The sequence below is a fragment of the Streptococcus sp. Marseille-Q7087 genome (assembly GCF_965111935.1).
In genome coordinates, this window is the sequence record NZ_CBCOPJ010000001.1 from 197,501 (window position 1) to 254,559 (window position 57,059).

A 57,059-nucleotide genomic window follows, 5' to 3' on the forward strand; every position below is an offset into this window, starting at 1 on the left:
TTTCTCTTAGAGTTACTTTTAATTTTTATTATTAGTAATTTTATGTTTGTTTTTACTTTATTTTTACTAAATCTTAGTATATTTCACATTATTTTTAACTATAATAGGTCTATACCATTTACAAATGACTTAGAAAGGTTTATAATGTAATTGACATAATAAATATCAGAAAATTGTTTTACGGAGGTAAAAATTATGCCTAAATATATTAAAGCTAATCAATTTTTCTATCCGCATGGGGTTCGTCGTGGCGGTTTCTTAGAACTTGTTGAAGGAAAATTTGGTAAACATGTAGATCAAGTGCCAGAGGGTTCTGAAATTATTGATTATAGTGGTTATAGTATTGCCCCAGGTCTTGTGGATACTCACATTCATGGTTTTGGTGGTGTGGATGTTATGGATAATAATATTGAAGGTACGCTTCATACAATGAGTGAGGGTCTACTTAGTACCGGTGTAACCAGCTTTTTGCCAACAACTTTAACTTCATCATACGAACAATTACTTGCTGTTACTGAAAATATTGGTGCCCGCTACAAAGAAGCAACTGGGGCTAAGATTCGTGGTATTTATTTTGAAGGACCTTACTTTACTGAAAAATATAAGGGAGCTCAAAACCCTGCTTATATGAAAGATCCTAGAATGGATGAATTTCGTGCTTGGCAGAAGGCTGCTAATGGTCTTCTTAATAAGATTGCGCTTGCTCCAGAACGTGAAGGTGTAGAGGACTTTGTTCGTACTATTACTGGAGAAGGTGTAACGGTTGCTCTTGGTCACTCTAATGCAACATTTGAGGAAGCTAAAAAAGCTGTTGATGCTGGTGCAAGTGTATGGGTTCATGCCTATAACGGTATGCGTGGCTTGACTCACCGTGAACTTGGAATGGTTGGTGCTATGTATGAATTGCCACACACTTATGCAGAATTGATCTGTGATGGTCACCATGTGGATCCTAAGGCCTGTGATATTCTTCTTAAACAAAAGGGTACTGAAAATATTGCTCTTATTACAGACTGTATGACAGCTGGTGGTTTACAAGATGGTGACTATATGTTAGGAGAATTCCCAGTAGTAGTAGCGGATGGGACTGCTCGTCTTAAATCTACAGGGAACTTGGCAGGTTCTATTCTCAAACTTAAAGATGGTTTGAAAAATGTTGTTGAATGGGGGATTGCAAATCCTCACGAAGCTGTCATGATGGCAAGTTTGAATCCTGCAAAATCTGTTCATATTGATGATGTCTGTGGACAAATCCGTGAGGGTTACGATGCTGACTTTATCGTTCTTGATAAAGATTTGGAATTGGTAGCAACATATCTTGACGGTGAAAAACGTTATCAAGCATAGAAATATAAAGCAGTGACTAGTCTTAGTTGCTGTTTTTTTGTTAGCTGTATTTCTTGTGTGATTTCGTAAATTAGAAAGACTTTATGGCTGTTACTGAAAACGAGCAAATTTCTTTCATTGTGCAAAAAAATTCGCTATAATATACCATACAAAGGAAATGAAACTATGTATCGAGTTATAGAAATGTATGGGGATTTTGAACCTTGGTGGTTCATAGAAGGATGGGAAGAAGACGTCATTAGGAGTAAGAAATTCGAAAACTACTATGACGCTTTGAAGTATTATAAATCTTGTTGGTTTGAGTTGGAAAAGAAAATTCCGCTTTACAAAAGTCGTGGGGACTTGATGACTATATTTTGGAATCCAGAGGATAAACGTTGGTGCGAGGAATGTGACGAATTTCTGCAGCAATATCATTCACTGGCTTTGCTAGAAGATGGTCAAGTCATCCCAGACGAAAAATTCAGACCGGGTTACGAAAAACAAACTGGTTTAGAAATCCACCGAACGTGTCGTATCAAAAAAGATGGAACAACTTTTTAATAAAGTTGTTCTTTTTTTGTATTTTCTTCGAATAGTAAACTGAGGAGGAAATATGGTACAAGCACTTGCACAAGAATTGATTAGTCTCGCAAAAAAGAATGGAGCGCAGGACATTTATTTTGTTCCCAAGAATCAGGTTTATGAGCTACATATGCGAATTGGAGATGAAAGACATCTAATTGACACCTATGATTTTGAAAAGTTGGGGTCTGTCATTAGTCACTTTAAGTTTATTGCGGGGATGAACGTAGGCGAAAAACGTCGTAGCCAGCTTGGTTCCTGTGACTATAAGCATGATGACAAGGTTTCTTCACTCCGTTTATCAACTGTAGGAGATTATCGTGGGCATGAGAGTCTAGTTATTCGACTTTTACATGACCAAGAACAAGAGTTGTACTTCTGGTTTCAAAACATAACGGAATTGGAGAAGGGCTTTAGGCAACGCGGCCTTTACTTATTTGCTGGTCCTGTAGGAAGTGGGAAAACAACTCTGATGCATGAGTTAGCCAAGTCATTGTTTAAGGGACAGCAAGTCATGTCTATTGAAGATCCAGTTGAAATTAAACAGGAAGAGATGCTACAATTACAGCTCAATGAAGCTATCGGGCTGAACTATGAAAATTTGATAAAGCTCTCCTTGCGACATCGTCCAGATCTTTTAATCATTGGAGAAATTAGAGATAGCGAAACAGCCCGTGCCGTTGTACGAGCTAGTTTGACCGGTGCCACGGTATTCTCGACAATCCATGCCAAGAGTGTTCGTGGGGTTTATGAGCGCCTCTTAGAACTTGGTGTCAGTGAAGATGAACTGGCAGTTGTTTTACAAGGTGTTTGTTACCAGAGACTAATCGCGGGAGGAGGAATGATTGATTTTGCAAATGGAAATTATCAAGAACACCAGGCAGAAAAGTGGAATGGGCAAATTGACCAGCTTCTTAAAGAAGGACATATCACTGCCTTTCAAGCTGAAACGGAGAAAATTAGCTACCAGTAAGCAGAAGAAAATCATCACTCTCTTTAACAATTTGTTCTCGAGTGGTTTTCACTTGGTAGAGATCATTTCCTTCTTAGATAGAAGTCATTTGTTGGAAAAGGAATATGTATCTCAGATGCGCTTAGGACTCTCGCAGGGAAAATCCTTCTCGGAAATGGTGGGGACTTTAGGTTTTTCGAGTGCGATTGTCACACAACTTTCATTGGCTGAAGTTCATGGAAATCTTCATTTGAGTTTAGGGAAAATTGAAGAGTATCTTGATAATCTTGCTAAGGTCAAGAAAAAGTTAATCGAAGTGGCGACCTATCCAGTCATTTTGTTAGCTTTCTTATTGCTCATTATGTTGGGTTTGCGAAATTATCTCTTGCCTCAATTAGATAGTAGTAATATAGCTACATTAGTGATTAGTAACCTGCCACAGATTTTTCTCGGACTGACTCTAGTAGTAGCACTCGCATTTTTAACAGGATTGATTTTCTACAGAAAATCTAGGAAGATACAAGTCTTTTCTTTTCTAGCTAGAATTCCTTTTATCGGTGTGTTTATTCAGTATTATCTGACGGCCTATTATGCTAGAGAATGGGGAAATATGATTGGACAAGGATTAGAATTGTCACAGATTTTCCAGATGATGCAGGAGCAGGGAAATCCACTTTTTAAGGAAATTGGTTTGGATTTATCTCAGTCATTACAAAATGGTCATGAATTTTCTAAAGTTGTTCAAGATTATTCCTTCTTTAGAAGAGAGTTGGGATTAATCATTGAATATGGAGAGGTCAAATCCAAGTTGGGAAGTGAATTGGAAATCTATGCGGAAAAAACGTGGGAATCATTCTTTACCCGAGTTAATAGGACTATGAACTTAGTTCAACCACTGGTCTTTATTTTTGTAGCCCTACTTATCGTTTTATTGTATGCGGCCATGTTGCTGCCAATGTATCAAAATATGGAGGTAAATTTTTAGATGAAAAAAATGATGATGAAATTAAAAGAAGCAAAGGTAAAAGCTTTTACTCTGATTGAAATGTTAGTGGTTCTTCTTATCATTAGCGTCCTACTCTTGCTTTTTGTGCCAAATCTGACGAAGCAAAAGGATGCAGTGAATGACAAGGGGAAAGCGGCTGTCGTCAAGGTGGTAGAAAGCCAAGCCGAACTCTATACTCTAGATAAAAATGAGGATGCTAGTCTAAGTAAACTAGAGGCAGATGGACGAATCACTGCTGAGCAAGCAAAAGCCTATAAGGAATACCATGCAAAACAAAAGACAAGTCAAACAGTTGCGGATTAGGGCTTTTACTATGTTGGAAAGTTTATTGGTCTTAGGGATAGTCAGTCTGTTAGCCTTGGGTTTGTCAAGTTCAGTTCAGTCGACCTTTGCGGCTGTGGAGGAGCAGATTTTCTTTATGGAGTTTGAGGAACTTTATCGGGAAACCCAGAAGCGAAGTTTGGCTAGTCAACAGAAGATAAACTTGATTTTAGAAGAGAGAAGTATCGGAAATGGCTATCAGAAATTAGCCATCCCTAAAGGGATTCAACTGCAGTCCAATCAGTCAATCACCTTTGACAAGGCTGGGGGGAATTCGTCTCTTGCAAGTGTGAAATTTCAAACAAGGAAAGAAGTGGTTCGCTACCAACTATATCTAGGAAATGGAAAGATTAAACGTATTCAAGAAGCAAAAAATTAAGGCGGTTATTTTACTGGAGGCATTGATTTCACTAGCTATTTTTGCTAGTATTGCAACCCTCTTGCTAGGGCAGATTCAAGAAAGTAGACGACAGGAAGCAAGACTCTTAGAACAGGAAGAAGTTTTGCGAGTAGCTCGAATGGCTCTGCAGACGGGACAAAAGCAGTTGACTGTCAATGGCCTTACGGTTCATGTTATCTCGAATGAGCGAAGTCTGGAGGTGTACTGTGGAACTGAAAAAATACTGGCGATTCAAGACAAGTAGAGTCAGAGCGTTTACACTTTTAGAATCCCTGGTTGCTCTTATTGTGATTAGTGGAAGTTTGCTCCTCTTTCAAGCCATGAGTCAACTCTTGGTTTCAGAAGTTCGCTATCAACAGAAAAGTGAGCAGAAGGAGTGGCTCTTATTTGTGGATCAGCTAGAAGCAGAGTTGAATAGAACTCAATTTGAAAAAGTGGAGAATGATAGGCTTTACCTCAAACAGGATGGGAAATCTATCTCTATGGGGAAATCAAGGTCAAATGATTTCCGAAAAACAGATGCCAGCGGACGTGGCTACCAGCCGATGGTTTACGGTCTGAAATCAGCTCATATTTACCAAAATGGGCAAAATGTTCATTTTAATTTTCAGTTTGAAAAGGGACTTGAGAGGGAGTTTATCTATCGTGTGGGAAAAGAAAAAAGTTAGGGCTGGAGTTCTCCTTTACGCCGTTACTATTGCTGGAATTTTTAGTCTCTTATTGCAGTTTTATCTGAATCGACAAGTGGCTCATCATCAGGATTATGCCCTTAATAAAGAAAAGCTTCTTGCGTTTGCAATGGCTAAGAGAACCTATGAAAAAGCTAATTCTGAAAATGGAGAGCAGTCATTTAATGTAGGAAAGTCAACTTATCGCAACGATGAAAAATTCTTCACAGCGACTATTGACACAGGAAAAAATCAGTTTGAATTTCACTTTTCTCCTTTGAAAAAGACCGATAAAAAGACTAAGAAGACAGAAAATAAGTCCAAAGAAGGAAATGAGGAGAAAAAAGAAGAACAGGTCAAAAAAGAAACTGCAAAGTCTTCTGAAGTTACTCCTTCAAAGAAAGATACAGAATAGCTTGGATTTTTGCTTCAGTTGTGAGGTTGAAGGCCAGTGAGTTAGGACGAGGTTTTTTCCTGAAATCATGCTATAATAGATACATATGGAGGACAGAATATGTCAAGTGTAAAATTGTATCTAGTGCGTCATGGGAAAACAATGTTTAATACAATCGGTCGTGCTCAAGGTTGGAGTGATACTCCCCTAACAGCTGAGGGAGAACGAGGCATTCATGAATTGGGGATTGGTTTGCGTGAGTCTGGCTTAACCTTTGAGCGTGCTTATTCAAGTGACTCAGGGCGGACCATTCAGACAATGGGAATTATCCTTGAAGAACTTGGTTTGACAGGGCAAATTTCTTATCGCATGGATAAGCGAATTCGTGAATGGTGCTTTGGTAGTTTTGACGGTGCTTATGATGGAGATCTTTTTATGGGGATTATCCCTCGAATCTTTAATGTCGATCATGTGCATCGTTTGTCCTATGCGGAGCTAGCTGAAGGTCTGGTAGAAGTAGACACAGCAGGTTGGGCTGAAGGCTGGGAAAAACTAAGTGGTCGTATCTGGGAAGGTTTTGAAACCATTGCCAAGGAAATGGAAGCTAATGGAGGTGGAAACGCTCTGGTAGTCAGCCATGGAATGACTATTGGAACCATTGTTTATTTAATTAACGGCATGCATCCGCATGGTCTTGATAATGGAAGTGTGACGATTCTCGAGTACCAAGATGGTCAGTTCTCAGTTGAGATTGTTGGGGACCGTAGCTATCGTGAAATTGGACGAGCTCAATTAGACGAGCAAGATAGTTCAGAACAATAAAATTCAGTACTAAATGAAAATGATTCAATAGAATGCTGATGTCGTCATTGCACAAGCTTGCGAGAGCTGAGTGCTTTGACAATAGCATTCTTTTTTGTTAGAATAGCATCAACATGAAAGCATAAGAAGGGACTGACAGAGCTGTCGTTCCCTTTTGTCTATCTTATAAGGGGGAAATATGCTGTTTCAGAAAATAAAAGCCTATAAATGGCAGACTCTGGCTTCCTTGGTTATGACAGGATTAATGGTCGCGAGTTCACTCCTGCAACCACGTTATTTGCAGGAAGTTTTAGAGGCCTTGCTAACAGGTGATAATGAGGCTATTTATAGTATCGGTTTTTGGTTAATCCTTGTTGCCTTGATTGGTCTAGTCGCAGGTGGAATTAATGTTGTATTAGCAGCTTACATTGCTCAAGGAGTTTCGTCAGACTTACGGGAAGATGCCTTTCGTAAGATTCAAACTTTTTCATACGCTAATATTGAGAAATTTAATGCAGGGAACCTTGTTGTTCGTATGACCAACGATATCAACCAAATCCAGAACGTAGTCATGATGACCTTTCAAATTCTCTTTCGACTGCCGCTTTTGTTTATCGGTTCCTTTATTCTAGCAGTCGCGACCTTACCTTCTCTGTGGTGGGTACTAGTTCTCATGGTCGTTCTGATTGTTGCTATGACGGGTCTTATGATGGGAATGATGGGACCTCGCTTTGCAAAATTCCAGACCTTACTAGAGCGTATCAATGCCATTGCAAAAGAAAATTTACGTGGTGTACGCGTGGTCAAATCTTTTGTTCGAGAGAAAGATCAGTTTAATAAGTTTACGCAAGTGTCAGATGAGTTGCTGGGAGAAAACCTCTATATCGGCTACGCTTTTTCTATTGTTCAACCTGTAATGATGTTGATTTCTTACGGTGCTGTCTTTCTTTCAATCTGGCTTGTAGCAGGTATGGCAGAATCGGATCCTTCAGTGGTTGGTTCCATTGCTTCCTTCGTGAACTATCTGAGTCAGATTATCTTTACTATCGTTATGGTCGGATTTTTGGGGAATTCAGTTACTCGTGCTATGATTTCCCTCCATCGTATTCGTGAAATACTGGATACAGAACCGGCTATGACCTTCAAGGATATGGAAGATGAAGATTTGGAAGGAAGTCTCAGTTTTGAAAATGTGACCTTTACCTATCCAAATGATGACGAACCTATCCTAAAAGATGTATCTTTCGATATCGCAGCTGGTGAAATGGTTGGGGTTGTCGGAGCAACTGGTGCAGGGAAATCAACCTTGGCTCAGTTGATTCCACGATTATTTGATCCTCAGCAAGGTTCTATCAAAATTGGTGGAAAGGACATTCGGACAGTTAGTGAAGGGACGCTTCGTAAGACAGTTTCTATTGTTTTGCAAAGAGCTATTCTCTTTAGTGGAACCATCGCAGATAATCTCAGACAAGGTAAGGGAGATGCAACAGTTTCAGAAATGGAACGCGCAGCTCGTATCGCCCAGGCCAGTGAATTTATCAGTCGTATGGATTTGGCCTTTGAAAGTCCGGTTGAGGAACGTGGGACTAACTTTTCTGGTGGACAAAAACAAAGAATGTCGATTGCGCGTGGGATTGTCAGCAATCCTAAGATTTTGATTTTTGATGATTCAACTTCCGCCCTTGATGCCAAGTCAGAGCGTTTGGTTCAAGAAGCCCTTAACAAGGATTTGAAGGGGACAACAACGATTATCATCGCCCAAAAGATTAGTTCTGTTGTTCATGCGGATAAAATTTTAGTGCTTGATCAAGGCCGCTTGATTGGTCAAGGTAAGCATGCTGACTTGGTTTCAACAAACCCAGTTTATCGTGAAATTTACGAAACGCAAAAAGGAAAGGAGGAGTAGGATGAAGACATTTCGATTTTTTTGGAACTATTTTAAAGTTTACAAGATATCCTTTGTCGTTGTTATCACTATGATTATCATTGCAACGGTAGCACAAGCCCTCTTTCCAATTTTTGCAGGTCAAACAGTAACGGAACTAGCTAACTTGGTTACAGCCTATCAAAACGGAAATTCAGATATGGTTTGGCAAAGTCTATACGGACTCCTTATAAATCTTGCCTATGTTTTGGTTGCGCTCGTGGTGTCTAGTCTCATCTATATGGTCTTGATGAGTCGCATTATTGCCGAATCGACAAATGAAATGCGTAAGGGGCTTTTTGGCAAGCTTTCTCGTTTGACTGTTTCTTTCTTTGACCGTCATCAAGATGGGGATATCTTGTCACGTTTTACCAGTGATTTGGATAATATCCTCCAAGCTTTTAATGAAAGCCTTGTGTCTGTCATGACTAATATTGCCCTTTATATTGGCTTGCTGATTGTCATGTTTGCCAAAAACGTCACCTTGGCTTTGATTACGATTGCCAGCACTCCAGTTGCTATCATCATGTTGATTGTCATTTTGAAATTGGCAAGAAAATACACCAACCTCCAACAAAAGGAAGTTGGGAAGCTCAATGCTTATATGGATGAGAGTATCTCTGGACAAAAAGCAGTTATCGTTCAAGGTATCCAAGAAGATGTAATTGCTGGTTTTGTTGAGCAAAATGAACGGGTTCGAAAAGCCACTTTCAAGGGAAGAATGTTCTCAGGAATTCTTTTCCCTGTCATGAACGGGATGAGCTTGGTCAACACAGCAGTCGTTATTTTTGTAGGTTCAGCTGTATTGCTGAATGATAAGAACATCGAGACAGCAACAGCACTTGGTTTGATTGTCATGTTTACCCAGTTTTCTCAGCAATATTACCAGCCCATTATCCAATTAGCGGCGAGCTGGGGAAGTTTACAACTGGCCTTTACAGGTGCAGACCGTATCCAAGAAATGTTTGATGCAGAGGAAGAAATTCGTCCTCAAGATGCTCCAGTCTTTAACGAATTAAAAGATGGGGTGGAGATTCGTAACGTAGACTTCTCCTACCTGCCAGGAAAACCTATTTTGAAAGATGTCAGCATTTCAGCTCCAAAAGGGAAAATGATTGCAGTGGTTGGTCCGACAGGTTCAGGGAAAACAACCATCATGAACTTAATCAATCGTTTTTATGATGTGGATGCAGGAAGTATCAGCTTTGATGGTAGAGATATCCGCGAGTTTGATTTAGATAGTTTGCGAAGCAAGGTGGGAATTGTTCTACAGGATTCTGTTTTGTTCAGCGGAACTATTCGGGACAATATTCGTTTTGGTGTCCCAGAAGCCAGTCAGGAAATGGTTGAAGCAGCAGCCAAGGCTACGCATATCCATGAATATATCGAAAGTCTACCAGATAAGTACGATACTCTGATTAATGATGATCAGAGCGTATTCTCAACCGGTCAGAAGCAGTTGATTTCTATCGCCCGTACCTTGATGACAGATCCGCAGGTCTTAATTTTGGATGAAGCGACATCAAATGTTGATACTGTAACAGAAAGTAAGATTCAAAATGCTATGGAAGCAATTGTAGCAGGAAGAACGAGTTTTGTAATTGCTCACCGCTTAAAAACCATTCTCAATGCAGATCAGATCATTGTCCTTAAGGATGGTGAGGTTATCGAGCAAGGAAACCATCACGAATTACTCAAGCTTGGAGGTTTCTACTCCGAACTTTATCACAATCAATTTGTCTTTGAATAATACTCTTCGAACATCAAATTCAAACCACGTCAGCGTCCCCTTGCCGTATATGTGTTACTGACTTCGTCAGTTCTATCCACAACCTCAAAACTGTGTTTTGAGCAACCTGCGGCTAGCTTCCTAGTTTGCACTTTGATTTTCATTGAGTATAAGCAAAAAAGTTGTCCTAATTTTGGGCAACTTTTTCTGATAAAAAAATTTTATCACGGACTTAAAAAATACATATTAGACAGGAGTAGGCAAGGATGATAAGATAAGATTATCAATAGAAAACGAAAGGAAGTCAGTGATGGCAAGAACAGTTGTTGGAGTAGCGGCGAACCTATGTCCTGTGGACGCGGAAGGAAAAAATATTCATTCATCAGTCTCTTGTAAATTTGCTGAGAGTATTCGTCAGGTTGGCGGACTTCCTTTGGTGATTCCAGTTGGGGATGAGTCAGTTGTCCATGACTACGTAGAAATGATTGATAAGCTTATCTTGACTGGAGGACAAAATGTTCATCCTCAGTTTTATGGTGAAGAAAAAACGATTGATAGCGATGATTATAACCTAGCTCGTGATGAGTTTGAGCTCGCTCTTCTACAAGAAGCCTTGCGTCAGAATAAACCAATCTTAGCCATTTGCCGTGGCGTTCAGCTTGTCAATGTTGCCTTTGGTGGGACACTCAATCAGGAGATTGAAGGTCATTGGCAAGGTCTACCTTTTGGGACTTCACATTCTATTGAGACAGTTGATGGCAGTGTGGTATCTAAATTGTTTGGTAAAGAAAGTCAAGTAAACTCAGTGCACCGTCAGAGCATTAAAGACTTGGCACCAAATTTCCGTGTGACGGCTGTGGATCCACGTGACCAAACTGTTGAAGCAATTGAATCCATTGATGAACACCGTATTATTGGTCTCCAGTGGCATCCAGAGTTTCTAGTCAATGAAGAAGATGGAAATTTAGAATTATTTGAGTATTTATTGAATGAATTGTAACGACTAGAAACCTAGTCGTTTTTTTGTTTTGCTTCTTCAAATTTTAATATTGTAACATTTTTTACGCAAACGTTTGAATTATGATAAAATTTGGAAAAATTCAGTATAAAAACTTGAAAAAATCCAAGGTAAGCGTTATGATAGAAAAGAAGAAATTTTGGAGGAATACTATGTCACATATTAAATTTGATTATTCAAAAGTATTAGACAAATTTGTTGCACCACATGAAGTGGAATACATGCAAGCACAAGTTACAGCAGCAGACGAATTGATCCGTAAAGGAACTGGTGCTGGTAGCGACTTCATGGGTTGGTTGGACCTTCCTGAAAACTACGACCGCGAAGAATTTGACCGCATCTTGAAAGCTGCTGAACAAATCAAAGCAGACAGCGATGTTTTGGTCGTTATCGGTATTGGTGGATCATACCTTGGAGCGAAAGCTGCCATTGACTTCTTGAACCACCACTTTGCAAACTTGCAAACAAAAGAAGAACGCAAAGCACCACAAATCCTTTACGCTGGGAACTCAATCTCATCAACTTACCTTGCTGACTTGGTAGAGTATGTTTCAGATAAAGACTTCTCAGTAAACGTGATTTCTAAATCTGGTACAACAACTGAACCAGCGATTGCTTTCCGTGTCTTCAAAGAACTCTTGGTTAAGAAATATGGTCAAGAAGAAGCTAACAAACGTATCTACGCAACTACTGACCGCCAAAAAGGTGCTGTTAAGGTTGAAGCAGATGCTAACGGTTGGGAAACTTTTGTAGTTCCAGATGATATCGGTGGACGCTTCTCAGTATTGACTGCAGTTGGCTTGCTTCCAATTGCTGCATCAGGTGCAGACATCAAAGCCCTTATGGAAGGTGCGAATGCTGCCCGTAAAGACTACACTTCAGACAAACTTTCAGAAAACGAAGCTTACCAATATGCAGCTGTTCGTAACATCCTTTACCGTAAAGGTTATGCAACTGAAATCTTGGTAAACTACGAGCCATCTCTTCAATACTTCTCAGAATGGTGGAAACAATTGGCTGGTGAGTCAGAAGGGAAAGACCAAAAAGGTATTTACCCAACTTCAGCTAACTTCTCAACAGACTTGCACTCATTGGGTCAATTTATCCAAGAAGGAACTCGTATCATGTTTGAAACAGTTGTCCGCGTTGACAAACCTCGTAAGAACGTGATCATCCCTACTTTGGAAGAAGACCTTGACGGACTTGGTTACCTTCAAGGAAAAGACGTTGACTTCGTTAACAAAAAAGCAACTGACGGTGTTCTTCTTGCCCACACTGACGGTGACGTACCAAACATGTACGTGACTCTTCCTGAGCAAGACGCCTTCACTCTTGGTTACACTATCTACTTCTTCGAATTGGCTATCGCCCTTTCAGGTTACTTGAATGCTATCAACCCATTTGACCAACCAGGTGTTGAAGCATACAAACGTAACATGTTTGCCCTTCTTGGTAAACCAGGTTTTGAAGAATTGAGCAAAGAACTCAACGCTCGTCTATAATAGATTTAAAAAAGAGTGGTTTTACCACTCTTTTTACTATTTCTCGAAAAGAGAAATTGGACTCTGGCACGACTTGTGATATAATATAGAGAGCAAAAAGGCAGACGCCTAGAGACTTTATAGGAGAAGATATGTCAAAAGATATTCGTGTGCGTTATGCACCAAGTCCAACCGGACTACTACACATCGGAAATGCTCGTACAGCATTGTTTAACTACTTGTATGCGCGCCACCATGGTGGAACTTTTATTATCCGTATCGAAGATACGGACCGTAAGCGCCACGTCGAAGACGGCGAACGTTCCCAGCTTGAAAACCTTCGTTGGTTGGGTATGGACTGGGATGAAAGTCCTGAAACGCATGAAAATTACCGCCAATCAGAGCGTTTGGAACTCTATCAAAAATACATCGACCAATTGCTAGCCGAAGGAAAAGCCTACAAATCTTACGTTACAGAAGAAGAGTTGGCAGCTGAACGTGAACGCCAAGAAGCGGCGGGTGAAACACCTCGCTACATCAACGAATACCTCGGCATGAGCGAAGAAGAAAAAGCTACTTATATCGCAGAACGTGAAGCAGCAGGTGTCATTCCAACGGTTCGCTTGGCAGTCAATGAGTCAGGTATCTACAAATGGCATGATATGGTCAAAGGTGACATCGAGTTTGAAGGTGGCAATATCGGTGGAGACTGGGTTATCCAAAAGAAAGATGGTTACCCAACTTACAACTTTGCCGTTGTAATCGATGACCACGATATGCAAATCTCTCACGTTATCCGTGGAGACGACCACATTGCTAACACACCAAAACAGCTCATGGTCTATGAAGCTCTAGGTTGGGAAGCACCAGAATTTGGTCACATGACCTTGATTATCAATTCTGAAACTGGTAAAAAGTTGTCTAAACGCGACACTAATACCCTTCAATTTATCGAAGATTACCGGAAGAAAGGTTACCTTCCAGAAGCAGTCTTTAACTTTATCGCTCTTCTAGGTTGGAACCCTGGTGGGGAAGACGAAATCTTCTCTCGCGAAGAACTCATCAAACTCTTTGATGAAAACCGTCTCAGCAAGTCTCCAGCAGCCTTCGACCAAAAGAAAATGGACTGGATGAGCAATGAGTACATCAAGAATGCGGATCTTGAGACTATCTTTGAAATGGCCAAACCATTCCTCGAAGAAGCAGGACGTTTGACAGACAAGGCTAAAAAATTGGTGGAGCTCTACAAACCACAAATGAAGTCAGTTGACGAAATCGTTCCATTGACGGATCTCTTCTTCTCAGACTTCCCAGAATTGACAGAAGCTGAGCGAGAAGTCATGGCTGGCGAAACTGTTCCGACTGTACTTGAAGCCTTCAAAGCCAAGCTCGAAGCCATGTCAGACGATGAGTTTGTGGTAGAAAATATCTTCCCACAAATCAAAGCAGTTCAAAAGGAAACTGGTATCAAAGGGAAAAATCTCTTCATGCCAATCCGTATCGCCGTTTCAGGTGAAATGCATGGTCCTGAATTGCCAGATACCATCTACTTGCTTGGACGTGAAAAATCAATCCAACACATTGAAAAAATGTTGGCTGAAATTACAAAATAGTAGATAAAAAGAACTCAAATATTGAGTTCTTTTTATATGTATACCTGTTTGAAAATGCAAAGATTTTAGTGTATAATATGAATTGACAGGGCAAGGAAATAAGTTAGTGAGATGGTATTTTTACAGCTAGACTCGGCTTAGTCTAACATTATTCCTAATGTTGGTCAGTCTACTTATTTTTTCTTTGCGTTTTGCTGAATAGAAGCAGAAATTCTTTTGTTCATGCAGTTACCAACCCTTACAATGACTTTGTTTTCGATCACCAGAGTTTCTCTAAAAAGATTTTGGTCCAATTTGTCCAGCTTTTTAGAGAACCTATCAACTCTTTCTTCTCCAAAAATAGAAAGAAATCGGATTTGTCCTGTTACCTTGCGTTAAGCAAGGTTTTTTTGTGGAATAGTACTAGGCAATTTACGATTTTGTTTTGGAGTGGTATAATATTAACTATCCTGATGAATAGAGGAACTCAAATGAAAGAATTTAACAAATCAATCAAATTAGAGCATGTGGCTTATGATATTCGTGGTCCAGTTTTGGAAGAAGCTATGCGCATGCGCGCAAATGGAGAAAAAATTCTTCGTTTGAATACAGGGAACCCAGCTGAGTTTGGCTTTACAGCTCCAGATGAGGTCATTCATGACCTAATTATGAATGCGCGAGATAGCGAAGGTTATTCAGATTCAAAAGGAATCTTTTCAGCTCGTAAAGCGATTATGCAATATTGCCAACTAAAAAATTTCCCTAATGTAGGTATCGATGATATCTACCTTGGAAATGGGGTTAGTGAGCTAATTGTTATGTCTATGCAGGGGCTTTTGGATAACGGCGATGAAGTTTTGGTTCCTATGCCTGACTATCCTCTTTGGACAGCAGCGGTTAGCTTGGCTGGAGGAAATGCCGTACACTACCTCTGTGATGAAGAAGCTGAATGGTATCCAGACCTAGATGATATCAAGTCTAAGATTAGTTCAAATACCAAGGCTATTGTGTTGATCAATCCAAATAATCCAACTGGGGCTCTTTATCCCAAAGAACTCTTGCTAGATATCATTGAGATTGCTCGTCAAAATGACTTGATTATCTTTGCAGATGAAATCTACGACCGTATGGTTATGGATGGCAATGTCCACACACCAGTAGCAAGTTTGGCTCCAGACCTTTTCTGTGTCAGCATGAATGGTTTGTCTAAATCTCACCGTATCGCTGGATTCCGTGTAGGATGGATGGTCTTGTCTGGACCTAAACATCACGTAAAAGGCTACATTGAAGGTCTCAATATGCTTTCAAATATGCGCCTCTGTTCGAATGTACTTGCCCAGCAGGTAGTTCAAACCTCCCTTGGTGGTCATCAGTCGGTGGATGAATTGCTCTTACCAGGTGGTCGCATCTATGAGCAAAGAAACTTTATTTATAATGCGATTCAAGATATTCCTGGTTTGTCTGCTGTTAAACCAAAAGCAGGTCTTTATATCTTCCCTAAAATTGATCGTAATATGTACCGTATCGACGATGATGAACAGTTTGTCCTTAATTTCTTGAAACAAGAAAAGGTGCTTTTAGTACATGGGCGTGGCTTTAACTGGAAAGAACCAGATCACTTCCGTATTGTTTATCTACCACGTGTCGATGAGTTGGCACAAATCCAAGAGAAGATGACTCGTTTCTTGAAGCAGTATCGTAGATAAGGCTTTCATAGCAAAAAAGCTGGAAACATTTGTCAGAGCTATTGACAAATAAGTAAGAATCAGATAGAATAGTAAAGTATGTTTAGTAACTGATCACTTTATAGCCGGCTAAACGAATACAAAATCTATGAGGAGGTATTCATCGTGAAACGTACTTATCAACCAAGTAAACTTCGTCGTGCGCGCAAACACGGATTCCGTAACCGTATGTCAACTAAAAACGGTCGTCGCGTATTGGCAGCTCGTCGTCGCAAAGGACGCAAAGTTTTGGCTGCATAATCCAAACAAATGAAACAAAGAAGTCAGTAGGAACTCGAGCCTACTGACTTTTCTGTTTATCTAAAAGAGAGAAACTTCTATAGCAATTGATGTAATCTGAAAACTGTAGAAGATTGCATGGAAAGATGATCAATAGAAAAAAGCTCAAAATCAGAAGATCAATTCTCTGATTTTGAGCTTTTCTTTATTCTTTCAAATGATAAGAGTAGCTAGCAACGACGACATCTTCGTGCCATCTGAGAGCATATTTTAATTTGAGGCTCATTTGATTGTGGAGGATATTTTGCCAAGGTTTGTTAGGGATAAATTGGGGTACTAGAACTGTAACTGTGTAGTTCTTTTTCTTGGCTTCTTGAGAGATTTTTCGAACATATCGAACTGTAGGTGTGATGATATCGCGATAGCTAGTAGTAATATTTTTGAGAGTGATATTTGGGAAGTAGTCGGCAAATTCTTGGAGGATTTCTTGGTCTTTTGCTTCAGTTTCTTTGGTGGAAATGTGCATGGCCAAAACCTCATCTCCAATACTTTGAGCGTAGTTAATCGCTCCAACGCTGACTCGAGTAACATTTCCTACTAAGACAAGGACGACATTACCATCGTAGGTTTTCTTTTGAATTCCTTCATAAAGTCGAAGTTGTTTGGCCACCTTTTGGTAATGACTGTGGATAGACAAAAAGAGGAAGGTTAAGACTAGGATAATTGGGAAGAATGGCCAGATATCTCCAAGTCTGAAGAAGAGTAGGATAAGAACGATGGCGTAACAAATGATAGCACCGAGGATGTTAGCAAAGGCAGATTTTAAGAAATGAGAACCTTTTTCTTTTTTCCAATGGCGAATCATCCCTGTTTGAGAAAGTGCAAAAGGTACGAAAACTCCAATAGTATAAAGAGGAATCAAGCGTTCCGTATTTCCGTTAAAAATGAGCAGAAGAATCATAGCGCCAAAGGCCAAGGTTAGAATCCCGTTTGAGTATCCTAAGCGATCTCCCTTCTCCATAAAGAGATGGGGCATGTACTTGTTCTTGGCCATATTGTAAGCTAACATAGGGAAGGCCGAAAAACCAGTATTTGCAGCGACGGCTAGGATTAGGGCAGTTGAAAATTGGAAGAGATAATAAACAATCTGACCGAGAGCTGAATCCCCTAAAATTCCTTTAGCCATTTGTGAGAGGATTGTTTCTCCGTGTTGAGGAGTAATCCCCATCCAGTAGTTAAGGAAGGTAATTCCAGCAAAGAGAAATCCAAGAATCAGAGACATGATGGTCAGTGTTTGAGCTGCGTTCTTTTCTTTGGGAGTCTTGAAAAATGGAACAGCATTTGAGATGGCTTCAACCCCGGTTAATGAAGCTGAACCGCTAGTAAAGGCTCTTAAAATCAGGACGATTGAGAGACTTGGGACAGTTTGACCAATTGCGGAAGTTGCATGATAGCTGAGAGAACCTGTCAATAGCTGGAAGAGACCAAACAATAAGAGGAAGACCGTACTAAAGATAAAGAGGTAGACAGGAATCATCAGAGAACTAGCAGATTCCTTCAAGCCTCGCAGATTCAAAAGCATGAGCAAACATACTAGAAAAATGGAGATGTGGAGGTTGTAAGGGTGAAGGGCAGGAAGTGCTGCTGTGATCGCATCAGCCCCTGCAGCCACGGATACGGCTACTGTTAGCATATAGTCAACAAGCAGGCTTCCCCCAGCAATCAAACCTAACTCAGGGGAGAGGTTTTCTCGAGTAACCATATATGCACCTCCACCTTGAGGGTAGGCATGGATGATTTGTCGATAAGATATAGTCAAGCTAGCTAATAGCAAGAGGACAAAAATGCCGATAGGAAGACTCCACCAAATAGCGAGGGGAGAAAGACTAGCCAAGACAAGGACGACCTGCTCAGGTCCATAGGCGATAGATGAAAGGGCATCGCTTGAGAGCATTGCAAGTGCTTGTGTTTTTCCAAGTAGTCCTCCCTCGCCTTCAGTTAAGGACTTAAGAGGACGACCAATAAAGGTATATTTTAGTTTTGTAAACATTTTCTTTCCTTTTCTGAAATTTTCAACAAGAGTTATTATACTGCTATGAAAATAAGTCGTCAAGAAAAAGTGAGTGATTTTAAAATATTTTTTCCTATAAGGATGCGACTAGTTTTTTGGTATAATAGAAGGTAGAAAAAACGAGGGAATATAAATGATTTTTGATACACATACCCACTTGAATGTGGAAGAGTTTTTAGGAAGAGAAGCAGAAGAAATAGCCTTAGCAGCTGAAATGGGTGTGACTCGAATGAATATTGTTGGATTTGACAAACCGACTATTGAGCGTGCTCTAGAATTGGTGGACAAGTATGACCAACTCTATGCAACGATTGGTTGGCATCCGACAGAAGCAGGGACCTATACAGAAGACGTTGAGAATTACCTGTTGGAAAAACTAAAACATCCTAAAGTGGTAGCTTTGGGTGAGATTGGTTTGGATTATCACTGGATGACAGCGCCTAAAGAAGTGCAAGAGAAGGTTTTCCGTCGTCAGATTCAGCTATCTAAGGAATTAAACTTACCTTTTGTGGTCCATACCCGTGATGCGCTAGAAGACACCTATGAGATCATTAAGAGCGAGGGAGTTGGTCCACGTGGCGGCATCATGCATTCCTTTTCAGGTTCTTTGGAGTGGGCTGAGAAGTTTGTGGAGCTTGGCATGACTATTTCATTTTCTGGAGTCGTGACCTTCAAGAAGGCAACAGATATTCAAGAGGCTGCTAGGGAACTTCCTTTGGATAAGATTTTGGTAGAAACGGATGCCCCTTACCTGGCTCCTGTTCCTAAACGTGGCCGTGAAAACAAGACAGCTTACACGCGCTATGTAGTGGACTTTATTGCAGACTTGCGTGGCGTGTCAACAGAAGAATTAGCGGCTGTGACAAGTGCCAATACTGAACGAATCTTTGGATTGGAAAGTAAATCATGAAAGAGAAAATTTCCCAAGTCATCGTAGTTGAAGGACGCGATGATACAGCCAATCTCAAACGTTATTTTGATGTGGAGACCTATGAGACTCGTGGCTCCGCTATCAATGAGCAGGATCTTGAAAGAATCCAACGTCTACACCAACGTCATGGGGTGATTGTCTTTACTGATCCTGACTTTAATGGGGAACGCATTCGTCGGATGATTATGACAGCTATTCCGACAGTTCAACACGCCTTTCTCAAACGTGATGAGGCAGTGCCTAAGTCCAAGACCAAGGGGCGTTCTCTAGGAATCGAACACGCTAGCTACGAAGACTTGAAAATAGCACTGGAACAAGTGACAGAGCAATTTGAAGTAGAAAGTGATTTTGATATTAGCCGTAGTGACTTGATTCGATTGGGATTCTTGGCTGGGGCGGATAGCAGAAAACGCAGAGAATATCTAGGAGAAAGCCTTCGTATTGGTTATTCAAATGGGAAGCAACTTCTCAAGCGTTTGGAATTATTTGGCATCCGTTTAGCTGAAGTTGAAGATGCCATGAAATCATATGAGAATTGAGAAACTCCCCAAAATGTAAGGGGAATATGATACAATAGAAGTAATCATATATGGTTTAATCAGGCTTGATAACAAGCATTAGAAAAGTGATCCACGGGATTAGCCTTGTGTGGAGTTAATGAGGAAAAGTTATGGGAATCTTTGATTTTTTAAAAAAGACAGAAACTGCAGAGGCAACTGAAATAACTGAAGCACAGAATGAAAGAGAAGAATCTAAAAACAATGCATGTATTGGTGTTCTAGATTTGTTCCCGATGAAGGAAACGAATCAATTATTGATTGTAGGGAGTTTAGAAGGTAGTCTGAATGTTGGGGATCAGTTGCAATTTTGCAATCCCGACCAAGGAATGGAAATTCTTGGCTCTGTAGAAGTAAAAAAACTTAGCAGTCAAAACAAAGATGCAGATAGTCTTACTGATGAAGTTCTCGCGCATCTAGTGGTTGATAGGATTCCTTCTTTGGATAAACTGAAAAAGGGAAGTGTGCTCTTTAGTTTGGGTGTTGATGAAGAGCAAAAATTATCTAGCTATTCAGATGCTCTTTATCGTGCTTTTGTAGCCATTCAAGAAGGTCAATTGACTAATGAAGACTATTTGGCATCTAGTCTTGATGATAGCGTAGAGATTTTACGCCTCTTTTTATGGAAATGCCGTCAAAATCAGGAAACTGAAAGTGAAGAAAGCTATCAAGCTAACACCCGCAAGTTGGAGCGTCTAGCAGAAATTGTCAAGGATAAGTTGTTAGCAGCAGATTCTGTTTATGCAGTTTATTCAGAAAAAACAGGTGAACCCTATCTTTTCTCAACGACCTATGACAGGGGAGAAGAGGGATACCTATGTACTGATCCCATGATCATGCTTTTGACACCATCTTGGTATCGCCAATTCAAGGAAACCATTGATAGTCGACCAAACTCAGTCGTAAAACTGATTGAAAATACGGAAGATAAAAAAGGGATTGAAAATTTCCTTGGGACAGCCTTTTACTTAAATGGTGCCTTGGGAGCAATCTTTAATTCCAAGGAAGTCAGCATCAGTGCCTCTGCCTTAGTTCAAAAACCAGATTTTTCTGATTTGCCTGAAATACAAGTTCCTGTAATGAACCCTGACTTGGTAAGATGGATGCTGTTGATGGGGCAACTAGATTATCCGATTACGGAAGAGCAAGAATTACTTTATAAACTCTATTATAAGTTCTTTTCAGAAGCTATGCCAAAAGCTAAATTCCTAATTCCTTTAGATGCGGCTTCGGAATTTAAGGGCGATAGTCAGGAAGGAAATTCTTTTATTTTAGAAAAAGATTCTAGTTTCAACATTCCAGTTAAAGAAGGAAAAGATGGCAGAAATTCTGTGCCAGTATTTACCGATTGGAAACGTCTGCGAATGGTCTTTGACGAAAAATGGAATGGCATGATTGAAGAAGCGGGAGGCATGATTGAAGTTTTTGACTATGCCATTAATCCAACGGAGTATTATGAAGCGGGTGCTTATGTTAGCCTAACAGCTTTTAAAGAAATGCAAAAGCTCAGTGAGGAACTAGAAGGCAGAGCTAACGGTTAGAAAGTTTTTCAATATTAGAAAAGAGAACAAATGAGAATTGCAGATTATAGCGTGACCAAGGCAGTGCTGGAGCGTCACGGTTTTACCTTTAAAAAGTCCTTCGGACAAAATTTCCTGACCGATACCAATATCCTTCAAAAAATTGTGGATACGGCTGAAATTGATGACCAAGTCAATATCATCGAGATTGGGCCAGGAATTGGTGCCTTGACGGAGTTTTTAGCTGAGCGTGCAGCTCAAGTCATGGCATTTGAGATTGACCACCGCTTGGTACCAATCCTAGCCGATACCTTGCGGGATTTTGACAATGTGACTGTAGTCAACGAGGACATTCTAAAAGTTGACTTAGCGCAACATATCCAAAATTTCAAAAATCCTGATTTACCAATCAAGGTAGTAGCCAACTTGCCTTACTATATCACGACGCCTATTCTCATGCACTTGATTGAAAGTGGCATTCCTTTTAGTGAGTTTGTGGTTATGATGCAAAAAGAAGTGGCAGATCGTATCTCTGCTAAGCCCAATACCAAGGCTTACGGCAGCTTGTCCATTGCCGTTCAGTATTACATGACCGCCAAGGTTGCTTTTATCGTACCTCGTACGGTCTTTGTGCCAGCACCAAATGTGGATTCAGCTATCCTGAAAATGGTACGTCGTCCAGAACCGGCTGTAGCAGTGGAAGACGAGAAATTCTTCTTTAAGGTTTCCAAGGCTAGTTTTACCCATCGTCGTAAGACCTTGTGGAATAATCTGACAGGTTACTTTGGAAAGACTGAAGAAGTCAAGGATAAATTGACTAAGGCTTTGGACCAGGCAGGACTATCCCCAAGTGTACGCGGTGAAGCTCTTGGCTTAGAAGAATTTGCTAGTCTAGCAGATGCGCTTAAAGGACAAGGACTCTAAGATGCAAGGACAAATCATTAAAGCTTTGGCCGGCTTCTACTATGTGGAGAGTGATGGTCAGGTTTATCAAACACGCGCGCGTGGAAATTTTCGTAAAAAGGGGCATACGCCCTATGTTGGAGATTGGGTAGATTTTTCTGCGGAGGAAAATTCCGAAGGTTATATTCTCAAGATTCACGAACGAAAAAATAGCCTGGTTCGCCCACCCATTGTCAATATTGACCAAGCTGTGGTTATCATGTCGGTCAAAGAGCCTGACTTTAATAGCAACTTATTGGATCGGTTCTTGGTTCTTTTGGAGCACAAGGGCATTCATCCTATCGTCTATATTTCCAAAATGGACTTACTGAAAGATGGGAGAGAACTGAATTTCTACGAGAAAACCTATCGTGCTATTGGTTACGATTTTGTGACGAGTAAAGAAGAACTTTTACTCTTGTTGACAGATAAGGTTACGGTCTTTATGGGGCAGACGGGTGTTGGAAAGTCAACTTTGCTCAATAAAATCGCACCTGATCTTAATTTAGAAACGGGAGAAATCTCAGACAGTCTGGGTCGTGGTCGTCACACTACTCGAGCGGTTAGTTTTTACAATCTCAATGGTGGGAAAATCGCAGACACACCAGGTTTTTCATCGCTGGATTACGAAGTAACAACAGCAGAAGATCTGAATCAGGCTTTTCCAGAGATTGCTAGTGTCAGTCGTGATTGTAAATTCCGCACTTGTACCCATACCCATGAGCCATCTTGCGCTGTAAAACCAGCAGTAGAAGAGGACATCATTGCTACCTTCCGTTTTGACAACTACCTGCAATTCCTCAGTGAGATTGAAAATCGTAGAGAAACCTATAAAAAAGTCAGCAAAAAAATTCCAAAATAAGGAGAAACCTATGTCTCAATACAAGATTGCTCCGTCAATTCTGGCAGCAGATTATGCCAACTTTGAACGTGAAATTAAACGACTAGAAGCAACTGGGGCTGAATATGCCCACATCGATATCATGGATGGTCACTTTGTGCCACAAATCAGTTTTGGTGCAGGTGTGGTCGAAAGTCTTCGTCCTCATAGCAAGATGGTCTTTGACTGCCACTTGATGGTCTCTAATCCTGAACATCATTTAGAAGACTTTGCGCGTGCAGGAGCGGATATTATCAGCATCCATGTTGAAGCAACTCCTCATATCCACGGGGCTCTTCAAAAGATTCGTTCTCTCGGTGTTAAACCTTCGGTTGTCATTAACCCTGGAACATCTGTTGAAGCCATTAAGCACGTGCTTCACCTAGTTGACCAAGTCTTAGTCATGACGGTTAACCCAGGTTTCGGCGGACAAGCATTTCTGCCTGAAACCATGGATAAGGTTCGTGAATTGGTTGCCCTTCGTGAGGAAAAAGGCTTGAATTTTGAAATTGAAGTGGATGGCGGGATTGATGATCAGACCATTGCTCAAGCCAAAGAAGCTGGTGCTACAGTCTTTGTAGCAGGGTCCTATGTCTTTAAGGGAGATGTCAATGAACGAGTGCAAGCTCTCAGAAAAGAACTGGACTAGGGTTGCAGTTTTTGCTGGTGGAGACCGTGGCCACTACCGGACAGATTTTGACTGCTTTGTTGGTGTGGATCGAGGCTCACTTTGGGTACTGGAGGAAAAACTTCCTCTTGCTTTAGCCGTTGGGGATTTTGATTCTGTGACTGTGGAAGAACGTCAGTTGATTCAAAGACGTGCCCAGCACTTTGTCCAAGCTCAGCCAGAAAAAGATGATACCGATCTGGAACTAGCACTCTTAACGATTTTTGAAAAAAATCCTCAGGCTCAGGTGACCATTTTTGGTGCCCTAGGTGGTCGCATCGATCATATGTTGGCCAATGTCTTTCTACCCAGTAATCCTAAATTGGCACCCTATATGCGTCAAATAGAGATTGAGGATGGGCAAAACTTGATTGCCTATTGTCCAGAAGGGACCAGTCAACTAGAGCCACGTTCGAACTACGATTATCTGGCCTTTATGCCGGTTCGGGATAGCCAGTTGACTATTCTTGGTGCCAAGTATGAACTGACTGAGGAGAATTTTTTCTTTAAGAAAGTTTACGCTTCTAACGAATATATAGATAGGGAAGTTTCAGTGACTTGCCCAGACGGCTATGTGGTGGTTCTGCATAGCAAGGACAGGAGATAGGATGGAGTTTATATTACTACTGTTACTAATTGCTAACCTAGCCGGCCTCTTTCTCATTTGGCAGAGGCAGGACAAGCAGGAGCAATATTTGACCAAAAGTTTAGAAGATCAGGCAGATAACCTTTCAGACCAGCTGGATTATCGCTTCGAACAAGCTCGACAGGCCAGTCAGCTGGATCAAAAAAATCTTGAAGTGGCTGTCAGTGATCGTTTGCAGGAGGTGCGTATTGAATTGCACCAAGGTCTGACTCAGGTTCGACAGGAGATGAATGAGAACCTCCTCCAAACAAGAGATAAGACCGACCAACGACTACAGGCCTTGCAGGAGTCAAATGAGCAACGCTTAGAACAGATGCGTCAGACAGTCGAGGAAAAATTAGAAAAGACTTTGCAGACACGTTTACAAGCCTCCTTTGAGACAGTTTCCAAGCAATTGGAATCTGTCAATCGTGGCCTTGGAGAAATGCAGACGGTGGCGCGTGATGTCGGTGCGCTAAATAAAGTTCTTTCCGGAACTAAGACTCGAGGTATTTTGGGAGAATTGCAACTGGGACAGATTATTGAAGATATCATGACACCCGCCCAGTATGAACGAGAATTTGCAACGGTTGAAAATTCGAGTGAGAGAGTCGAGTACGCCATCAAGTTGCCTGGGCAAGGTGACCAGGAATATGTCTACCTACCGATTGATTCTAAGTTTCCACTTGCAGATTATTACCGCTTAGAAGAGGCTTATGAAGCAGGTGATAAGGATGAGATTGAGCGTTGTCGTAAATCTCTCTTAACAAGTGTTAAACGCTTTGCCAAGGATATTAAGAGCAAATACATAGCACCGCCTCGGACAACTAATTTTGGAGTTTTGTTTGTTCCGACAGAAGGTCTCTATTCAGAAATCGTTAGAAATCCGATTTTCTTTGATGGTTTGAGACGGGAGGAGCAGATTATCGTTGCTGGACCAAGTACCTTGTCAGCCCTTCTCAATTCTCTATCAGTTGGTTTCAAGACTCTGAATATCCAAAAGAGTGCGAATCATATTAGCCAAACTCTAGCCAACGTCAAAACCGAATTTGGTAAGTTTGGTGGAATTCTGGTCAAAGCACAAAAACATCTCCAACATGCCTCTGGCAACATTGATGAATTATTAAACCGTCGTACTACAGCTATCGAGCGAACGCTCCGTCACATTGAGTTATCAGAAGGTGAGCCTGCGCTTGATCTACTCCAGTTCCAAGAAGATGAGGAAGAATATGAAGATTAGTCACATGAAGAAAGATGAGCTTTTTGAGGGCTTTTACCTAATCAAGTCAGCTGACCTAAGACAGACACGTGCTGGGAAGAATTACCTGGCTTTCACTTTCCAAGATGACAGTGGGGAAATTGAAGGGAAACTCTGGGATGCCCAACCTCATAATGTTGAGGCCTTTACGGCAGGGAAGGTTGTTCACATGCAAGGTCGCCGTGAAGTATACAATAATACTCCGCAGGTTAATCAAATCACCCTTCGCCTACCTCAGCCAGGTGAACCAAATGATCCAGCAGATTTCAAGGTCAAATCGCCAGTGGATGTCAAGGAGATACGCGAATATATGGCGCAGATGATTTTCAAAATTGAGAATCCTATCTGGCAACGAATCGTTCGAGCTCTCTATACCAAATATGATAAAGAATTTTATTCTTATCCAGCTGCCAAAACTAACCATCATGCCTTTGAAACAGGACTTGCTTATCATACGGCTACTATGGTTCGTTTGGCAGAGGCAATTGCAGATGTATACCCACAGCTCAATAAGAGCTTGCTCTATGCTGGAATTATGCTCCATGACTTAGCCAAGGTTATTGAGTTGACTGGCCCAGACCAGACAGAGTATACAGTTAGAGGAAATCTAATTGGTCATATCGCTTTGATTGATAGTGAAATTACCAAAACAGTAATGGAACTTGGCATTGATGACACTCGTGAAGAAGTAGTGCTCTTACGCCATGTGATTCTCAGTCACCATGGCTTACTTGAATACGGTAGTCCTGTTCGTCCTCGTGTGATGGAAGCCGAAATCATCCATATGATTGATAATCTAGATGCCAGCATGATGATGATGTCAACAGCGCTCGCCCTTGTTGATGAGGGGGAAATGACCAATAAGGTCTTTGCTATGGACAATCGTTCTTTCTACAAACCAAAATTAGACTAGAAACTAAAAAAATGAGCTTTATTTAAACAATAAAGTTCGTTTTTTTGCTTTAGTGTGATATAATGAGAAAAAGACTAATTAAAAAGAATGGTGAATAACTAATGAAATTAAGAAGAAGTGATCGGATGGTTGTTATTTCCAATTACTTGATTAACAATCCTTACAAATTAACCAGTCTCAATACCTTTGCAGAAAAGTATGAATCTGCTAAGTCTTCTATTTCAGAAGATATTGTCATCATTAAGCGTGCCTTCGAAGAAATTGAAATCGGGCATATTCAAACGGTGACAGGTGCTGGTGGTGGAGTTATTTTCACACCATCTATCTCTACCCTTGAGTCCAAAACAATCATCGAAGAGCTACGCGATAAACTTTCAGAGAGTGACCGTATTCTTCCAGGTGGCTACATCTATTTATCTGACCTATTAAGCACCCCAGCTATTTTGAAAAATATCGGCCGCATTATTGCTAAGAGCTTTATGGATCAAAAGATTGATGCCGTTATGACTGTTGCGACAAAAGGTGTTCCACTTGCAAATGCGGTAGCAAATGTCCTCAACGTACCTTTTGTTATTGTTCGTCGTGACTTGAAAATTACTGAGGGTTCAACTGTTAGTGTCAACTACGTTTCAGGTTCTAGTGACCGTATCGAAAAAATGTTCCTTTCAAAACGTAGCCTCAAAGCAGGAAGTCGTGTCTTGATTGTCGATGACTTCTTGAAGGGTGGAGGAACCATTAACGGGATGATCAGCCTTTTAGCAGAGTTTGATTCAGAGTTGGCTGGAGTAGCCGTCTTTGCTGATAATGCGCAAGAAGATCGCGAACAACAGTTTGATTACAAATCACTCTTGAAGGTTACCAACATTGATGTGAAGAATCAAAAAATTGCTGTTGAAGTTGGAAACATCTTTGACGCAGAAAAATAAGAATGAACTTAAAATACAAAGGTTGGAACTTTCGTCCCAGCCTTTCTTTGATAATGGATATAAAGGAGTCCTATGAAAACACCATTTATTAATCGTGAAGCTTTAGAAAAAATTGTTGAAGAGTTTCCAACCCCTTTCCACCTCTACGATGAAAAAGGGATTCGCGAGAAAGCACGCGCAGTAAACAAAGCCTTTTCTTGGAATCAGGGCTTTAAAGAATATTTTGCAGTCAAGGCGACTCCGACCCCAGCTATCTTGAAAATCTTACAAGAAGAAGGATGTGGAGTGGATTGTTCTAGTTATGTAGAACTCTTGATGAGTCATAAGCTAGGATTTTCTGGTTCTGATATGATGTTCTCATCCAATAATACTCCAGATAGAGAGTATGCTTATGCCCGTGAATTAGGTGCGACGATTAATTTAGATGCTTTTGAAGATATCGACCATTTAGAGCGCGCTGCGGGGATTCCTGAGATTATCTCTTGCCGTTACAATCCCGGTGGCGTATTTGAACTCGGAACGGATATTATGGATAATCCTGGTGAAGCTAAGTTCGGGATGACTAAGGAACAGCTCTTTGAAGCCTTTGCTATCTTGAAAGAAAAGGGAGCAAGAACTTTTGGGATTCATTCCTTCCTAGCTTCCAATACTGTTACTCATCTCTATTATCCAGAATTGGCGCGCCAGCTTTTTGTATTGGCTGTAGAAATCAAGGAAAAGTTAGCTATTTCGCTGGACTTCATCAATCTTTCTGGAGGAATCGGGGTCAACTATCGTCCGGACCAGGAGCCAAATGATATTGCTTTAATTGGTGAGGGTGTTCGTCAGGTTTATGAAGAAGTTCTTACGCCAGCAGGTCTTGGTCAAGTTAAGATTTTTACAGAACTAGGACGCTTTATGTTGGCGCCTCATGGAATTCTAGTGACTAAAGTAACCCATAAAAAGAAAACCTACCGAACTTATCTCGGAGTAGATGCATCAGCTGTCAATCTTATGAGACCGGCTATGTATGGAGCCTATCACCACATCACCAATATGATGAATCCTGACGGTCAGACGGAAGTCGTTGATGTTGTTGGTTCACTCTGTGAAAACAACGACAAATTTGCGGTTAATCGTGAACTACCTCAAACAGAAATTGGTGACCTACTAGTGATTCATGATACAGGTGCTCATGGTTTTTCTATGGGCTACCAGTACAATGCCAAACTTCGTTCAGCAGAGGTCCTCTATGCAGAGGACGGTAGTACACGGCTAATCCGTAGAGCAGAGCGACCTGAGGACTATTTTGCAACTCTCTATGGATTCGACTTTGACAAGGATTAGAAGAATTTTTGAAAATCATGAAAGTTGAAAGTGAAAAACAGTTTGTTTTCTAAAAAATAGACAAAATCTGTGGTTTTTCTTTTCAGGCATGATATAATAAAGCTATAAAACGGTTTCAAGGAAGGTGACGTGATGTCTGAAGAAACAATTGACTATGGACAAGTGACAGGAATGGTGCATTCGACAGAGAGTTTTGGGGCGGTAGATGGCCCTGGGATTCGTTTTATTGTCTTTTTGCAGGGCTGTCAGATGCGTTGCCAATATTGCCATAACCCTGACACATGGGCGATGGAAACCAATAAATCTCGTGTACGAACAGTAGATGATGTTCTAGAAGAAGCGCTTCGTTATCGTGGTTTCTGGGGAGACAAGGGAGGTATCACAGTCAGTGGAGGAGAAGCTCTCTTGCAGATTGATTTCCTAATTGCTCTCTTTACAAAAGCAAAAGAAAAAGGAATCCACTGTACCTTGGATACTTGTGCCCTTCCATTCCGTAATAAACCACGCTATCTAGAAAAGTTCAATAAGTTAATGGCCGTGACAGACTTAGTTCTTCTTGATATCAAGGAAATCAACGAAGCACAGCACAAGATTGTAACCAGTCAAACCAATAAAAATATCTTGGCATGTGCTCAGTACTTGTCAGATATTGGGAAACCTGTTTGGATTCGTCACGTTCTTGTGCCTGGATTGACAGACCGTGATGAAGATTTGATTGAACTTGGGAAGTTCGTAAAAACTCTTAAAAACGTTGATAAGTTTGAAATCCTACCCTACCACACTATGGGAGAATTCAAATGGCGCGAGCTTGGCATTCCGTATTCTCTTGAAGGGGTTAAACCTCCAACAGCAGATCGTGTGAAGAACGCTAAGGAATTGATGGATACAGAAAGCTATCAAGATTACATGAAACGTGTACATGGATAAAAAGAAGCCTGATGGGAACATCGGGCTTTTAAGTTTACATAAATAAATACAAATAAGATTAAATTAAGCAAAATTTTTATGATTTATATGACAATACAGATTTTATAAAGATTTAAAATTCTGAAAAAAATCCGAAAATTATTGGTTAATATATACTTGTTTAAATTGATACAACAAATTGAATAGGAGAATATCATGGAACAAAGTATTACCATTAAAAATCTATGTAAGTCATATGGTCAAACTCAAATTTTAAAAGATATTTCTTTTGAAGCAAAAGCAGGTAGAGTGACTGCTTTCCTGGGTCCAAATGGAGCTGGTAAAAGTTCAACCTTACGTATCTTATTAGGATTAGACAAAGCAACATCTGGTCTTACCAAAATTGGAGATCAAACTTATAAGGAATTAAAATTTCCTCTAAAGACTGTAGGAGCTTCATTTGACAGTGTCGGAGCTCCTGATGATCGGACTGTTTATCAACATTTGAAAATTGTTGCTGCTAGTAATGGGATATCCAGTCAGCGAATTGATCAAGTCTTGGATATGGTGGATATTAGCCATAAGAAAAAATCTAAAATTGGGAAATTATCATTAGGGGAAGGACAACGCTTGGGAATTGCAACAGCTTTATTAGGGAATCCTCAGTATCTGGTATTGGATGAACCGACAAATGGGTTGGATCCAAGAGGAATTCGTTGGTTTAGAGAGTTTATAAAAAAACAGGCTCAAGAAGGGAAGACAGTTTTGCTATCATCTCATATATTATCAGAAGTGGAAGCAGTAACAGATGATGTGGTCATCATAAATAAAGGCAAAGTTCTTATAAAAGGGACTTTACAAGAAGTGATGAAAAATCTTTCTTCACTGGAGGAAGTCTTCTTTAGATTAACAGAGGGAGGAAAGTGACATGGCACTTATTTACTCTCTTCATTCTGAAATATTGAAATTACTTTATAAGAGAGCTACTCATATTGTACTATTCTTGATACTAGTATTTCAAACGTTTTTAGCAAATATTGGTGCATCTCAAATTGTTTCAGTTGGTATCCATGCTACCCCAGAGACAACCCCAGAGTTAGTAGAAGCTATTCCCCCTATTGAATTTTTAGGTTTTGATGTTACTTTAGTTGGCGTTTTTTTTATGATTATCTTAGGATCAATCTACGGAGCTGAAGAGTATAAAGGCTCTGCTATTCGCACAAGCTTCCTCTCTAATACGAGTCGAATTACTCTCCTAGTTTCAAAGACATTAATTTGGCTGGTATTTTCTTTTGTCATTTCCTTCCTATCAATATTTCTGACGATTAACATGACACATTATGTTTTAGGACAAGATGGTTTATTTCTTTTTTCACTAAATGGGACAGTTTGGTTCTATATGTTTTTGGACAGTATAGCTTGGACATTGTTGGGGCTTTTAGCCTATATTCTAGCTTTAACATTTAAAAAAGCCCTTGTTCCCCTATTGTTTTTGCTTCCTCAAGTCTACAATTTAGGAACATTCTTAGCCGACCATATATCAATTGCAAAATTTCTTCCAGTTGCATTGGGACAAGGATTGATTGCTACATCTCCTCAAATGTTAGAACAGAATAGTTTGCAAAACATTTTACTTTTACTTTGTTGGAACTTGTCATTCTTGGCTTTGGCAATTTACCGATTACTTCAGTCAGATATTGGAGGAGGAGAATGAGTTGAAAGAGCAATTTAAAAGTGAGTATCTCAAGTTTATGATGAATCCTTGGCATTGGTTGATTATAGGCGCTCTATTACTTTGTGTTCCGGCGATGGTTATTTTTTTAAATAGTAAACCAGATCAGTTGACCCTACACTTTGTTTTGGAACAGCTACTGCAAAGTCTCTATTTAGGACAGGCAGGTTTTATTAGTCTAGCTGTACTATTCATAGGTCAAGAATTTAAAGGTTCTAGCCTTCGTACAAGTTTTCTCACATGTCCAAATCGTTTAAAATTTATAATATGTAAACTAGCTATTGTGTTATGTGTGGAAATTGTATTATTGCTAGCTGTAATATCAGTATGTATACTACTTACTCAAGGATATTATAATATCAATCTTTTGAGCAATATTAAAAATGTTCTAGCAATCCTATTTCCAGTTTGTATTTCTATTTTAACCTTCTCTCTTTTAAGTGGTATTTTTGTATTTATTTTCCGATCTTTTACCTTAATTTTGGGAATAAGTTTATCTCTTTTATTGGGGTTGGGACAAATGCTACTACAATTCAGTTCTTTTTTTAGAAATTTACCATTACTAGCTAGTATGAACTGTTACTATATCCATCCTTTATTACTTTATTATCCAGTTTGGCAAGGTCTGGGGATACAAATAGTTTGGTTATTAATTATTTTTCTATTAGCTACACTGATAGTTATAAGAAGAAATGTACGCTAAAGACAGGGGCTATCCTGTCCTTTTCTCAGTTAATGATATAATATAATTTAGGAGCGTGAGTTATGGCTTATAAAATTTTAGTGGTAGATGATGATCTTGCTATTCTTCGCCTAATAAAAAAGATACTAGAGCATGAAAAGTATGAAGTAGTCATACGAAATAACATAGAAGAGATTGATCTTTGTGATTTTACAGAATTTGACTTGATTTTGTTAGATATTATGATGCCTGTTAGTGGTTTAGAAATCTGTCAGATGATTCGCAATCAGATAACTGTTCCTATCTGTTTTATAACTGCTAAGGATATGGCTGAAGATTTGGTGGCTGGAATCAATGCAGGCGCTGATGATTATATTATGAAACCCTTTAGTATGCCAGAACTTTTAGCACGTGTTAAAATGCACCTACGTCGTGAAGAACGGACTAAAGGAACTGTTCATCAGATAAAAAGTGGGAAGCTTATACTATATACTGATAGTAAGGAACTATTTATAAAGAATGATAAGATTCCATTGACGAGAAGGGAATTTGATATTGTCAGCCTTCTAGCAAGTCACCCAAATAAAATATACTCAATTGAGGAGATTTATAATTATCTATATCCACAAAGTTCAGAAGCTCTTTTACGTTCGGTTTCAGAGTATATTTATCAAATTCGTCAAAAGCTGAAACCATATCAGTTAAATCCAATTAAAACCTTGTACGGTGGAGGATATCAATGGGTAGAATCAAAAGTTTTAGACAATTAATTCGAGAAACTTGTTGGAGAATTATTTGGCAGTTTGGTCTTGGTTTGTTATTAGCTTATCTTATTCCCTTAGCTTCTGTCTCCATACAAATAATGGAGGATGGGAAGCCTCTTAAAAATAATGATGTTCAATCATTTTTTTTCAATGTGTCATCATGGATATATATTTGTGTTTTATTAATTATTCTAATAAGTTATCACATTGGTAAATTGTTGAAAAAACTAAGTTATGAAATGAATTTGATTTATGAAAATAGTATGTGGCTAGAAAGCGAATGTACAGAAAGATTAACAGTTAAGGAATTTTATGAGACAGGAAATCGAATTATTGTGATGCAAGATCGTATTCGACAGCTATTAGATGATGAGAAGCAACAGAAAGAAGATTTGATGTTTCAGGTTTCAGCAGCTTCTCATGATTTAAAGACACCTCTAACTATCATCAAAGGGAATGCAGAATTTTTGCACACTTCCACTAAAGATGAGCAGTCTAAAGAATGTTTGGCAGATATAGTTCATGCTAGTCAACGCTTGCTTACCTATTTTAACCAGTTGATTCATTATTCTAAAACTTACTATGATGATGAGACAGACTGGACGGAGTATTCCTCTTCAGATTTTATCAATGAATTAGAGAAAGAAGTCTCTTTTTTGATAAAAAATCAGATGAAGTTTTCTTTTGAACAAAATTTGAAAGGAACTGAAAGCTATTTTATAAATCCATCTCTTCTGATTCGTGCAATACAAAATATTTTAACAAATGCTTTGGAGTATGCAGATAAACAGAATCCTAAAATTAAAATTAGGGTAGAGCAAGAGGGGAAGGAATTAAAAATAGGGATATGGAATAATGGCTCTGAATTTCCAGATGAAGTTTTAACTAATTTTGGGAAGCTCTTTTATCGTATGGATAAAGCTAGAACGGTCAAAGAGCAACATTTTGGTATTGGACTTAGTTTTGTATGTAGAGTTGCAGAACTGCACAAAGGCCGAGTTGAGCTTAGAAATAGAGACGAGGGAGCAGAAGTTTTAATGGCTCTTAATTGTATTAAATCAAAGAAATTGACTTACTAATTTGTTGCCATAGGATTTAAATAAATTAAGATGTGAAAGTAGATAATAAAAACGAATGAAGATAAACAGTTAATGAAAACCATTTATCTTCATTCGTTTTTTTTAATTATTTGATAATACACGTAGCTTTATCTCGAATGTTGTTTTCCAGCATTGCGTTTTTTGTTTTTCTTCTTGTTAGAAGTTGAGATTACTGCTGCTGATTCAGGAGTCACATCCTTGCGAGCGCCTGAAGTTTTGCTTGCTTTTGGTGGGTTCTTTGCAAATTCTTCGCGTACTTTTTTACGAAGTTTTGGACGAATGATGTAGTTGACGATGAATTGTTGAAGGATCATCATGAAACCACCGACAACCCAGTAAAGTGTGACACTGGCTGGGGAGAAGATTGAGAACATGACAATCATCAACGGACTCATGTAAATCATTTTCTTGAGTTGTTCTCTTTGAGTCTCGTCTTCAACTCCGTGTAGAGAAAGGAGTGATTGGATGTAGTAGAGAACACCTGCGCAGGCGATTAGAATCCAACTTGGAGAACCCAGTGCGATTCCTAAGAAGCTAGCATCAGAAACACCTTCTGTGTGTTGAGCAGCAAAATAGATGGCAGAGAAGAAAGGCATTTGAATGAGGATAGGGAAACATCCTACACCACCAAACATACTAATGCCATGCTCTTTTTGAGCAGCAAAGAGAGCTTGTTGGGCTTCTAGTTTTTCTTCTTGAGTCGTTGCTTCTTTCAGACGAGTCTGATGTGGCTCAAGGACATGCTTGAGGGCGTTCATCTTCTCAGAGTGAAGGGTAGCCTTCCATGATTGGTAGATACCAAGTGGGAGGATAATCAAGCGGACGATAATAGTTACGATGATGATACCAACACCGAAACCGAGACCTTGGTCATTGGCAAAGTATTTGATAGCCTCTGCCATAGGCGCTCCGATGGTATTCCAGATAAATCCGGTTGGCTGACCTGTTGCTTTATCAACCTGGACACAACCTGTCAATGCTAATAGCATAGCCACTCCCATGATTGAGAGGCCGATTCGTTTAATTGATTTCACTGTTTTTATTCCTTCTTTAAAAATTATACCTTTCTATTCTACTGTTTTTTTTGAAAATATACAATAGTTCTAGAGACCTAATTTGCGACTTTGAAGTCGGAATAGGAAGGAAAGTTGCTCAATTGGACGTCGAGATAGGTCACTTTTGAGAAAGGAGTTGGTCCTTTTCGGATCTCTTGGATGAACTTAGCCATGATAGCAGAAGATTCTGCTTGGGCAAGAATTTCGACAGTGCCGTCATCGTTGTTCCAGACCCGACCGGTGATTCCGCCTAGTTCGAGAGCAAGGGTATAAACACCCCAGCGAAAGCCAACGCCTTGGACGCGTCCCTGTGCAATCATTTTGACCTTTTGCATACCAAACCTCCTTGATTGTGTTATAATATTTCTATGACTATTATAACCTCTAAAGCTAATTCTGTGGTAAAAAATGCCAAGAAATTGCATCAAAAAAAATATCGAAAATCTTCTTATTTAATTGAAGGATGGCATTTGTTTGAAGAGGCTGTTCAAGCAGGTGCAAAGATAGAGAGGATTTTTACCCTTTCAGAGTATGGTGAAAAATTAACGGACTACCCTCAGACCGTCTTTGTGACCGAAGAAATCTTGCTTGATTTGGCTGATTCCCAAACACCTCAGGGCATTGTAGCTATTGTTCAAAAGGAAGAGGAGCAGTTGCCGGATTTGACCTCAGGTAAATATCTTTTCTTAGAAGATGTGCAGGACCCCGGAAATGTGGGGACTATGATTCGGACGGCAGATGCGGCAGGTTTTTCAGGAGTCATTGTCTCAAGTAAATCAGCAGATATCTATAGTCTCAAAACACTTCGTTCCATGCAGGGTAGCCATTTCCATTTGCCGATTTATCGCATGTCTGTAGAAGCATTTGTTGAAGAGGCTAAAAAGAGAAGCCTACCAATTCTAGCAACCACCTTATCCCAAAACTCTAAAGATTATCGTGAGCTTGCTCGGCAAGAGGATTTTGTCTTGGTTATGGGAAATGAAGGGCAAGGCATTAGTTCATTCATGGCAGATCAGGCAGATCAACTGGTTCACATCAGTATGAAAGGGCAGGCAGAGAGTCTCAATGTCGCCATCGCTGCAGGCATACTCATGTTTTATTTGAGTTAAATAATTTTATTTTTGTTATAATCAATAAAAAGAATTCATAAGGAGAAAAAAGATATGAATCAAACAATTATTCAAGAACGTTCTGGCTTGAATCAATTTTATGCAAAAGTCTATGCTTTTGTAGGGATTGGGATTGCCCTATCTGCACTTGTTTCAGCCTTAATGCTAACAACCTTCCAAGATGTTCTCGTACAGTTAATGCTTAACGCCCGCATATGGTTAATCGTGACAGGAGTCGTTGAAATTGCACTTGTAATTGCAGCAAGTAATATGGCATATAAAAATAGCCCAGCAGCTCTTCCTGTTTTTCTGATTTATTCTGTCATAAATGGTTTTTCACTCAGTTTTATTGTGTCGCTTTATCTTCCTGGTACAGTTTTGACAGCTTTTATTTCCAGCGCAGCCCTCTTCTTTGTCATGGCTGTTATTGGAGTTATGATTAAAAAGGATTTGAGTGGTATCGGACGTGCTTTGATTGGAGCCTTGGTAGGTCTCATCTTGGCTATGATTGTCAATGTATTTTTAAACAGTGGCCTTTTCGATTACATCATCAGTATTGTCATGGTTCTTGTTTTTGCAGGTTTGATTGCTTGGGATAACCAAAAGATTCGCTATGTTTATGAAGAATCAAATGGTCAAGTTGCAACAGGTTGGGCAATTTCATTGGCACTTAGTCTCTACCTCGACTTTATTAACATTTTCCTTAGCTTCTTGCGTATTTTTGGAAGTGACGATTAATACTTTTAGAGCTCAAATGAGCTCTTTTTTCTTTTATTTTTACTGATAAAAAGGTATAATCTTTATTATTATTTAAAAGGAGGAGCATATGAAGAAGAGTTTTATCCATCAACAAGAAGAGATTTCATTTGTGAAAAATACCTTTACCCAGTATTTAAAAGATAAGTTAGAAGTAGTAGAAGTACAAGGGCCAATCTTGAGTAAGGTTGGGGACGGGATGCAAGATAACCTTTCAGGGATTGAGCATCCAGTATCTGTTAAGGTTTTACAAATTCCAGACGAAACTTACGAGGTGGTCCATTCGCTTGCTAAGTGGAAACGCCATACTTTGGCACGTTTTGGTTTCGGTGAAGGAGAAGGTCTCTTCGTTCACATGAAGGCTCTTCGTCCAGACGAAGATTCACTAGATGCGACTCACTCGGTTTATGTTGACCAGTGGGACTGGGAAAAGGTTATTCCAAACGGGCAACGCAATCTAGCCTACCTCAAAGAAACCGTTGAAAAGATTTATAAGGCCATTCGTTTGACTGAGCTAGCAGTTGAAGCAAGATATGATATTGAGTCAATCTTGCCTAAGCAAATTACCTTTATCCATACAGAAGAGTTGGTTGAACGCTATCCAGACTTGACGCCAAAAGAACGTGAAAATGCTATCTGTAAGGAGTATGGTGCTGTCTTCTTGATTGGTATCGGTGGTGTATTACCGGATGGAAAACCTCATGACGGCCGTGCGCCAGACTATGATGACTGGACAACTGAGTCTGAAAATGGTTATCATGGCTTGAATGGAGATATCCTTGTCTGGAATGATAACTTGGGTGCAGCCTTTGAATTGTCTTCAATGGGAATTCGTGTCGATGAAGATACTCTCCGTCGACAAGTAGCTATTACAGGAGATGAAGACCGTCTTTCTTTGGAATGGCACAAAACTCTCTTAAACGGTCTCTTCCCATTGACAATCGGTGGTGGGATTGGTCAATCACGTATGGCGATGTTCTTACTTCGTAAGAAACACATCGGTGAAGTTCAAACCAGTGTTTGGCCACAAGAAGTCAGAGATACTTACGACAATATTCTTTAAACAATCGAACCGAGAGGTTCGATTTTCTTATTTCATCAGAATTTGGTATAATATACCTTATGAAAATCGTATCAGGAATCTACGGAGGACGTCCCTTAAAGACGTTGGAGGGCAAAACAACGAGGCCGACATCAGACAAAGTCCGAGGAGCTATTTTTAATATGATTGGTCCCTACTTTGAAGGAGGGCGGGTACTAGATCTTTATGCGGGTAGCGGCGGTCTATCCATAGAGGCAGTTTCAAGAGGAATGTCGAGTGCTGTGCTGGTTGAGAAGGATCGTCGTGCCCAGAACATTGTGGCAGAAAATATCAAGATGACCAAGGAGACCTCTAAGTTTCAATTATTGAAAATGGAGTCTAGCCGTGCATTGGAGCAGGTAGATGGTGTCTTCGATCTCATCTTTTTAGATCCTCCCTATGTGAAAGAACAGATTGTGTCCGATATTGAAAAAATGGCAGAGAGAAACCTTTTTTCAGAAGATGTCATGGTGGTTTGTGAAACCGATAAATCAGTAGAACTTCCAGAAGAAATCGCCTGTTTGGGCATCTGGAAAGAAAAAATATATGGGATTAGTAAGGTAACTGTCTATGTCAGATAAGATTGGATTGTTCACAGGTTCGTTTGATCCGATAACAAAGGGCCATTTGGACCTCATTGAGCGTGCAAGTAAGCTCTTTGATCGCTTGTATGTTGGAATTTTTTATAATCCACACAAAAATGGCTTCTTACCGATAGAGAGTCGGTTAAAAACTGTTGAAAAAGCAGTGGCACATTTAAAAAATGTCCAAGTCATAGCTTCTCACGATGAGTTAGTTGTTGATGTCGCTAGAAAACTAGGTGCAGAGGTCTTGGTGCGTGGCTTGCGTAATGCTACTGATCTTCAGTATGAAGCTAGTTTTGATTTTTACAATCATCAATTAGCAGGAGAAATGGAGACAATCTATCTTCATAGTCGCCCAGAGCATATCTATATCAGTTCTTCAGCGGTGAGAGAACTATTGAAATTTGGTCAAGATGTCAGTGAGTATGTCCCAAATGCTGTCTTAGAGGAGTTAAATCATGAAGAAAAAAACTAGATGGCCCATATATCTAATTATTGGGCTCGTTATTACTTTTATAGCTTTTACGGTTCCCCTGCCATATTACATTGAGGTTCCAGGGACTTCAGAAGATATTCGAAAAGTCTTACAAGTCAATAATCAAGCTGACCAAGAGGAAGGTTCCTACCAATTTGTAACGGTTGGAGTTAAGCACGCTAGACTGGTTGACTTGGTTTATGCTTGGCTGACACCTTTCACGGACATACATAGTGCCAAAGAGATGACTGGTGGTTCATCAGATACAGAATTTATGCGAATCAATCAGTTTTACATGGAAACTTCGCAAAACATGGCAAAATATCAAGGTCTGAAATCTGCTGGTAAGGAAATAGAGCTCAAGTACCTGGGTGTCTATGTTTTGACTGTGACAGACAATTCAACTTTTAAGGGAATTCTCAATATCGCTGACACCGTAACAGCTGTCAATGATAAGACTTTTGAAAGCTCCAAGGAGATGGTCGACTACGTTAACTCTCAAACTCTTGGTGATAAAGTTAAGGTTACCTACGAGGAAGACGGAAAAGTTAAAACGGCTGAAGGGAAAATCATAACTCTTGAAAATGGGAAAAATGGTATCGGAATCGGTTTGATTGACCGTACAGAAGTGTCAAGTGATGTGCCAATCAAGTTTTCAACTGCAGGCATCGGTGGTCCTAGTGCTGGGCTGATGTTTAGTCTATCTATCTATACGCAAATTGCAGATCCAACTCTTCGAAATGGACGTATCATTGCCGGTACAGGAAGTATCGATAGAGATGGGAATGTTGGTGATATTGGTGGAATTGACAAAAAAGTTGTTGCCGCATCTAAAAAGGGAGCTACTGTATTCTTCGCTCCTAATAATCCCGTTTCTGATGAAGCTAAAAAGGCAAATCCAAACGCCAAAAGTAACTATGACACAGCTGTAGAAGCGGCTGAAATGATTAAAACCGACATGAAAATTGTTCCAGTCAAAACGCTTCAAGATGCGATTGATTACTTGAAAAACAATCCATAAATTATAGTGTGAACTCATAGACTAGCGTAGAAAAAGAGAAGATGGTATAATAGGCAGATGATTCAATTGTTTTTTACCCTCAGTAGTCATATGTTTTTTGTCTACCTAGTTTTTCAACTTTTGAAAGATTTGGTCAAATGGGATCAAATTTTAAAGGTAACTAAGGACAATGCGAGGAAGGTACGACTTTTAGTAGTATTGTGTAGTATCGGTTTAGGGTATCTGATTAGTTCTTTTTTCCTAAATCTCTATCAATTATGGCAAGAAGCCATACGGACATTATTTTAAACTCGAAAGTAAAGGAAAATATTTATGGAAAAAATTGTAGTTCGAGGTGGCGATAATCGCCTAGTCGGAAGTGTCACCATTGAGGGTGCGAAAAATGCAGTTTTGCCACTACTTGCGGCGACGATTTTAGCAAGCGAAGGAAAAACAGTTTTAAAAAATGTTCCTATCTTGTCAGATGTCTTTACCATGAACCAGGTAGTTCGTGGATTAAATGCGAAAGTTAATTTTGATCAAGATGCACACATTGTTGAAGTGGATGCAACAGATGATATCACAGAAGAAGCTCCTTATAAGTATGTCAGCAAGATGCGTGCGTCTATTGTAGTCTTGGGTCCAATCCTAGCTAGAGTTGGTCACGCTAAAGTTTCGATGCCAGGTGGATGTACGATTGGTAGTCGTCCTATTGACCTTCACCTTAAAGGTTTGGAAGCAATGGGAGCTAAGATCACCCAAACAGCTGGTTATATCGAAGCTAAGGCAGAACGCTTGCATGGAGCCCATATCTATATGGACTTTCCTAGTGTTGGGGCAACTCAAAACTTGATGATGGCTGCAACCCTTGCTGACGGGGTAACTGTTATTGAAAATGCTGCGCGTGAACCTGAGATTGTAGATTTAGCTATTCTTTTAAATAAAATGGGAGCTAAAGTAAAAGGCGCGGGAACAGAGAGCATTACAATTACAGGTGTTGAAAGTTTGCATGGTGCAACACATAATGTTGTTCAAGACCGCATCGAAGCAGGGACCTTCATGGTTGCTGCTGCAATGACGGGTGGAGATGTCCTGATTCAAGATGCTATCTGGGAACACAACCGTCCCTTGTTGGCGAAATTACAGGAAATGGGTGTTGAAGTCATCGACGAGGATGAAGGTATCCGCATCCGTTCTCAACGTGAGAAATTGAAAGCAGTTCATGTCAAGACCTTACCACATCCAGGATTTCCAACTGACATGCAGGCACAATTTACTGCTCTTATGACGGTCGCTCAAGGAGAATCAACTATGATTGAGACAGTCTTTGAGAATCGTTTCCAACATCTAGAGGAAATGCGTCGAATGGGCTTGCATTCGGAAATCATCCGTGACACAGCTCGTATCGTCGGAGGTCAACCTCTCCAAGGGGCAGAAGTGCTGTCTACGGACCTTCGTGCTAGTGCAGCCTTGATCTTAACAGGTCTTGTAGCCGAAGGTGAGACAGTTGTTGGGAAACTTGTCCATTTGGATAGAGGCTATTATCGTTTCCATGAAAAGTTAGCTCAGTTAGGAGCTAATATTGAACGGGTAAGTGTGGAAGCTGATGAAGATGAATAAAGAAGTATCTTATGTGCTACGTCGATTTCTATCGGTCATTATTGTTTTGCTTCTAGGGGTCTTGGCGCTTGGAATTGGCTTGATGATTGGCTACGGTATCTTAGGCAAAGGTCAGGACCCATGGGCAATTTTAGCACCAGAAAAGTGGCATGAGTTAATTGCGAAATTTACAGGGAAATAGGCTGGGGGACCAGCCTTTTTCTAAGAACAAAAACTAAGGAGAAAAGATGAATAAAAAAACAAGGCAGGCCCTAATTGGCCTCTTGCTCTTTTTGCTCTTGTCAGCAGGAAGCTACTATATTAAACAAATGCAGTTTTCCAACACTGCACCACAAACACAAGCAAAACAAAAATCACAGTCGTCTGATACTCCAAGTCAAGAACTGGCTGAAAGTGTACTGACCGATTCGGTCAAAAAACAAATAAAGGGGTCCCTTGAGTGGAATGGAGCCGGAGCCTTTGTAGTCAATGGAAACAAAACAAATCTAGATGCAAAAGTTTCAAGTAAACCCTATGCTGATAACAAGACAAAAACTGTGGGTGGGGAGACGGTTCCAACTGTGGCTAACGCCCTCATGTCAAAAGCTACAAGACAGTACAAAGATCGTGAAGAAACCGGGAATGGTTCGACTTCTTGGACCCCAGCAGGATGGCATCAGGTCAAAAACTTAAAAGGAACCTATAATCACGCTGTAGATAGAGGGCATTTATTAGGCTATGCCTTGATTGGTGGTTTAGATGGTTTTGACGCTTCTACTAGCAATCCAAAAAATATTGCTGTACAAACAGCCTGGGCCAACCAAGCACGAGCTGAAGATTCGACTGGACAAAACTACTATGAAAGTCTAGTACGAAAAGCTCTAGATAAGAATAAACGAGTGCGTTACCGTGTTACGCTATTGTATGCAACTGAAGATGATCTAGTACCATCTGCTTCTCAGATAGAAGCCAAATCTTCTGATGGTGAATTAGAGTTTAACGTTGTAATTCCAAATGTTCAAAAGGGGATTCAGTTAGACTACCGAACAGGGAAAGTAACTGTTATAAAGAACTAATAGGTGGTCGGTCCCTTATTGTTTCGGTAGGGGATTTACTATAGAAATCACAATTTAATGTGTAGAAGTTGAAAAATATGGTATAATAGTCACAATTATACTATTTAGGAGAAGGAAAATGGAAGACCCGAGCAGTCAGGATTTGTTACTGCAATTTGTATTATTAGTTGTTTTGACCTTTTTAAATGCTTTTTTCTCTGCTACAGAGATGGCTATGGTTTCTCTTAGTCGCTCACGTGTTGAACAAAAGGCTGAAGAGGGAGATAAACGCTATATCCGTTTGCTAAAGGTACTTGAAAACCCCAATCACTTTTTATCAACCATTCAAGTTGGTATTACGTTAATTACGATCTTATCAGGGGCTAGGTTAGCAGATTCTCTTGGCGAATTGATTGCCTCTTGGATGGGGAATAGCGAGACTGCGTATGCAGTAGCTTCTTTCTTATCACTTGCTTTTTTGACATATATTTCAATCGTTTTTGGCGAACTTTATCCTAAACGCATTGCTCTAAATCTTAAGGATGCCTTGGCAATCCGAACTGTACCATTTATTATTGCTATCGGTAAGATTGTGAGTCCCTTTGTTTGGTTGCTATCTGCATCAACTAATCTTTTGAGCCGTTTGACGCCGATGACATTTGACGATGCAGACGAAAAAATGACTCGTGATGAGATTGAGTACATGCTGACTAAAAGCGAAGAAACTTTGGATGCTGATGAAATCGAGATGTTGCAGGGGATTTTCTCACTAGATGAGCTTATGGCGCGTGAAGTCATGGTTCCTCGAACAGATGCTTTCATGGTAGATATCCAAGATGACACTCAGACCATTATCGAAAGTATCTTAAAACAAAACTTTTCTCGAATTCCTGTTTATGACGGCGATAAGGACAATGTCATTGGTTTGATTCATACAAAGAGTCTCCTTAAAGAAGCCTTTGTCAGTGGGTTCGATAATATCGTCTGGAAGCGAATCTTACAAGATCCACTCTTTGTGCCTGAAACTATTTTTGTGGATGATCTGTTAAAAGAATTGAGGAATTCACAAAGACAGATGGCTATTCTTCTCGATGAATACGGAGGAATGGCTGGTTTGGTAACACTTGAGGATCTCCTTGAAGAAATTGTTGGTGAGATTGATGATGAAACTGACCGTGCTGAAGTCTATGTTCATACTATCGGCGAGGACACTCATATTGTCCAAGGGACAATGAATTTGAACGATTTCAATGATTATTTTGATGTCGAGCTTGAAAGTGACAATGTAGATACCATTGCTGGTTATTATTTGACAGGTGTGGGAACTATTCCAACATCAGAAAAACTCAGTTATGAGTTAGATAGTGGCAACAAGCATATCACCTTGACAAATGACAAGGTAAAAAATGGTCGTGTCACCAAGCTTAAGGTTCAAATCCAAGAACTTGAATCAGAAGAAGAAACTGAATAAAACAAAAGCTTTATCAGAGAATACTGATAAAGCTTTTTAAGTGCAAAAAAGAAAAGACTCCGTTAGGAGTCTTCGTTTATATAGAGGCGGTAGACGGATTTGAACCGACGATCAAGCTTTTGCAGAGCCGTGCCTTACCACTTGGCTATACCGCCTTAACTTTTATTATTATACCTTGAAAATTGTTTCTCGTCAATAGTTTTCTTTTCTGAAAACATAAGATTCAAATGTGTAAAAAAACATGCGACAAAATATTCTGAAAATTCGTTTACTTTTTAAAAAAACTGTGGTATAATCTTCAATATCCACTATTTAAAACGAGGAGTTTAAAAAATGAAAAAAAGTCGGATTCTTGCGGTAGCGGGAGTATCCTTGCTTGCAGTCGGAGTACTTGCTGCATGTTCAAATTCAAATTCAAATGCAGGCTCAAGCAATACAAAATTAGCATCAGATTATAAATACGTTTATTCAGTTGATCCTGAAACATTGGATTATGTTGTTAACAACGTTGATTCTACTTCTTTTGTTACGACAAATGCGGTAGATGGTTTGCTTGCTAACGATAAATATGGCAACCTTGTACCATCAATTGCTGAATCATGGACAGTTTCACAAGACGGTTTGACTTACACTTATAAAATCCGTAAGGATGCTAAGTGGGTTACTGCTGAAGGAGAAGAATACGCTCCAGTTAAAGCCCAGGACTTTGTGACAGGGTTGAAGCATGCGGTAGAAGGAAAATCAAAAGGTTTGTCTGTTATCAGTTCTTCAATTAAAGGGCTCAGCGCGTACATTAACGGTGAAACAAACGACTTCTCAACTGTTGGTGTAAAAGCTGTTGACGATAACACTCTTGAATATACATTGAACCAGCCAGAAACTTTCTGGAATGACAAAACAACAAACGGCGTGATGATGCCAATCAACGAAGATTTCCTTAAATCAAAAGGGGAAGGCTTTGGTGCACCTACAGATCCATCTTCTATTTTGTACAATGGACCGTTTGTTTTGAAATCAATCACAGCTAAGTCTTCGATTGAAATGGCTAAGAACGATGCTTACTGGGATAAAGACGCTGTTAAAATTCAAAACATTAAATTTACATACTGGGATGGGAAAGACCAAGATGTCGTTGCTAAGGGATTCTCAGAAGGGCAATACAGCAAAGCTCGTATCTATCCTACTAGCTCAACATACGAAAAATATGCATCTGAGTTCAAAGATAACATCTACTTTAGCGAACCTGGATCAGCTATCGCTACTGTTAGTGTGAACTATGGTCGTTCAACATATAACCACACTTCAAAAACAACAGATAGCCAAAAAGAATCTACTAGAAAAGCTTTGCTAAATAAGGAATTCCGTCAAGCTCTTAACTTTGCGGTAGACCGTAATTCTTACTCAGCTCAGACAAATGGTACAGAGGGAGCTGCGGTTGGAATCCGTAACACTTTCACACCATATGATCTTCAAGTCGGGGACAAACAATTTGGTAAACTTGTAGAAGAAAGTCTTGCGAAGACAAACTCAAGCACATGGTCAAACGTATCGCTTGCTGATTCACAAAACGGTCTCTACAATGAAGAAAAAGCTAAGGCTGCCTTTGCAAAAGCAAAAGAAAGCTTGAAAGCAGAAGGGGTAGAATTCCCAATCCACTTGGATGCTCTAACAATCCAAGAATCTACAGCTGTTGTAAATCGTGTTCAATCGCTTAAACAGTCTATTGAAAATGTACTTGGTTCAGACAATGTTGTCATCGATCTTCAACAAATGACTCAAGCAGAAGCATTACCACTTTCATTCAGTGCTCCAACAGCCAAAGAACAAGACTGGGATATTCATACCTTGACTGGATGGAATCCAGATTATCAGGATCCATCAACATTCTTAGACCAGTTCACGATTAAAGGCGGAAACACTCGCTTGCTCATGGGTATTGATAAGGATACTGATGCATCAGTTATCCAAAAACTTGGTTTGTCTGACTATGAAAAATTACTTGACGATGCAAACAAAGAAAATCAAGATGTTCAAAAACGTTACGAAAAATATGCCCTTGCTCAAGCTTGGTTAACAGACAACGGTTTGACAATTCCTGTAATGGCAGGTCCAAAAGAAACCGCTGTGTCATTTGTATCTAAAGTTATTCCATTTACTTCTTCTTACTCAGCTGCGGGTCTTAAAGGAGAAACCTCAGGTTACTTGAAGTACACTGAGGTTGGTGAAAAACCTATTACAAAAGAAGAATACCAAAAAGCTCGTGAAAAATGGCTTAAAGAAAAAGCTGAATCAAACGAAAAAGCTCAAAAAGATTTAGCAAGTCACGTGAAATAAATAATGCTCATTAGAACTTTCTCTCCAAAAGGAGAAGGTTCTTTTGGGATTTTAAAGGAAATAATATGAAAAAATATGTTTTTATGCGTATCTTGCGGTCGTTAGTTTCTATCTTTTTAGTAACGACCTTGATTTACACAATCATCTATACGATGGTTCCACGGAAGTTGATCTTCAAACAAGATACTAACTACAATAAAATTGCAACCACAGCTGATAAACGCGATAATTATGAAAATACTGTTTATGAGCGTATGGGTTATATCGAGTATTACGATACGAAAGAGTTGCAGGAAAAAGCTAGTAGCATTGACCCTTCTGTAACCGTTGATGCAAACGATACAAATAAAGCTATCTACGAAAAATACATCCAACAAATTGGTAACGGTTGGACTTTGGGTGAGTTTACAGAGAGCGGTCAATTCTATGCTACTCGTGAAATCCCTATTTTTGAGCGTGTGTTCAAATTCTATGCAAACTTGCTTGATATTGACCATACAAACAAGATTCAAGACCCAGAAAATCCTAACTTAGAGCGTTATTTGCGTTTTGAAAACGATCCAGCTATTGGATGGTCTTTAGTAGGTTCAGGGACTAAACATAAATATCTTTTGTACTTCAACAGTCAGTTCCCATTTGTTCATCAAAATTTTGTGAACTTGAACCTAGGAGATTCTTACCCAACTTATGCGAATACTCCTGTACTTCAAGTTATCACACAAGGACAAGGACAAACGAAGACATCTGAAGTTCAATTCCCAACTGGTAAGAAAACTTCATCAGTCAATATCTACACAAGAACTTATAAATCACCAAGTCAGGCTGATGCACGTGAAGTAGCTAACTACGGTAAGGATGATCCATACACCGCTACTGAAAGTAATTATCAGTATCCATCAATGATTGCAAGTTCTGCCATCACTGGTTTGATTGGTCTTGCTATTTCATACGCGATTGCAGTTCCTCTTGGTTCGGCAATGGCTCGTTTCAAAAATACTTGGATTGATAGCCTCTCTACAGGTACTTTGACCTTCTTGATGGCCCTTCCAACGATTGCCCTTGTATATATCATTCGTTTGATTGGTTCTTCAATTGGTTTCCCAGATTCATTCCCTATCTTGGGTGCTGGAGACTGGCGTTCATATGTTTTACCTGCAGTTATTCTTGGTTTACTTGGAGCACCTGGTCTAGCTATCTGGATCCGTCGTTACATGATTGACTTGCAATCGCAAGACTTCGTTCGTTTTGCTCGAGCTAAAGGTCTTTCTGAAAAAGAAATTTCTAACAAACACATCTTTAAAAATGCTATGGTACCACTCGTTTCTGGTATTCCAGGCTCTATTATTGGTGTTATCGGTGGAGCGACTCTTACTGAGACAGTCTTCGCCTTTCCAGGTATGGGTAAAATGTTGATTGACTCTGTAAAAGCGTCAAATAACAACATGGTTGTTGGTCTGGTCTTCATCTTTACAAGTGTCTCAATTTTCTCTTACTTAATAGGAGATATTTGGATGACTATTATTGACCCTCGTATTAAGTTGACAGAGAAAGGAGGCAAATAATGTCTACAATTAGTAATGATAAATTTCAATTTGTAAAACGAGATGATTTTGCCTCTGAAGCAATTGACGCTCCTGCTTACTCATACTGGGGGTCTGTTTTTAGACAGTTCTTGAAGAAAAAATCAACAATCATCATGCTTGGTATTTTGATTTCCATCGTATTGATGAGTTTCATCTACCCAATGTTTTCTGATTTCGACTTCAACGATGTAAGTAAGGTAAATGATTTTAGTGCTCGTTACATTAAGCCAAATGGAGAACATTGGTTTGGTACAGATAGTAACGGTAAGTCTCTCTTTGACGGTGTCTGGTTTGGAGCTCGTAACTCTATCTTGATTTCTGTTATTGCAACCTTTATCAACGTTGTAATCGGTGTTATCGTCGGTGGTGTTTGGGGAATTTCAAAATCAGTTGACCGTATCATGATGGAAGTTTATAACGTTATCAATAATATTCCATCACTTTTGATCGTTATTGTTTTGACTTACTCTATTGGTGCAGGTTTTTGGAATTTGATTTTTGCCATGAGTGTAACCACTTGGATTGGTATTGCTTATATGATTCGTATCCAAATTATGCGTTACCGCGATTTGGAGTACAACCTTGCTTCACGTACACTTGGAACACCAACCTATAAGATTGTCATTAAAAATATCATGCCACAATTGGTATCTGTGATTGTTACTACTATGTCACAAATGCTTCCTGCATTTATCTCATATGAAGCCTTCCTATCATTCTTTGGACTTGGCTTGCCAATCACAGTACCAAGTTTGGGACGTTTGATTTCAGACTATTCTCAGAACGTGACAACAAATGCTTACCTCTTCTGGATTCCATTGACAACTTTAGTTTTGGTATCCTTGTCACTTTTCGTAGTTGGTCAAAATCTAGCGGATGCTAGTGATCCACGTACACATAGATAGGAGTAGACATGACAAAAGAAAATAATGTAATTTTGACTGCTCAAGATATTGTCGTGGAATTTGACGTTCGTGACAAGATTTTGACAGCTATTCGAGGTGTCTCCATCGATTTGATTGAGGGAGAGGTTCTCGCTTTGGTTGGGGAATCAGGTTCAGGTAAATCAGTTTTAACAAAAACCTTCACAGGAATGTTAGAAGGAAATGGTCGTATTGCACGAGGTAGTATTCAATACCGTGGACAGGACTTGACCAGCCTTACATCTAATAAAGATTGGGAACAAATCCGTGGTGCCAAGATTGCAACCATCTTCCAAGATCCGATGACCAGTCTTGACCCAATTAAGACAATCGGAAGTCAAATCACTGAAGTGATTGTTAAACACCAAGGGAAAACAGCTCAAGAAGCAAAAGACTTGGCTATTGACTATATGAATAAGGTTGGTATCCCTGACGCTGAGAGACGTTTTAATGAATATCCATTCCAGTATTCTGGTGGGATGCGTCAACGTATCGTTATCGCAATTGCTCTTGCCTGTCGTCCAGATGTTCTTATCTGTGATGAACCAACAACAGCCCTTGATGTGACTATTCAAGCTCAAATTATTGACTTGTTGAAGTCGCTTCAAAATGAATATCACTTTACAACAATTTTCATCACACACGACTTAGGTGTCGTAGCAAGTATTGCTGATAAAGTTGCAGTTATGTATGCTGGTGAAATCGTCGAGTATGGTACAGTTGAAGAGATTTTCTACGATCCACGTCACCCATATACTTGGAGCCTCTTGTCAAGCTTGCCACAGTTGGCTGATGATAAAGGAGAATTGTATTCAATTCCGGGAACACCTCCATCACTTTATACTGAATTGAAGGGAGATGCTTTTGCTCTTCGTTCAGACTATGCGATGAAGATTGATTTCGAAGAAAAAGCTCCACAGTTTGCAGTATCAGATACTCATTGGGCGAAAACATGGTTGCTTCATGAACAGGCTCCAAAAGTTTCAAAACCAGCAGTGATTGAAGACTTACACGATAAAATTCGTGAAAAGATGGGCTTTGCTCATCTTGAGGACTAGGAGGAAGGAAATGTCTGAAAAATTAGTAGAAATTAAAGACTTAGAAATTTCCTTCGGTGAAGGAAGCAAAAAGTTTGTAGCTGTTAAGAATGCAAACTTCTTTATCAACAAAGGAGAAACTTTCTCACTCGTTGGAGAATCTGGTAGTGGTAAGACAACAATTGGTCGTGCTATTATCGGTCTTAACGATACCAGCAAGGGAGATATCATCTTTGATGGTAAAAAAATTAATGGTAAAAAATCACGTGAACAAGCAGAGGAATTAATCCGTCGCATCCAAATGATTTTCCAAGACCCAGCCGCAAGTTTGAACGAACGTGCGACAGTAGACTATATCATTTCTGAAGGTCTTTACAACCACCATTTATTTAAAGATGAAGAAGAAAGAAAAGAAAAAGTTCAAAATATCATTCGTGAAGTAGGGCTTTTGGCTGAACACTTGACTCGTTATCCTCATGAGTTCTCAGGTGGACAACGTCAACGTATCGGGATTGCACGTGCTTTGGTAATGCAACCTGACTTCGTTATCGCGGATGAGCCAATTTCAGCCTTGGACGTTTCTGTACGTGCCCAGGTTTTGAATTTGCTCAAGAAATTCCAAAAAGAATTAGGCTTAACTTATCTCTTTATCGCCCACGATTTGTCTGTAGTTCGATTCATCTCTGACCGTATCGCGGTAATTTATAAAGGTGTCATTGTTGAAGTTGCTGAGACTGAGGAATTGTTTAACAATCCAATCCATCCATACACGCAAGCACTTTTATCAGCTGTTCCTATTCCAGATCCAATCCTGGAACGTAAAAAAGTTTTGAAAGTCTATGATCCAGATCAACATGACTATGAAACTGACAAACCTTCTATGGTAGAAATTCGTCCAGGTCATTATGTTTGGGCTAATCAGGCAGAATTAGAACGCTATAAAAAAGAAATGAAATAATCAATAAAGTTTTATAATCTAGCTAGAAGGCTTCTAGAAAGATTATGAAACTTTTTTTCAGACAAAAGCTTGATTATCTACAAAAAATTGATATACTGAATACAATAAAAACAGACCTATATTAGCTAGAGTAACCAAGGGAGAGTCGCATGGATCAACAACCAAATTTTTTTACCAACATGGCAAGAGCAATTGGAACATGTCTTTGGGTAAAAGGGATGGAAGTATTGACTGAAAAGAAGGAGTCCGAGCCAAAAGTCTTAGAATTTAGTCGATTTCTTTTGGCGTTAAAACTAGAATCTTCCTTACCTTGGATTCTGGGACTTACTAAGAAAGAAGACAGAAAATGAAATTTATTTTGGATATTTTATTTTATATCTTAGTGAAGCCACTGATTGCAATTGTAGAATTCATTTGGTATCTCATTTGCTTATTTTTTTATGATTTCCTTATGAATGTATTGTATTCGATTTTTAATTGGTTTTTTAGTTTGTTTTAGAAACTAAAAATTGGGAGTAGTTACTTATAGATACTCCTATATAATTTTATTATCATAAAAAAGGATGGGAAATATTCCCTCCTTTTTTGTTTATATCAATAAGATTAAGGCGAAGTTTTAAAAAGTTGATGCAATTGACAGATTTGTAGAGAGTCTAGGATATAGATTAGATTTAGTTTAATCCATTTATGACGGTATAGGTAACTTTTCAAAGGTGATCACATCACCCTTTTGAGTTGCAAGTTGGATGCGGTTGTCTTTGATGCGGGTAGCTTGTACTTCCTTGCCGTTTACCTTGACAATGCTAGCTTCAATATTTGGGTAGTCTACGACTAAGTTTCCACCCACATTAGAAAGGAAAGATAGCGTTTCGAGATTTTTTTCTTTCCATTGCATGCTGACTTCAAAGTTACCACGAGCGACTAAGCCTGAAACTTGACCGTCTTTCCAAGCATCTGGAAGGGCTGGTAATGGGGCAATGTAGCCTGTATGAGACTGAAGGAGCATTTCTGCCATACCGCTGGTTGCACCGAAGTTCCCATCAATTTGGAAAGGCGCGTGCGTATCCCAGAGGTTTTCTAGAGTCGAGGATCTGAGCTGTTCTGCTAACAAACGGTGGGCACGATTTCCATCTAAGAGACGAGCCCAGAGGTTGATTTTATTGGCCTTAGACCAACCAGTTCCACCATCTCCTCGGTGGTTTAGGGTTGCGCGTGCTGCCTCTAGGTATTCGGGTTGATCCTTGCCAAATAAGGTTCCTGGGAAGAGTCCAACCAGATGGGAAACGTGACGGTGATGATTTTCAATGCCTTCGTTGGTGAATTGAGGACTGTCTTCCTCGTACCATTCCTTGATACGTCCCTCTTGGTTGATATGAAGTGGTTTGAGCTTGTCAAATTTAGCCTTGACCTCTGTGACTAAGTCTTGGTCGACATTCAGATGGTTGGCGATTTCCATGTAATCGTGGAATAACTGCCAGACTAGCGATTGGTCAAAGGTATTTCCGATGGTAATGGTCCCGTGTTCAGGTGAGTAGGATGGAGAAGATACCCAACGGTCACTGGCCTTGTCATAGTGCAAGAAGGAGTTCCAGAACTTAGCTGTTTCCTTGAGCATTGGGTAAATCTTTTCTTTGAGATAGGTTTCATCCTTGGTGAATTTATAATAGTCATAGACGTTCTGCATCATCCAAGCATTGGCAGCTGGAGACCAACCCCAATAGTAGTTCCAACCAGGAGTAGTCCAGCCAAATGGTGTCGCCTGAGTATGAACCAACCAACCGTTTTCTTGACCTTCTTTTGACTCGATACCTGCATATTCTTTAGCAGCGATACGACCATAGTAGCGCATGTCATCGATATAATTGATCATTGGCTTAGCCGTTTCTGCAAGATTGTTCATGTAGGCAGGCCAGTAGTTCATCTGTAGGTTGACATTGAGGTGGTAGTCAGAATTCCAAGGTGGATTATCTACTGCATTCCAGACTCCTTGCAAGTTGGCAGGAAGGGCATCTGTCCGGTCACGAGACGAACTGATGAGGAGGTAACGGCCGTATTGGAAGAAGAGTTCTTCTAGTTTTTGTCCTTTTGTTGGATTATAGGTTTGGAGAGCTTCTTTTGTAGTTTGATTAGACTTGCTACCGCCAAGATTTAGTTGAACACGATTGAAGAGACTTTGATAGTCCTCGATGTGGTCATGTTTCAGAGTTTCATAGTCTTTGGCCTTGGCAGCTTCTACGATATACTTAACCGTTTTTTCTAAGTCAATATCTTTGCTATAATTGGTTTTTGGATTTTGAGCAAAGTTGGTCTTGGCACTGAGTAAAAGGGTCGCATAGCTGGCTCCTGTGACAGTCAAATAGCCATCTTGTGCAGTGACTTGTCCATCTGTCTTGATACCAAGATAAGAAGCAAATTTAAGACCATTGTCTTTGACAGTTCCTTTGAGTAAAATACCATTGGAATCAACGCTAACAGTCCCTTGTTTGTATTTAGAATTCTCCCAAGAATAATCTCCATTAGCAATCAAATCTTCTGTCAAGCTATTCCAAAGAGTAAAATCAAGAGTCTTATCTCCCTTTTTAGTCAAGTGGGTGACAGTAACATCATCCGGATAGCTAGAGAAAGTTTCGTGCTTAAAGTTTGTACCGTCTTGGGTATATGAAGTGGTCGAGATGGCTTCAGAAATATCTAAGCCACGATGATAGTCAGTAACATTTTCCAAGCCCTTCTTCTGGTTATTAAAGACCATGAAGATATCACCGAAGGCTAGGTAGCGACCGTATTGGGCATTGTTTGGCCCAACCAAATTTCTCTCTGCTAGTTGTTTGGCTTTTTGACGGTCACCGTCTTCTAAGGACTTACGGATTTCGGCTAAGACTTTGTAGCGGTCCTTGTAGTTTCCTCCGTTGTAGTCTTGACTATCTGGCTGTGGGCCTCCAGACCAAAGTGTTTTTTCGTTGTACTGGATTCTTTCCTCACCGACGAGTCCGAAAACCTTGGCACCCATTTCTCCATTTCCGACTGGGAGGGCTTGTTTTTCCCATCCATCATAGGATTGAGCAGCTGGTTGGTCGTATATTAGTTGATAGTTATATTTATTTTCCATAGATTTTTTTAATATTGAAGTAGGTAGTATAGTTGAGATTTATGATTTTACTATAGCAGACACATTAACTTATTGCAAGGCTTTAAAGACCTCATTTGTTTATTTTAAGGACAGTGTGTATTTTAGATTTTATAATGGATGATAAGCAAGTTTTTTTATAGGTAAGGTGAATTAAAATGTTGGTCAGTTGCTTTCTGAAAGCGTAACTCAAACTAGTCAGGCGTAGGACTTTATGGTATAATATAGAAGATTCAAAAAGAAACAGGAGAAATGTTATGAACCTTATTTTAGCAATTGTATTGATTCTTTTGGCTTTTCTAGGAGGAGCTCTTGGAGGTATGTACTTGGTGCGCAAGCAAATCGAAAAAGAATTTGCGGATAACCCACGTTTGAACGCAGAAGCAGTTCGTACTCTGTTGAGTGCAAACGGTCAAAAGCCAAGTGAAGCCAAAGTACAACAAGTTTACCACCAAATCATTCGCCAACAAAAAGCAGCCCTTGCTAACAATAAAAAGAAATAAATAGGAAAAGTCTGGGATGAAAGTTCCAGACTTCTCACTATGTTTGACTGATATTTAGAGACAAGACTTTTTCCTTGCATTCTATTGATATTTGATTATGATTAAGAAGGAGACAACTGATGATGAATCAGTCGGTCGGAAATTTCAGTAAGAAATGTAATGATAATGAACTATCAATCAGAATAATTAGACTAGAAAGAAGACTATATGGATAATCGACCAATCGGTTTTTTGGACTCTGGTGTTGGAGGCTTAACTGTTGTGCGTGAGCTCATGCGTCAGCTTCCTCATGAAGAAATCGTCTATATTGGAGATTCGGCACGGGCGCCATATGGCCCTCGTCCTGCTGAGCAAATTCGTGAATATACTTGGCAGTTGGTCAACTTTCTTTTGACCAAGGATGTCAAGATGATTGTCATTGCTTGTAATACAGCAACAGCAGTCGTCTGGGAAGAAATTAAAGCCCAGTTAGATATTCCTGTTCTTGGAGTGATTTTACCCGGTGCTTCAGCAGCTATCAAAGCAAGTCAGGGTGGGAAAATCGGAGTGATTGGAACACCGATGACCGTACAATCAGATATCTATCGACAAAAGATCCATGATTTAGATCCAGATTTACAGGTTGAGAGTTTGGCTTGCCCCAAATTTGCTCCTTTGGTCGAGTCAGGTGCTCTATCGACCAGTGTGACCAAGAAAGTAGTTTATGAAACCTTGCGTCCATTAGTGGGCAAGGTAGACAGCTTGATTTTGGGATGTACCCACTACCCACTCCTCAGACCTATCATCCAAAATGTCATGGGACCTAAGGTACAACTAATCGATAGTGGAGCGGAGTGTGTTCGCGATATCTCGGTCCTACTCAATTATTTTGAGATTAATCGTAGTCGAGATGCGGTACCACTTCAACACCGTTTTTACACAACTGCAAATAGCCAAAGTTTTGCTCAAATCGGAGCAGAATGGCTGGAAAAAGATATTCATGTGGAGCATGTAACATTATGACAAACAATATTTATGAATACAAGGATGACCAGGACTGGTATGTTGGTTCCTACAGTGTTTTTGGTGGTATCCGTACTTTGACAGATGATGAGTTAGATTTTCCTTTGTTTGATTTAGCCAAAATCTTTCGGGATGAGGAACGAGGATTTCCGCTTTCAGTCACTGTTTTACGATATGGTTCAGCCTATCGCCTGCTTTCTTTTGTAGTAGATATCCTCAATCAAGAAGCAAATCGAAACTTGGAAGTCATTCAACGTCAAGGAGCTTTACTCTTAGTGGAAAACGGAAAGCTTTTGCATGTAGAATTGCCAAAAGAAGGAGTAAATGTTCAAGACTTTTTCGAGACAAATAAAGTCAGAGAAACCTTGTTGATTGCAACTCGTAACGAAGGGAAGACCAAGGAATTTCGAGCAATCTTTGACAAACTAGGTTATGACGTAGAAAATCTCAATGATTATCCAGACCTACCTGAAGTAGCTGAAACAGGAATGACCTTTGAAGAGAACGCCCGCCTCAAGGCAGAAACCATTTCTCAGTTAACAGGTAAGATGGTTTTAGCTGATGACTCTGGGCTCAAAGTTGATGTGCTTGGTGGTCTACCAGGCGTTTGGTCGGCTCGCTTCGCAGGAGTAGGGGCCACTGACCAGGAAAACAATGCGAAACTCTTACACGAATTAGCCATGGTCTTTGATCTCAAGGACCGCTCAGCGCAATTTCACACAACCTTGGTCGTTGCTAGCCCAGGTAAGGAAAGCTTGGTTGTTGAAGCCGATTGGCCAGGTTACATTAACTTTGAACCTAAGGGTGAAAATGGTTTTGGCTATGATCCTCTTTTCCTAGTAGGAGAAACAGGCAAGTCATCAGCTGAATTAACCCTTGAAGAAAAAAATAGTCAATCTCACCGTGCCTTAGCCGTTAAGAAACTTTTGGAGGTATTTCCATCATGGCAAAGCAAACCATCATTGTAATGAGTGACTCCCATGGAGATAGCTTGATTGTAGAAGAAATACGTGATCGCTATCTTGGGAAAGTTGATGCCATTTTTCACGATGGTGACTCGGAACTTCGCCCAGATTCACCACTCTGGGAAGGAATCCAGGTAGTCAGAGGAAACATGGATTTTTATTCAGACTATCCAGAACGCTTAGTGACTCAGCTGGGTCCTACCAAGATTATCCAGACTCATGGACACTTATTTGATATTAACTTCAACTTCCAAAAGCTTGATCTCTGGGCTCAAGAGGAAGATGCAGATATCTGTCTTTATGGGCACTTGCATGTTCCAAGTGCTTGGATGGAAGGGAAGACTCTCTTTCTAAATCCTGGTTCTATCAGTCAACCACGTGGAACTATCAGAGAATGTCTCTACGCTCGTGTGGAAATTGATGATAAGAGTTTTAAAGTGGACTTTTTGACACGTGACCATGAGGTTTATCCAGGCTTGTCCAA

The 57,059-nt window shown here is 39.9% G+C and carries 58 protein-coding genes, 1 tRNA gene and 1 pseudogene (1 of these 60 cut by a window edge); 55 read left to right on the plus strand and 5 right to left on the minus strand.

Annotation, left to right across the window (positions count from 1 at the left end; genetic code table 11):
- The first annotated feature begins 195 nt into the window (after positions 1 to 195).
- The 17 genes from nagA to rpmH all read left to right on the plus strand — a co-directional run bounded on the left by nagA (position 196) and on the right by rpmH (position 16,182).
- Positions 196 to 1,347, plus strand: a complete 1,152-nt coding sequence (gene nagA / locus ACWPVF_RS01080) for an N-acetylglucosamine-6-phosphate deacetylase (protein ID WP_414307373.1) — start codon at positions 196 to 198, stop codon at positions 1,345 to 1,347.
- Between the two features lie 165 nt (positions 1,348 to 1,512).
- A complete protein-coding gene (locus ACWPVF_RS01085; protein ID WP_045614772.1) occupies positions 1,513 to 1,890 on the plus strand; it encodes a DUF1033 family protein in 378 nt (125 codons plus the stop codon).
- 52 nt (positions 1,891 to 1,942) lie between these two features.
- Positions 1,943 to 2,884, plus strand: a complete 942-nt coding sequence (comGA, locus tag ACWPVF_RS01090; RefSeq protein WP_454384171.1) for a competence type IV pilus ATPase ComGA — start codon at positions 1,943 to 1,945, stop codon at positions 2,882 to 2,884.
- The gene (gene comGB / locus ACWPVF_RS01095) at positions 2,805 to 3,848 is read left to right on the plus strand and encodes a competence type IV pilus assembly protein ComGB (protein ID WP_414307371.1); all 1,044 of its coding nucleotides are present in this window, start codon (positions 2,805 to 2,807) and stop codon (positions 3,846 to 3,848) included. The genes comGA and comGB overlap by 80 nt, the downstream gene beginning before the upstream one ends.
- Entirely contained in the window at positions 3,849 to 4,172 is a 324-nt protein-coding gene (gene comGC / locus ACWPVF_RS01100; RefSeq protein ID WP_045614766.1) for a competence type IV pilus major pilin ComGC, read from the plus strand.
- Positions 4,135 to 4,569, plus strand: a complete 435-nt coding sequence (gene comGD, locus ACWPVF_RS01105) for a competence type IV pilus minor pilin ComGD (RefSeq protein ID WP_045614764.1) — start codon at positions 4,135 to 4,137, stop codon at positions 4,567 to 4,569. Before comGC ends, comGD begins: the two co-directional genes overlap by 38 nt.
- Positions 4,532 to 4,834, plus strand: a complete 303-nt coding sequence (comGE, locus tag ACWPVF_RS01110) for a competence type IV pilus minor pilin ComGE (RefSeq protein WP_045614761.1) — start codon at positions 4,532 to 4,534, stop codon at positions 4,832 to 4,834. The genes comGD and comGE overlap by 38 nt, the downstream gene beginning before the upstream one ends.
- Positions 4,773 to 5,258: a competence type IV pilus minor pilin ComGF gene (comGF, locus tag ACWPVF_RS01115; RefSeq protein WP_454384174.1), complete on the plus strand. Its 486-nt coding sequence runs from the start codon at positions 4,773 to 4,775 to the stop codon at positions 5,256 to 5,258. The genes comGE and comGF overlap by 62 nt, the downstream gene beginning before the upstream one ends.
- Positions 5,236 to 5,673: a competence type IV pilus minor pilin ComGG gene (comGG, locus tag ACWPVF_RS01120; RefSeq protein ID WP_414307370.1), complete on the plus strand. Its 438-nt coding sequence runs from the start codon at positions 5,236 to 5,238 to the stop codon at positions 5,671 to 5,673. The genes comGF and comGG overlap by 23 nt, the downstream gene beginning before the upstream one ends.
- Before the next feature lie 99 nt (positions 5,674 to 5,772).
- Entirely contained in the window at positions 5,773 to 6,474 is a 702-nt protein-coding gene (locus ACWPVF_RS01125) for a histidine phosphatase family protein (protein WP_454384176.1), read from the plus strand.
- Between the two features lie 178 nt (positions 6,475 to 6,652).
- Positions 6,653 to 8,359, plus strand: coding sequence for an ABC transporter ATP-binding protein (locus tag ACWPVF_RS01130; protein WP_454384178.1), 1,707 nt, complete (start codon positions 6,653 to 6,655; stop codon positions 8,357 to 8,359).
- A gap of 1 nt (position 8,360) precedes the next feature.
- Complete coding sequence (locus tag ACWPVF_RS01135) at positions 8,361 to 10,127, plus strand: ABC transporter ATP-binding protein (RefSeq protein ID WP_454384180.1); 1,767 nt, start codon at positions 8,361 to 8,363, stop codon at positions 10,125 to 10,127.
- Between the two features lie 289 nt (positions 10,128 to 10,416).
- Positions 10,417 to 11,106 carry a gamma-glutamyl-gamma-aminobutyrate hydrolase family protein gene (locus ACWPVF_RS01140; RefSeq protein ID WP_045614750.1) on the plus strand — a complete coding sequence of 230 codons (690 nt, stop codon included), beginning with the start codon at positions 10,417 to 10,419 and terminating at the stop codon, positions 11,104 to 11,106.
- 170 nt (positions 11,107 to 11,276) lie between these two features.
- Positions 11,277 to 12,626, plus strand: coding sequence for a glucose-6-phosphate isomerase (locus ACWPVF_RS01145; RefSeq protein ID WP_454384182.1), 1,350 nt, complete (start codon positions 11,277 to 11,279; stop codon positions 12,624 to 12,626).
- 131 nt (positions 12,627 to 12,757) lie between these two features.
- On the plus strand, positions 12,758 to 14,218 hold the full coding sequence (gene gltX / locus ACWPVF_RS01150; protein WP_414307367.1) for a glutamate--tRNA ligase: 1,461 nt from the start codon (positions 12,758 to 12,760) through the stop codon (positions 14,216 to 14,218).
- A 470-nt stretch (positions 14,219 to 14,688) separates the two neighbouring features.
- Complete coding sequence (locus ACWPVF_RS01155) at positions 14,689 to 15,903, plus strand: pyridoxal phosphate-dependent aminotransferase (RefSeq protein WP_045614743.1); 1,215 nt, start codon at positions 14,689 to 14,691, stop codon at positions 15,901 to 15,903.
- 144 nt (positions 15,904 to 16,047) lie between these two features.
- Entirely contained in the window at positions 16,048 to 16,182 is a 135-nt protein-coding gene (gene rpmH / locus ACWPVF_RS01160; RefSeq protein ID WP_000831905.1) for a 50S ribosomal protein L34, read from the plus strand.
- A 184-nt stretch (positions 16,183 to 16,366) separates the two neighbouring features.
- Here the strand turns inward: rpmH and ACWPVF_RS01165 are convergent, their stop codons facing one another.
- Positions 16,367 to 18,211 carry an APC family permease gene (locus ACWPVF_RS01165; RefSeq protein ID WP_045614740.1) on the minus strand — a complete coding sequence of 615 codons (1,845 nt, stop codon included), beginning with the start codon at positions 18,209 to 18,211 and terminating at the stop codon, positions 16,367 to 16,369.
- Positions 18,212 to 18,365: 154 nt separating this feature from the next.
- Between ACWPVF_RS01165 and ACWPVF_RS01170 the strand changes: the two genes are divergently transcribed.
- From ACWPVF_RS01170 to ACWPVF_RS01250, 17 genes are all read left to right on the plus strand, one after another.
- Positions 18,366 to 19,142: a TatD family hydrolase gene (locus ACWPVF_RS01170; RefSeq protein WP_454384185.1), complete on the plus strand. Its 777-nt coding sequence runs from the start codon at positions 18,366 to 18,368 to the stop codon at positions 19,140 to 19,142.
- The gene (gene rnmV / locus ACWPVF_RS01175) at positions 19,139 to 19,702 is read left to right on the plus strand and encodes a ribonuclease M5 (protein WP_454384187.1); all 564 of its coding nucleotides are present in this window, start codon (positions 19,139 to 19,141) and stop codon (positions 19,700 to 19,702) included. The genes ACWPVF_RS01170 and rnmV overlap by 4 nt, the downstream gene beginning before the upstream one ends.
- A 131-nt stretch (positions 19,703 to 19,833) precedes the next feature.
- Entirely contained in the window at positions 19,834 to 21,261 is a 1,428-nt protein-coding gene (locus ACWPVF_RS01180; protein WP_454384189.1) for an SseB family protein, read from the plus strand.
- A gap of 30 nt (positions 21,262 to 21,291) precedes the next feature.
- Entirely contained in the window at positions 21,292 to 22,164 is an 873-nt protein-coding gene (gene rsmA / locus ACWPVF_RS01185) for a 16S rRNA (adenine(1518)-N(6)/adenine(1519)-N(6))-dimethyltransferase RsmA (RefSeq protein WP_454384191.1), read from the plus strand.
- 1 nt (position 22,165) lies between these two features.
- Positions 22,166 to 23,044, plus strand: a complete 879-nt coding sequence (gene rsgA / locus ACWPVF_RS01190; protein ID WP_454385775.1) for a ribosome small subunit-dependent GTPase A — start codon at positions 22,166 to 22,168, stop codon at positions 23,042 to 23,044.
- 10 nt (positions 23,045 to 23,054) lie between these two features.
- Entirely contained in the window at positions 23,055 to 23,711 is a 657-nt protein-coding gene (gene rpe, locus ACWPVF_RS01195; protein WP_454384193.1) for a ribulose-phosphate 3-epimerase, read from the plus strand.
- Entirely contained in the window at positions 23,674 to 24,336 is a 663-nt protein-coding gene (locus ACWPVF_RS01200) for a thiamine diphosphokinase (protein ID WP_454384195.1), read from the plus strand. Before rpe ends, ACWPVF_RS01200 begins: the two co-directional genes overlap by 38 nt.
- Before the next feature lies 1 nt (position 24,337).
- Positions 24,338 to 25,594, plus strand: a complete 1,257-nt coding sequence (gene rmuC, locus ACWPVF_RS01205) for a DNA recombination protein RmuC (protein ID WP_454384197.1) — start codon at positions 24,338 to 24,340, stop codon at positions 25,592 to 25,594.
- Positions 25,584 to 26,525, plus strand: coding sequence for a 3'-5' exoribonuclease YhaM family protein (locus ACWPVF_RS01210; protein ID WP_045614706.1), 942 nt, complete (start codon positions 25,584 to 25,586; stop codon positions 26,523 to 26,525). Before rmuC ends, ACWPVF_RS01210 begins: the two co-directional genes overlap by 11 nt.
- 101 nt (positions 26,526 to 26,626) lie before the next feature.
- On the plus strand, positions 26,627 to 27,451 hold the full coding sequence (purR, locus tag ACWPVF_RS01215; RefSeq protein ID WP_414264902.1) for a pur operon repressor: 825 nt from the start codon (positions 26,627 to 26,629) through the stop codon (positions 27,449 to 27,451).
- Between the two features lie 72 nt (positions 27,452 to 27,523).
- Positions 27,524 to 28,777, plus strand: a complete 1,254-nt coding sequence (locus ACWPVF_RS01220) for a diaminopimelate decarboxylase (protein WP_454384200.1) — start codon at positions 27,524 to 27,526, stop codon at positions 28,775 to 28,777.
- Between the two features lie 132 nt (positions 28,778 to 28,909).
- Positions 28,910 to 29,704: a pyruvate formate-lyase-activating protein gene (pflA, locus tag ACWPVF_RS01225; protein ID WP_004251620.1), complete on the plus strand. Its 795-nt coding sequence runs from the start codon at positions 28,910 to 28,912 to the stop codon at positions 29,702 to 29,704.
- 195 nt (positions 29,705 to 29,899) lie between these two features.
- Complete coding sequence (locus ACWPVF_RS01230; protein WP_414262437.1) at positions 29,900 to 30,610, plus strand: ABC transporter ATP-binding protein; 711 nt, start codon at positions 29,900 to 29,902, stop codon at positions 30,608 to 30,610.
- 1 nt (position 30,611) lies between these two features.
- Positions 30,612 to 31,397 carry an ABC transporter permease gene (locus tag ACWPVF_RS01235; RefSeq protein WP_454384202.1) on the plus strand — a complete coding sequence of 262 codons (786 nt, stop codon included), beginning with the start codon at positions 30,612 to 30,614 and terminating at the stop codon, positions 31,395 to 31,397.
- A gap of 1 nt (position 31,398) precedes the next feature.
- Positions 31,399 to 32,118 (plus strand): ABC transporter permease, encoded by a 720-nt coding sequence (locus tag ACWPVF_RS01240; RefSeq protein WP_414268359.1) that lies wholly within the window; start codon positions 31,399 to 31,401, stop codon positions 32,116 to 32,118.
- A 62-nt stretch (positions 32,119 to 32,180) separates the two neighbouring features.
- Complete coding sequence (locus ACWPVF_RS01245) at positions 32,181 to 32,867, plus strand: response regulator transcription factor (RefSeq protein WP_454384204.1); 687 nt, start codon at positions 32,181 to 32,183, stop codon at positions 32,865 to 32,867.
- Positions 32,837 to 33,940, plus strand: coding sequence for a sensor histidine kinase (locus ACWPVF_RS01250; protein WP_045614692.1), 1,104 nt, complete (start codon positions 32,837 to 32,839; stop codon positions 33,938 to 33,940). Before ACWPVF_RS01245 ends, ACWPVF_RS01250 begins: the two co-directional genes overlap by 31 nt.
- Positions 33,941 to 34,068: 128 nt before the next feature.
- Here the strand turns inward: ACWPVF_RS01250 and yidC are convergent, their stop codons facing one another.
- Both yidC and ACWPVF_RS01260 read right to left on the minus strand, forming a co-directional pair.
- The gene (gene yidC / locus ACWPVF_RS01255) at positions 34,069 to 34,995 is read right to left on the minus strand and encodes a membrane protein insertase YidC (protein ID WP_454384206.1); all 927 of its coding nucleotides are present in this window, start codon (positions 34,993 to 34,995) and stop codon (positions 34,069 to 34,071) included.
- A gap of 77 nt (positions 34,996 to 35,072) precedes the next feature.
- On the minus strand, positions 35,073 to 35,351 hold the full coding sequence (locus ACWPVF_RS01260; RefSeq protein ID WP_001174501.1) for an acylphosphatase: 279 nt from the start codon (positions 35,349 to 35,351) through the stop codon (positions 35,073 to 35,075).
- A gap of 33 nt (positions 35,352 to 35,384) precedes the next feature.
- Here ACWPVF_RS01260 and ACWPVF_RS01265 point away from each other — a divergent pair, with 33 nt between their 5' ends.
- The 11 genes from ACWPVF_RS01265 (at position 35,385) to ACWPVF_RS01315 (ending at position 44,146) form a co-directional block, all read left to right on the plus strand.
- Entirely contained in the window at positions 35,385 to 36,125 is a 741-nt protein-coding gene (locus tag ACWPVF_RS01265; protein WP_454384208.1) for a TrmH family RNA methyltransferase, read from the plus strand.
- A gap of 54 nt (positions 36,126 to 36,179) precedes the next feature.
- Positions 36,180 to 36,863 (plus strand): Bax inhibitor-1/YccA family protein, encoded by a 684-nt coding sequence (locus ACWPVF_RS01270; RefSeq protein WP_414307351.1) that lies wholly within the window; start codon positions 36,180 to 36,182, stop codon positions 36,861 to 36,863.
- An 88-nt stretch (positions 36,864 to 36,951) separates the two neighbouring features.
- Entirely contained in the window at positions 36,952 to 37,944 is a 993-nt protein-coding gene (asnA, locus tag ACWPVF_RS01275; protein WP_454384210.1) for an aspartate--ammonia ligase, read from the plus strand.
- A gap of 59 nt (positions 37,945 to 38,003) precedes the next feature.
- Complete coding sequence (gene rsmD / locus ACWPVF_RS01280) at positions 38,004 to 38,543, plus strand: 16S rRNA (guanine(966)-N(2))-methyltransferase RsmD (RefSeq protein ID WP_414307349.1); 540 nt, start codon at positions 38,004 to 38,006, stop codon at positions 38,541 to 38,543.
- Positions 38,533 to 39,021, plus strand: coding sequence for a pantetheine-phosphate adenylyltransferase (gene coaD / locus ACWPVF_RS01285; RefSeq protein ID WP_414307348.1), 489 nt, complete (start codon positions 38,533 to 38,535; stop codon positions 39,019 to 39,021). The genes rsmD and coaD overlap by 11 nt, the downstream gene beginning before the upstream one ends.
- On the plus strand, positions 39,005 to 40,042 hold the full coding sequence (locus tag ACWPVF_RS01290; RefSeq protein WP_414307347.1) for a SepM family pheromone-processing serine protease: 1,038 nt from the start codon (positions 39,005 to 39,007) through the stop codon (positions 40,040 to 40,042). Before coaD ends, ACWPVF_RS01290 begins: the two co-directional genes overlap by 17 nt.
- A 57-nt stretch (positions 40,043 to 40,099) precedes the next feature.
- Positions 40,100 to 40,330 (plus strand): DUF1146 family protein, encoded by a 231-nt coding sequence (locus tag ACWPVF_RS01295; RefSeq protein ID WP_282185014.1) that lies wholly within the window; start codon positions 40,100 to 40,102, stop codon positions 40,328 to 40,330.
- Positions 40,331 to 40,354: 24 nt separating this feature from the next.
- Positions 40,355 to 41,641, plus strand: coding sequence for a UDP-N-acetylglucosamine 1-carboxyvinyltransferase (murA, locus tag ACWPVF_RS01300; protein WP_045614671.1), 1,287 nt, complete (start codon positions 40,355 to 40,357; stop codon positions 41,639 to 41,641).
- Positions 41,628 to 41,822, plus strand: coding sequence for a DNA-directed RNA polymerase subunit beta (locus ACWPVF_RS01305; protein WP_454384214.1), 195 nt, complete (start codon positions 41,628 to 41,630; stop codon positions 41,820 to 41,822). Before murA ends, ACWPVF_RS01305 begins: the two co-directional genes overlap by 14 nt.
- Positions 41,823 to 41,868: 46 nt before the next feature.
- On the plus strand, positions 41,869 to 42,696 hold the full coding sequence (locus ACWPVF_RS01310; RefSeq protein WP_454384216.1) for a DNA/RNA non-specific endonuclease: 828 nt from the start codon (positions 41,869 to 41,871) through the stop codon (positions 42,694 to 42,696).
- 118 nt (positions 42,697 to 42,814) lie between these two features.
- Positions 42,815 to 44,146 (plus strand): hemolysin family protein, encoded by a 1,332-nt coding sequence (locus tag ACWPVF_RS01315; RefSeq protein WP_414311913.1) that lies wholly within the window; start codon positions 42,815 to 42,817, stop codon positions 44,144 to 44,146.
- An 84-nt stretch (positions 44,147 to 44,230) separates the two neighbouring features.
- Here the strand turns inward: ACWPVF_RS01315 and ACWPVF_RS01320 are convergent.
- Positions 44,231 to 44,301 (minus strand) — tRNA-Cys (locus tag ACWPVF_RS01320).
- 178 nt (positions 44,302 to 44,479) lie between these two features.
- Here ACWPVF_RS01320 and ACWPVF_RS01325 point away from each other — a divergent pair.
- From ACWPVF_RS01325 to ACWPVF_RS01350, 6 genes are all read left to right on the plus strand, one after another.
- Entirely contained in the window at positions 44,480 to 46,480 is a 2,001-nt protein-coding gene (locus ACWPVF_RS01325) for a peptide ABC transporter substrate-binding protein (protein WP_454384219.1), read from the plus strand.
- 65 nt (positions 46,481 to 46,545) lie between these two features.
- Positions 46,546 to 48,042, plus strand: a complete 1,497-nt coding sequence (locus tag ACWPVF_RS01330; protein ID WP_045614660.1) for an ABC transporter permease — start codon at positions 46,546 to 46,548, stop codon at positions 48,040 to 48,042.
- Complete coding sequence (oppC, locus tag ACWPVF_RS01335; protein WP_045614656.1) at positions 48,042 to 48,968, plus strand: oligopeptide ABC transporter permease OppC; 927 nt, start codon at positions 48,042 to 48,044, stop codon at positions 48,966 to 48,968. Before ACWPVF_RS01330 ends, oppC begins: the two co-directional genes overlap by 1 nt.
- Positions 48,969 to 48,976: 8 nt before the next feature.
- Entirely contained in the window at positions 48,977 to 50,044 is a 1,068-nt protein-coding gene (locus ACWPVF_RS01340) for an ABC transporter ATP-binding protein (protein ID WP_454384221.1), read from the plus strand.
- A 10-nt stretch (positions 50,045 to 50,054) separates the two neighbouring features.
- A complete protein-coding gene (locus ACWPVF_RS01345; protein ID WP_045614652.1) occupies positions 50,055 to 50,981 on the plus strand; it encodes an ATP-binding cassette domain-containing protein in 927 nt (308 codons plus the stop codon).
- Positions 50,982 to 51,130: 149 nt separating this feature from the next.
- Positions 51,131 to 51,331 (plus strand): hypothetical protein, encoded by a 201-nt coding sequence (locus ACWPVF_RS01350; RefSeq protein WP_045614650.1) that lies wholly within the window; start codon positions 51,131 to 51,133, stop codon positions 51,329 to 51,331.
- Between the two features lie 347 nt (positions 51,332 to 51,678).
- Here the strand turns inward: ACWPVF_RS01350 and ACWPVF_RS01355 are convergent.
- Positions 51,679 to 54,078, minus strand: a pseudogene (locus ACWPVF_RS01355) (glycosyl hydrolase family 95 catalytic domain-containing protein); the annotation flags it as partial.
- Positions 54,079 to 54,362: 284 nt separating this feature from the next.
- Here ACWPVF_RS01355 and ACWPVF_RS01360 point away from each other — a divergent pair.
- The 4 genes from ACWPVF_RS01360 to ACWPVF_RS01375 form a co-directional block, all read left to right on the plus strand.
- Positions 54,363 to 54,608: a YneF family protein gene (locus tag ACWPVF_RS01360; RefSeq protein ID WP_001048970.1), complete on the plus strand. Its 246-nt coding sequence runs from the start codon at positions 54,363 to 54,365 to the stop codon at positions 54,606 to 54,608.
- Between the two features lie 207 nt (positions 54,609 to 54,815).
- The gene (racE, locus tag ACWPVF_RS01365) at positions 54,816 to 55,610 is read left to right on the plus strand and encodes a glutamate racemase (RefSeq protein WP_454384224.1); all 795 of its coding nucleotides are present in this window, start codon (positions 54,816 to 54,818) and stop codon (positions 55,608 to 55,610) included.
- Positions 55,607 to 56,578, plus strand: a complete 972-nt coding sequence (locus ACWPVF_RS01370) for a nucleoside-triphosphate diphosphatase (protein ID WP_454384226.1) — start codon at positions 55,607 to 55,609, stop codon at positions 56,576 to 56,578. Before racE ends, ACWPVF_RS01370 begins: the two co-directional genes overlap by 4 nt.
- Positions 56,554 to 57,059 carry the 5' portion of a metallophosphoesterase gene (locus ACWPVF_RS01375; protein WP_454384228.1) on the plus strand. Its footprint extends 16 nt past the window's final position, so 506 of the gene's 522 nt are visible here — the first part of the coding sequence; its start codon is at positions 56,554 to 56,556; its stop codon lies off the right edge, out of view. Before ACWPVF_RS01370 ends, ACWPVF_RS01375 begins: the two co-directional genes overlap by 25 nt.

What these genes read in the sequence shown, in the direction of transcription:
- rsmA (WP_454384191.1), top strand. Translation starts at nt 21,292, where the DNA reads ATGAGAATTGCAGATTATAGCGTGACCAAGGCAGTGCTGGAGCGTCAC.
- ACWPVF_RS01290 (WP_414307347.1), top strand. Translation starts at nt 39,005, where the DNA reads ATGAAGAAAAAAACTAGATGGCCCATATATCTAATTATTGGGCTCGTT.
- ACWPVF_RS01370 (WP_454384226.1), top strand. Translation starts at nt 55,607, where the DNA reads ATGACAAACAATATTTATGAATACAAGGATGACCAGGACTGGTATGTT.
- ACWPVF_RS01155 (WP_045614743.1), top strand. Translation starts at nt 14,689, where the DNA reads ATGAAAGAATTTAACAAATCAATCAAATTAGAGCATGTGGCTTATGAT.
- ACWPVF_RS01165 (WP_045614740.1), bottom strand. Translation starts at nt 18,211, where the DNA reads ATGTTTACAAAACTAAAATATACCTTTATTGGTCGTCCTCTTAAGTCC.
- ACWPVF_RS01085 (WP_045614772.1), top strand. Translation starts at nt 1,513, where the DNA reads ATGTATCGAGTTATAGAAATGTATGGGGATTTTGAACCTTGGTGGTTC.
- comGF (WP_454384174.1), top strand. Translation starts at nt 4,773, where the DNA reads ATGAGCGAAGTCTGGAGGTGTACTGTGGAACTGAAAAAATACTGGCGA.
- murA (WP_045614671.1), top strand. Translation starts at nt 40,355, where the DNA reads ATGGAAAAAATTGTAGTTCGAGGTGGCGATAATCGCCTAGTCGGAAGT.
- ACWPVF_RS01170 (WP_454384185.1), top strand. Translation starts at nt 18,366, where the DNA reads ATGATTTTTGATACACATACCCACTTGAATGTGGAAGAGTTTTTAGGA.
- ACWPVF_RS01250 (WP_045614692.1), top strand. Translation starts at nt 32,837, where the DNA reads ATGGGTAGAATCAAAAGTTTTAGACAATTAATTCGAGAAACTTGTTGG.
- rnmV (WP_454384187.1), top strand. Translation starts at nt 19,139, where the DNA reads ATGAAAGAGAAAATTTCCCAAGTCATCGTAGTTGAAGGACGCGATGAT.
- ACWPVF_RS01130 (WP_454384178.1), top strand. Translation starts at nt 6,653, where the DNA reads ATGCTGTTTCAGAAAATAAAAGCCTATAAATGGCAGACTCTGGCTTCC.
- rpe (WP_454384193.1), top strand. Translation starts at nt 23,055, where the DNA reads ATGTCTCAATACAAGATTGCTCCGTCAATTCTGGCAGCAGATTATGCC.
- comGD (WP_045614764.1), top strand. Translation starts at nt 4,135, where the DNA reads ATGCAAAACAAAAGACAAGTCAAACAGTTGCGGATTAGGGCTTTTACT.
- ACWPVF_RS01235 (WP_454384202.1), top strand. Translation starts at nt 30,612, where the DNA reads ATGGCACTTATTTACTCTCTTCATTCTGAAATATTGAAATTACTTTAT.
- pflA (WP_004251620.1), top strand. Translation starts at nt 28,910, where the DNA reads ATGTCTGAAGAAACAATTGACTATGGACAAGTGACAGGAATGGTGCAT.
- ACWPVF_RS01140 (WP_045614750.1), top strand. Translation starts at nt 10,417, where the DNA reads ATGGCAAGAACAGTTGTTGGAGTAGCGGCGAACCTATGTCCTGTGGAC.
- ACWPVF_RS01230 (WP_414262437.1), top strand. Translation starts at nt 29,900, where the DNA reads ATGGAACAAAGTATTACCATTAAAAATCTATGTAAGTCATATGGTCAA.
- ACWPVF_RS01295 (WP_282185014.1), top strand. Translation starts at nt 40,100, where the DNA reads ATGATTCAATTGTTTTTTACCCTCAGTAGTCATATGTTTTTTGTCTAC.
- ACWPVF_RS01145 (WP_454384182.1), top strand. Translation starts at nt 11,277, where the DNA reads ATGTCACATATTAAATTTGATTATTCAAAAGTATTAGACAAATTTGTT.
- ACWPVF_RS01180 (WP_454384189.1), top strand. Translation starts at nt 19,834, where the DNA reads ATGGGAATCTTTGATTTTTTAAAAAAGACAGAAACTGCAGAGGCAACT.
- rmuC (WP_454384197.1), top strand. Translation starts at nt 24,338, where the DNA reads ATGGAGTTTATATTACTACTGTTACTAATTGCTAACCTAGCCGGCCTC.
- ACWPVF_RS01200 (WP_454384195.1), top strand. Translation starts at nt 23,674, where the DNA reads ATGAACGAGTGCAAGCTCTCAGAAAAGAACTGGACTAGGGTTGCAGTT.
- ACWPVF_RS01350 (WP_045614650.1), top strand. Translation starts at nt 51,131, where the DNA reads ATGGATCAACAACCAAATTTTTTTACCAACATGGCAAGAGCAATTGGA.
- ACWPVF_RS01325 (WP_454384219.1), top strand. Translation starts at nt 44,480, where the DNA reads ATGAAAAAAAGTCGGATTCTTGCGGTAGCGGGAGTATCCTTGCTTGCA.
- coaD (WP_414307348.1), top strand. Translation starts at nt 38,533, where the DNA reads ATGTCAGATAAGATTGGATTGTTCACAGGTTCGTTTGATCCGATAACA.
- comGC (WP_045614766.1), top strand. Translation starts at nt 3,849, where the DNA reads ATGAAAAAAATGATGATGAAATTAAAAGAAGCAAAGGTAAAAGCTTTT.
- comGB (WP_414307371.1), top strand. Translation starts at nt 2,805, where the DNA reads ATGGGCAAATTGACCAGCTTCTTAAAGAAGGACATATCACTGCCTTTC.
- ACWPVF_RS01310 (WP_454384216.1), top strand. Translation starts at nt 41,869, where the DNA reads ATGAATAAAAAAACAAGGCAGGCCCTAATTGGCCTCTTGCTCTTTTTG.
- purR (WP_414264902.1), top strand. Translation starts at nt 26,627, where the DNA reads ATGAAATTAAGAAGAAGTGATCGGATGGTTGTTATTTCCAATTACTTG.
- ACWPVF_RS01340 (WP_454384221.1), top strand. Translation starts at nt 48,977, where the DNA reads ATGACAAAAGAAAATAATGTAATTTTGACTGCTCAAGATATTGTCGTG.
- nagA (WP_414307373.1), top strand. Translation starts at nt 196, where the DNA reads ATGCCTAAATATATTAAAGCTAATCAATTTTTCTATCCGCATGGGGTT.
- ACWPVF_RS01315 (WP_414311913.1), top strand. Translation starts at nt 42,815, where the DNA reads ATGGAAGACCCGAGCAGTCAGGATTTGTTACTGCAATTTGTATTATTA.
- ACWPVF_RS01360 (WP_001048970.1), top strand. Translation starts at nt 54,363, where the DNA reads ATGAACCTTATTTTAGCAATTGTATTGATTCTTTTGGCTTTTCTAGGA.
- ACWPVF_RS01305 (WP_454384214.1), top strand. Translation starts at nt 41,628, where the DNA reads ATGAAGATGAATAAAGAAGTATCTTATGTGCTACGTCGATTTCTATCG.
- ACWPVF_RS01220 (WP_454384200.1), top strand. Translation starts at nt 27,524, where the DNA reads ATGAAAACACCATTTATTAATCGTGAAGCTTTAGAAAAAATTGTTGAA.
- comGA (WP_454384171.1), top strand. Translation starts at nt 1,943, where the DNA reads ATGGTACAAGCACTTGCACAAGAATTGATTAGTCTCGCAAAAAAGAAT.
- ACWPVF_RS01330 (WP_045614660.1), top strand. Translation starts at nt 46,546, where the DNA reads ATGAAAAAATATGTTTTTATGCGTATCTTGCGGTCGTTAGTTTCTATC.
- gltX (WP_414307367.1), top strand. Translation starts at nt 12,758, where the DNA reads ATGTCAAAAGATATTCGTGTGCGTTATGCACCAAGTCCAACCGGACTA.
- rsgA (WP_454385775.1), top strand. Translation starts at nt 22,166, where the DNA reads ATGCAAGGACAAATCATTAAAGCTTTGGCCGGCTTCTACTATGTGGAG.
- ACWPVF_RS01265 (WP_454384208.1), top strand. Translation starts at nt 35,385, where the DNA reads ATGACTATTATAACCTCTAAAGCTAATTCTGTGGTAAAAAATGCCAAG.
- ACWPVF_RS01260 (WP_001174501.1), bottom strand. Translation starts at nt 35,351, where the DNA reads ATGCAAAAGGTCAAAATGATTGCACAGGGACGCGTCCAAGGCGTTGGC.
- ACWPVF_RS01125 (WP_454384176.1), top strand. Translation starts at nt 5,773, where the DNA reads ATGTCAAGTGTAAAATTGTATCTAGTGCGTCATGGGAAAACAATGTTT.
- comGE (WP_045614761.1), top strand. Translation starts at nt 4,532, where the DNA reads ATGGAAAGATTAAACGTATTCAAGAAGCAAAAAATTAAGGCGGTTATT.
- ACWPVF_RS01135 (WP_454384180.1), top strand. Translation starts at nt 8,361, where the DNA reads ATGAAGACATTTCGATTTTTTTGGAACTATTTTAAAGTTTACAAGATA.
- rsmD (WP_414307349.1), top strand. Translation starts at nt 38,004, where the DNA reads ATGAAAATCGTATCAGGAATCTACGGAGGACGTCCCTTAAAGACGTTG.
- ACWPVF_RS01245 (WP_454384204.1), top strand. Translation starts at nt 32,181, where the DNA reads ATGGCTTATAAAATTTTAGTGGTAGATGATGATCTTGCTATTCTTCGC.
- racE (WP_454384224.1), top strand. Translation starts at nt 54,816, where the DNA reads ATGGATAATCGACCAATCGGTTTTTTGGACTCTGGTGTTGGAGGCTTA.
- ACWPVF_RS01345 (WP_045614652.1), top strand. Translation starts at nt 50,055, where the DNA reads ATGTCTGAAAAATTAGTAGAAATTAAAGACTTAGAAATTTCCTTCGGT.
- ACWPVF_RS01270 (WP_414307351.1), top strand. Translation starts at nt 36,180, where the DNA reads ATGAATCAAACAATTATTCAAGAACGTTCTGGCTTGAATCAATTTTAT.
- oppC (WP_045614656.1), top strand. Translation starts at nt 48,042, where the DNA reads ATGTCTACAATTAGTAATGATAAATTTCAATTTGTAAAACGAGATGAT.
- asnA (WP_454384210.1), top strand. Translation starts at nt 36,952, where the DNA reads ATGAAGAAGAGTTTTATCCATCAACAAGAAGAGATTTCATTTGTGAAA.
- ACWPVF_RS01210 (WP_045614706.1), top strand. Translation starts at nt 25,584, where the DNA reads ATGAAGATTAGTCACATGAAGAAAGATGAGCTTTTTGAGGGCTTTTAC.